This is a genomic window from Kribbella sp. NPDC050281, assembly GCF_040655855.1.
Classification (GTDB): domain Bacteria; phylum Actinomycetota; class Actinomycetes; order Propionibacteriales; family Kribbellaceae; genus Kribbella.
This window is the reverse complement of the sequence record NZ_JBFAKS010000053.1, coordinates 1-57,328: the sequence shown is the minus strand read 5'-3', so window position 1 is coordinate 57,328 and position 57,328 is coordinate 1. Positions and strand designations below refer to the sequence as shown.

The 57,328-nt window shown below is 68.3% G+C and carries 54 protein-coding genes; 30 read left to right on the top strand and 24 right to left on the bottom strand.

Annotation, left to right across the window (positions count from 1 at the left end; genetic code table 11):
• A partial coding sequence (locus AB0I34_RS39150; RefSeq protein WP_360455980.1) for a S8 family serine peptidase occupies positions 1 to 1,382 on the top strand: 1,382 nt, incomplete at its 5' end.
• A gap of 13 nt (positions 1,383 to 1,395) precedes the next feature.
• A complete protein-coding gene (locus tag AB0I34_RS39145) occupies positions 1,396 to 1,617 on the top strand; it encodes a hypothetical protein (RefSeq protein ID WP_360455977.1) in 222 nt (73 codons plus the stop codon).
• Between the two features lie 136 nt (positions 1,618 to 1,753).
• Here AB0I34_RS39145 and AB0I34_RS39140 read toward each other — a convergent pair whose 3' ends face one another.
• Positions 1,754 to 1,981 (bottom strand): hypothetical protein, encoded by a 228-nt coding sequence (locus AB0I34_RS39140; RefSeq protein WP_360455974.1) that lies wholly within the window; start codon positions 1,979 to 1,981, stop codon positions 1,754 to 1,756.
• A gap of 150 nt (positions 1,982 to 2,131) precedes the next feature.
• On the opposite strand from AB0I34_RS39140, the gene AB0I34_RS39135 reads away from it, so the two are divergent.
• From AB0I34_RS39135 to AB0I34_RS39115, 5 genes are read left to right on the top strand one after another with little or no spacing between them, the layout of a single operon-like run.
• Positions 2,132 to 2,668, top strand: a complete 537-nt coding sequence (locus tag AB0I34_RS39135) for a hypothetical protein (protein ID WP_360455971.1) — start codon at positions 2,132 to 2,134, stop codon at positions 2,666 to 2,668.
• A gap of 24 nt (positions 2,669 to 2,692) precedes the next feature.
• Complete coding sequence (locus AB0I34_RS39130; RefSeq protein WP_360455968.1) at positions 2,693 to 3,823, top strand: DUF4331 family protein; 1,131 nt, start codon at positions 2,693 to 2,695, stop codon at positions 3,821 to 3,823.
• A gap of 6 nt (positions 3,824 to 3,829) precedes the next feature.
• The gene (locus AB0I34_RS39125; protein WP_360455965.1) at positions 3,830 to 5,170 is read left to right on the top strand and encodes a Dyp-type peroxidase; all 1,341 of its coding nucleotides are present in this window, start codon (positions 3,830 to 3,832) and stop codon (positions 5,168 to 5,170) included.
• Positions 5,167 to 6,030, top strand: coding sequence for an enoyl-CoA hydratase-related protein (locus AB0I34_RS39120; RefSeq protein WP_360455962.1), 864 nt, complete (start codon positions 5,167 to 5,169; stop codon positions 6,028 to 6,030). Before AB0I34_RS39125 ends, AB0I34_RS39120 begins: the two co-directional genes overlap by 4 nt.
• A gap of 26 nt (positions 6,031 to 6,056) precedes the next feature.
• The gene (locus AB0I34_RS39115) at positions 6,057 to 7,133 is read left to right on the top strand and encodes a sulfite oxidase (RefSeq protein WP_360455959.1); all 1,077 of its coding nucleotides are present in this window, start codon (positions 6,057 to 6,059) and stop codon (positions 7,131 to 7,133) included.
• A 14-nt stretch (positions 7,134 to 7,147) separates the two neighbouring features.
• On the opposite strand, the gene AB0I34_RS39110 is transcribed toward AB0I34_RS39115, so the two are convergent.
• The gene (locus AB0I34_RS39110) at positions 7,148 to 7,711 is read right to left on the bottom strand and encodes an HdeD family acid-resistance protein (protein WP_360455956.1); all 564 of its coding nucleotides are present in this window, start codon (positions 7,709 to 7,711) and stop codon (positions 7,148 to 7,150) included.
• Positions 7,712 to 7,727: 16 nt separating this feature from the next.
• Positions 7,728 to 9,221: a DUF2252 domain-containing protein gene (locus AB0I34_RS39105; RefSeq protein ID WP_360455953.1), complete on the bottom strand. Its 1,494-nt coding sequence runs from the start codon at positions 9,219 to 9,221 to the stop codon at positions 7,728 to 7,730.
• 141 nt (positions 9,222 to 9,362) lie between these two features.
• On the opposite strand from AB0I34_RS39105, the gene AB0I34_RS39100 reads away from it, so the two are divergent.
• Positions 9,363 to 9,902 (top strand): ion channel, encoded by a 540-nt coding sequence (locus tag AB0I34_RS39100; RefSeq protein WP_360455950.1) that lies wholly within the window; start codon positions 9,363 to 9,365, stop codon positions 9,900 to 9,902.
• On the opposite strand, the gene AB0I34_RS39095 is transcribed toward AB0I34_RS39100, so the two are convergent.
• The 5 genes from AB0I34_RS39095 to AB0I34_RS39075 form a co-directional block, all read right to left on the bottom strand.
• Complete coding sequence (locus tag AB0I34_RS39095; RefSeq protein WP_360455947.1) at positions 9,883 to 11,460, bottom strand: MFS transporter; 1,578 nt, start codon at positions 11,458 to 11,460, stop codon at positions 9,883 to 9,885. The genes AB0I34_RS39100 and AB0I34_RS39095 overlap by 20 nt on opposite strands.
• Positions 11,461 to 11,469: 9 nt before the next feature.
• A complete protein-coding gene (locus AB0I34_RS39090) occupies positions 11,470 to 11,766 on the bottom strand; it encodes an SHOCT domain-containing protein (RefSeq protein WP_360455944.1) in 297 nt (98 codons plus the stop codon).
• A 10-nt stretch (positions 11,767 to 11,776) separates the two neighbouring features.
• Positions 11,777 to 12,223 (bottom strand): DUF6325 family protein, encoded by a 447-nt coding sequence (locus AB0I34_RS39085; protein ID WP_360455941.1) that lies wholly within the window; start codon positions 12,221 to 12,223, stop codon positions 11,777 to 11,779.
• An 82-nt stretch (positions 12,224 to 12,305) separates the two neighbouring features.
• Entirely contained in the window at positions 12,306 to 12,545 is a 240-nt protein-coding gene (locus AB0I34_RS39080) for a hypothetical protein (protein WP_360455938.1), read from the bottom strand.
• Positions 12,532 to 12,798, bottom strand: a complete 267-nt coding sequence (locus tag AB0I34_RS39075; protein WP_360455935.1) for a hypothetical protein — start codon at positions 12,796 to 12,798, stop codon at positions 12,532 to 12,534. Before AB0I34_RS39075 ends, AB0I34_RS39080 begins: the two co-directional genes overlap by 14 nt.
• Before the next feature lie 406 nt (positions 12,799 to 13,204).
• Here AB0I34_RS39075 and AB0I34_RS39070 point away from each other — a divergent pair, with 406 nt between their 5' ends.
• Entirely contained in the window at positions 13,205 to 15,670 is a 2,466-nt protein-coding gene (locus AB0I34_RS39070; RefSeq protein WP_360455932.1) for a LuxR C-terminal-related transcriptional regulator, read from the top strand.
• 8 nt (positions 15,671 to 15,678) lie between these two features.
• Here AB0I34_RS39070 and AB0I34_RS39065 read toward each other — a convergent pair whose 3' ends face one another.
• The 6 genes from AB0I34_RS39065 to AB0I34_RS39040 all read right to left on the bottom strand — a co-directional run bounded on the left by AB0I34_RS39065 (position 15,679) and on the right by AB0I34_RS39040 (position 21,302).
• Positions 15,679 to 16,104, bottom strand: a complete 426-nt coding sequence (locus AB0I34_RS39065) for a hypothetical protein (protein ID WP_360455929.1) — start codon at positions 16,102 to 16,104, stop codon at positions 15,679 to 15,681.
• Positions 16,105 to 16,114: 10 nt separating this feature from the next.
• Positions 16,115 to 16,597, bottom strand: a complete 483-nt coding sequence (locus AB0I34_RS39060) for an RDD family protein (RefSeq protein ID WP_360455926.1) — start codon at positions 16,595 to 16,597, stop codon at positions 16,115 to 16,117.
• Complete coding sequence (locus AB0I34_RS39055) at positions 16,594 to 17,160, bottom strand: hypothetical protein (protein ID WP_360455923.1); 567 nt, start codon at positions 17,158 to 17,160, stop codon at positions 16,594 to 16,596. Before AB0I34_RS39055 ends, AB0I34_RS39060 begins: the two co-directional genes overlap by 4 nt.
• An 87-nt stretch (positions 17,161 to 17,247) precedes the next feature.
• A complete protein-coding gene (locus tag AB0I34_RS39050; protein ID WP_360455920.1) occupies positions 17,248 to 18,843 on the bottom strand; it encodes a phospholipase D-like domain-containing protein in 1,596 nt (531 codons plus the stop codon).
• 7 nt (positions 18,844 to 18,850) lie between these two features.
• The gene (locus AB0I34_RS39045) at positions 18,851 to 20,878 is read right to left on the bottom strand and encodes an alkaline phosphatase family protein (RefSeq protein ID WP_360455917.1); all 2,028 of its coding nucleotides are present in this window, start codon (positions 20,876 to 20,878) and stop codon (positions 18,851 to 18,853) included.
• A gap of 13 nt (positions 20,879 to 20,891) precedes the next feature.
• The gene (locus AB0I34_RS39040; protein ID WP_360455915.1) at positions 20,892 to 21,302 is read right to left on the bottom strand and encodes a hypothetical protein; all 411 of its coding nucleotides are present in this window, start codon (positions 21,300 to 21,302) and stop codon (positions 20,892 to 20,894) included.
• A 201-nt stretch (positions 21,303 to 21,503) separates the two neighbouring features.
• On the opposite strand from AB0I34_RS39040, the gene AB0I34_RS39035 reads away from it, so the two are divergent.
• Positions 21,504 to 22,706, top strand: a complete 1,203-nt coding sequence (locus AB0I34_RS39035) for an AI-2E family transporter (RefSeq protein ID WP_360455912.1) — start codon at positions 21,504 to 21,506, stop codon at positions 22,704 to 22,706.
• A gap of 10 nt (positions 22,707 to 22,716) precedes the next feature.
• Positions 22,717 to 23,331 carry a hypothetical protein gene (locus AB0I34_RS39030; RefSeq protein ID WP_360455909.1) on the top strand — a complete coding sequence of 205 codons (615 nt, stop codon included), beginning with the start codon at positions 22,717 to 22,719 and terminating at the stop codon, positions 23,329 to 23,331.
• A gap of 9 nt (positions 23,332 to 23,340) precedes the next feature.
• Here AB0I34_RS39030 and AB0I34_RS39025 read toward each other — a convergent pair whose 3' ends face one another.
• The 4 genes from AB0I34_RS39025 to AB0I34_RS39010 are packed head-to-tail and all read right to left on the bottom strand — an operon-like array spanning position 23,341 to position 25,911.
• Positions 23,341 to 23,799 (bottom strand): DUF6069 family protein, encoded by a 459-nt coding sequence (locus tag AB0I34_RS39025; protein WP_360455906.1) that lies wholly within the window; start codon positions 23,797 to 23,799, stop codon positions 23,341 to 23,343.
• Positions 23,796 to 24,380, bottom strand: coding sequence for a phosphatase PAP2 family protein (locus tag AB0I34_RS39020; protein ID WP_360455902.1), 585 nt, complete (start codon positions 24,378 to 24,380; stop codon positions 23,796 to 23,798). Before AB0I34_RS39020 ends, AB0I34_RS39025 begins: the two co-directional genes overlap by 4 nt.
• 13 nt (positions 24,381 to 24,393) lie before the next feature.
• Positions 24,394 to 24,612 (bottom strand): amphi-Trp domain-containing protein, encoded by a 219-nt coding sequence (locus tag AB0I34_RS39015; RefSeq protein ID WP_360455899.1) that lies wholly within the window; start codon positions 24,610 to 24,612, stop codon positions 24,394 to 24,396.
• A 9-nt stretch (positions 24,613 to 24,621) separates the two neighbouring features.
• Positions 24,622 to 25,911: a diacylglycerol kinase family protein gene (locus AB0I34_RS39010; protein ID WP_360455896.1), complete on the bottom strand. Its 1,290-nt coding sequence runs from the start codon at positions 25,909 to 25,911 to the stop codon at positions 24,622 to 24,624.
• Between the two features lie 278 nt (positions 25,912 to 26,189).
• On the opposite strand from AB0I34_RS39010, the gene AB0I34_RS39005 reads away from it, so the two are divergent.
• From AB0I34_RS39005 to AB0I34_RS38970, 8 genes are all read left to right on the top strand, one after another.
• On the top strand, positions 26,190 to 27,686 hold the full coding sequence (locus AB0I34_RS39005) for a DUF2252 domain-containing protein (protein WP_360455893.1): 1,497 nt from the start codon (positions 26,190 to 26,192) through the stop codon (positions 27,684 to 27,686).
• A gap of 15 nt (positions 27,687 to 27,701) precedes the next feature.
• Positions 27,702 to 29,396 (top strand): SulP family inorganic anion transporter, encoded by a 1,695-nt coding sequence (locus tag AB0I34_RS39000; protein ID WP_360455890.1) that lies wholly within the window; start codon positions 27,702 to 27,704, stop codon positions 29,394 to 29,396.
• Positions 29,397 to 29,480: 84 nt separating this feature from the next.
• On the top strand, positions 29,481 to 29,780 hold the full coding sequence (locus AB0I34_RS38995; protein ID WP_360455887.1) for a hypothetical protein: 300 nt from the start codon (positions 29,481 to 29,483) through the stop codon (positions 29,778 to 29,780).
• A 51-nt stretch (positions 29,781 to 29,831) separates the two neighbouring features.
• On the top strand, positions 29,832 to 32,630 hold the full coding sequence (locus AB0I34_RS38990) for a cation-transporting P-type ATPase (protein WP_360455884.1): 2,799 nt from the start codon (positions 29,832 to 29,834) through the stop codon (positions 32,628 to 32,630).
• Entirely contained in the window at positions 32,627 to 33,556 is a 930-nt protein-coding gene (locus AB0I34_RS38985) for a polyphosphate kinase 2 family protein (protein WP_360455881.1), read from the top strand. Before AB0I34_RS38990 ends, AB0I34_RS38985 begins: the two co-directional genes overlap by 4 nt.
• Before the next feature lie 18 nt (positions 33,557 to 33,574).
• Positions 33,575 to 35,347: a sulfate permease gene (gene sulP, locus AB0I34_RS38980; protein WP_360455878.1), complete on the top strand. Its 1,773-nt coding sequence runs from the start codon at positions 33,575 to 33,577 to the stop codon at positions 35,345 to 35,347.
• A 103-nt stretch (positions 35,348 to 35,450) separates the two neighbouring features.
• On the top strand, positions 35,451 to 37,805 hold the full coding sequence (locus AB0I34_RS38975) for an arylsulfatase (protein WP_360455876.1): 2,355 nt from the start codon (positions 35,451 to 35,453) through the stop codon (positions 37,803 to 37,805).
• Positions 37,806 to 37,817: 12 nt separating this feature from the next.
• On the top strand, positions 37,818 to 38,762 hold the full coding sequence (locus AB0I34_RS38970) for an HAD family hydrolase (protein WP_360455873.1): 945 nt from the start codon (positions 37,818 to 37,820) through the stop codon (positions 38,760 to 38,762).
• Between the two features lie 4 nt (positions 38,763 to 38,766).
• Here the strand turns inward: AB0I34_RS38970 and AB0I34_RS38965 are convergent, their stop codons facing one another.
• Genes AB0I34_RS38965 through AB0I34_RS38950 form a run of 4 tightly spaced genes read right to left on the bottom strand, consistent with a single transcriptional unit; the run spans position 38,767 to position 42,321 of the window.
• A complete protein-coding gene (locus tag AB0I34_RS38965; RefSeq protein ID WP_360455870.1) occupies positions 38,767 to 39,429 on the bottom strand; it encodes a GAP family protein in 663 nt (220 codons plus the stop codon).
• A gap of 22 nt (positions 39,430 to 39,451) precedes the next feature.
• Positions 39,452 to 41,299 (bottom strand): glycoside hydrolase family 15 protein, encoded by a 1,848-nt coding sequence (locus tag AB0I34_RS38960; RefSeq protein WP_360455867.1) that lies wholly within the window; start codon positions 41,297 to 41,299, stop codon positions 39,452 to 39,454.
• 26 nt (positions 41,300 to 41,325) lie between these two features.
• Complete coding sequence (locus AB0I34_RS38955) at positions 41,326 to 41,805, bottom strand: hypothetical protein (protein WP_360455865.1); 480 nt, start codon at positions 41,803 to 41,805, stop codon at positions 41,326 to 41,328.
• Positions 41,806 to 41,820: 15 nt separating this feature from the next.
• Positions 41,821 to 42,321 (bottom strand): DUF1269 domain-containing protein, encoded by a 501-nt coding sequence (locus AB0I34_RS38950; protein ID WP_360455862.1) that lies wholly within the window; start codon positions 42,319 to 42,321, stop codon positions 41,821 to 41,823.
• 245 nt (positions 42,322 to 42,566) lie between these two features.
• Between AB0I34_RS38950 and AB0I34_RS38945 the strand changes: the two genes are divergently transcribed.
• From AB0I34_RS38945 to AB0I34_RS38925, 5 genes are all read left to right on the top strand, one after another.
• Entirely contained in the window at positions 42,567 to 43,865 is a 1,299-nt protein-coding gene (locus tag AB0I34_RS38945; RefSeq protein ID WP_360455859.1) for a hypothetical protein, read from the top strand.
• Positions 43,866 to 43,871: 6 nt separating this feature from the next.
• A complete protein-coding gene (locus AB0I34_RS38940) occupies positions 43,872 to 44,696 on the top strand; it encodes a hypothetical protein (protein WP_360455856.1) in 825 nt (274 codons plus the stop codon).
• The gene (locus AB0I34_RS38935) at positions 44,680 to 45,330 is read left to right on the top strand and encodes a hypothetical protein (RefSeq protein WP_360455853.1); all 651 of its coding nucleotides are present in this window, start codon (positions 44,680 to 44,682) and stop codon (positions 45,328 to 45,330) included. The genes AB0I34_RS38940 and AB0I34_RS38935 overlap by 17 nt, the downstream gene beginning before the upstream one ends.
• Before the next feature lie 119 nt (positions 45,331 to 45,449).
• Positions 45,450 to 45,893 (top strand): hypothetical protein, encoded by a 444-nt coding sequence (locus AB0I34_RS38930; RefSeq protein ID WP_360455851.1) that lies wholly within the window; start codon positions 45,450 to 45,452, stop codon positions 45,891 to 45,893.
• A gap of 22 nt (positions 45,894 to 45,915) precedes the next feature.
• On the top strand, positions 45,916 to 46,398 hold the full coding sequence (locus tag AB0I34_RS38925; protein ID WP_360455848.1) for a hypothetical protein: 483 nt from the start codon (positions 45,916 to 45,918) through the stop codon (positions 46,396 to 46,398).
• A 33-nt stretch (positions 46,399 to 46,431) separates the two neighbouring features.
• Here AB0I34_RS38925 and AB0I34_RS38920 read toward each other — a convergent pair whose 3' ends face one another.
• Positions 46,432 to 47,148: a hypothetical protein gene (locus tag AB0I34_RS38920; protein WP_360455845.1), complete on the bottom strand. Its 717-nt coding sequence runs from the start codon at positions 47,146 to 47,148 to the stop codon at positions 46,432 to 46,434.
• A gap of 455 nt (positions 47,149 to 47,603) precedes the next feature.
• Here AB0I34_RS38920 and AB0I34_RS38915 point away from each other — a divergent pair, with 455 nt between their 5' ends.
• From AB0I34_RS38915 to AB0I34_RS38900, 4 genes are all read left to right on the top strand, one after another.
• Positions 47,604 to 50,087, top strand: coding sequence for a LuxR C-terminal-related transcriptional regulator (locus AB0I34_RS38915; protein ID WP_360455842.1), 2,484 nt, complete (start codon positions 47,604 to 47,606; stop codon positions 50,085 to 50,087).
• 88 nt (positions 50,088 to 50,175) lie between these two features.
• Entirely contained in the window at positions 50,176 to 51,477 is a 1,302-nt protein-coding gene (locus AB0I34_RS38910) for a cation:proton antiporter (RefSeq protein ID WP_360455839.1), read from the top strand.
• Positions 51,478 to 51,598: 121 nt separating this feature from the next.
• Complete coding sequence (locus AB0I34_RS38905) at positions 51,599 to 51,877, top strand: hypothetical protein (protein WP_360455836.1); 279 nt, start codon at positions 51,599 to 51,601, stop codon at positions 51,875 to 51,877.
• Positions 51,878 to 52,004: 127 nt separating this feature from the next.
• A complete protein-coding gene (locus AB0I34_RS38900) occupies positions 52,005 to 53,696 on the top strand; it encodes a SulP family inorganic anion transporter (protein ID WP_360455833.1) in 1,692 nt (563 codons plus the stop codon).
• Here AB0I34_RS38900 and AB0I34_RS38895 read toward each other — a convergent pair.
• Positions 53,690 to 54,274 (bottom strand): hypothetical protein, encoded by a 585-nt coding sequence (locus tag AB0I34_RS38895; protein ID WP_360455830.1) that lies wholly within the window; start codon positions 54,272 to 54,274, stop codon positions 53,690 to 53,692. The genes AB0I34_RS38900 and AB0I34_RS38895 overlap by 7 nt on opposite strands.
• 176 nt (positions 54,275 to 54,450) lie before the next feature.
• Between AB0I34_RS38895 and AB0I34_RS38890 the strand changes: the two genes are divergently transcribed.
• Positions 54,451 to 55,359, top strand: a complete 909-nt coding sequence (locus AB0I34_RS38890) for an NADP-dependent oxidoreductase (RefSeq protein ID WP_360455827.1) — start codon at positions 54,451 to 54,453, stop codon at positions 55,357 to 55,359.
• 39 nt (positions 55,360 to 55,398) lie between these two features.
• Positions 55,399 to 57,328, top strand: a 1,930-nt coding sequence (ligA, locus tag AB0I34_RS38885; protein WP_360455825.1) for an NAD-dependent DNA ligase LigA, incomplete at its 3' end; no start/stop codon positions are given.

The following is a 57,328-nucleotide window of genomic DNA, read 5'->3' as shown; positions in this document are numbered from 1 at the left end:
GGTGGCAGACGATGGCGAAAGTCAAGGTTCTGTTGGAGGTGGCCGGCCAGGACGTCCCGGGAGGCTTCGAGTCCTTCCAGGAATCAGCCGATTCAGCCTTTGCGGTGCATCCGACGATGACGTCGTCGATGGATCGAGTCGCGGGAATGGGCGTGGAGCTCGACGAGCCGTTCCTGTCGATCCCCATGTTCAGCGGCCCGGCACCAGGCTCCGGGCTCGGGCCGACTGCGCTGGACGCCTTCTCCGGGTTCGCCGCATCATCCACGAATCCGGACCTGCCTGCTGCCTCGGTCGTCGTTGCCGCCGAGGTCGACCCGGCCAGGCTGGACGACTTGCGAGCCCGCGAAGGCGTCACCGTCTGGGCGAACTCTGCGCTGACACTCTTCCAGAACGACGAGGTCCTCGACCTTGCCCGGTCCCGTGCCGGCTTGGACTGCCGCCCGTTCCGGCAGGCCGTCAGTCTCGACGTGGTCAGGACGATGCTGGGCGTCAGGCGCGCCTGGGACGACGGGTTCCGCGGCCAGAACATCGCGGTCGCGATCGTCGACGAGGGCGTCAACGGCATCCAGTACCCGGTCGTCGACGGGTTCGCTCGTCCCGGCGCGCAGCAGCCCGGCGCCGCACCGATCACCAGCCACGGATCAATGTGTGCCGCCGACATCCTCATCGCGGCACCTAGTGCCCGCCTCTACGACTACCCGTTCCTGGGCATCGCGAACTCAGGCGGCGCGCTCGCCATGTTCCAGGCGATCCTCGACCACCGCCGCATCGACGGAACACCCCACCTGACGTCCAACAGCTACGGCTTCACCGGCGTGCCACCCATAGCGAGCTTCCCCGAACACGAAGTCCACGACATCAACCACCCGTTCACCCGAAAGGTACGCGAGGTCGTTGCCTCCGGCGCGGTCTGCTTGTTCGCCGCCGGCAACTGCGGCCAGAACTGCCCGAGCGGCAACTGCCAACCATCGGGTATCGGCCCAGGCAGGTCGATCCACGCCGCGAACAGCATCCAGGAAGTCATCACCGTCGCAGCAGTCAACACGCGGCACGAACGCATCGGCTACTCCTCCCAGGGCCCGGGCATGTTCCATCCTGAGAAGCCGGATCTCGCCGCGTACTCGCATTTCTTCGGCAACTTCGGACCGGGCCGCCCGGGTGGCGAGGCGGACAGCCCGTTCGACAACGGCACCTCCGCGGCGACCCCGGTCGCGGCCGGGGTTGCCGCCATGCTTCTGTCGGCGGATCCTTCGATGACCCCGGACCAGCTCCGTGACGCGATGCTCGCGGGACTCCACAACGTCTCAGGGACAGACTGGGATCCGGGATACGGGCGTGGCATTGTGAATGCTGCGGCGTCATACAGTGCGCTGAAGCGCTAGCCCTGGAGACCATGTGCGTTGGCTCATCACCGTCCCGGCCGACTTCGACCTTGACGCCCTCGCCGCGGCGGTCACCGCCGCGGCTGGGTCGTTGGGCGACGAGGAACCCATTCCACTGGGCGACGACGAGCTGGCCGTCTACGCGGAAGGCCCTGCTGACCTGCCGCGAACCCTGCACGAATCGATCAGCGAGGTGCTCAAGGTGAGCCCGAACTCGGAGCCGGAGCCGTACTGAACCCAGTCAGGCTCCCGGGCCGATCGAGGTCGACGAGGCGGTACTGCGACCGTCGTCAGCACCCGACCTGCAACTCACCATCCTGGTCCCCCGCCCAGGCAGCGATCAACGCCTACTCAAGCTGCTCTGACAGCCTTCAGAGCGTGTGCAGCTTGGCGAATGGTGACGTGACGCGCAGCAGTTTGCCGCCGCCCAGGTCGACCACCACCGCGTAGGTCCCTTCGACCGAACTGATCCGGCCCAGGCCTTCCTTGTCGTGGGACACCCGATCACCAACCTCGAAGGTCTTGATCGGTTCGGGCACCTTCGGCTTGAAGGGACTCGTGGACAAGTGACGACGCGTCGTCGCGCGGGAGGGCTCCACAAGCCCAGTATGCGCCCAACGCGGCCCCTTGCGCACACCCAGACCCGTTCTCGCCACGCCACCGGGCCAATCACTCGCCGTGGATGAGGTTTGCGAGCCCGGCTTGGCCAAGACTGAGCCGGCCAGTTCCCGTCAGGAGGGTGATCACCGATGACAGCCGAAGCACCGTCCCGGCCGGGCCTTCGGGTCGGACCCACGAGTGAGTTCAGTCTGTTCTTCCACGTGAAACCCGGACACGGTGAGGCACTGCGCGAGACCTTGCGGGCACTGCAGGAATCCCCCGGCTACCGGCCCGGCGACTACGACCTGCCGATCGCGACCATCCACGAGGCGCGTTTCGTGCCGTTCGACAACGACACCCGGCTGCTGTTCGCCACCAGCTTCGACGGCTCGTGGGACGCCTACATGCTGGACTTCGCGTCCAAACCGCTGAAGCTGTTCGACGCCATCTTCCGGCATGTGGAGGGGTACGACGGTCTGCCCGACCTGGAGGCGGTCAAGGACTTCATCATGTCGGCGCAGCTCACCGCTGGCGCCTACGCACGCAACTACGGCGGAACGGTCAAGGAGATCCGCAAGGCCGAGCGCGTGAACAAGGCGTTCCAGGAGGTCCTGGACGACCCGGAGGCGGCCGAGCTGCTCCAGGCACCGGCCCTGGCCCCGTTGCTCGCCGAGGCGGCGGACTGAGCGTGGACCGTCGAGGAGACTCGCATGTCTGACCACATCTCGGGCCCGCGTGCGCTGGCCGAGCCCATCGCCGATATCACCGACGTCTTCGCGTTCCCCAGCCCGGAGACACCGGGCAACCTGGTCCTGGTTCTCAACACCCTGCCGTTCGCACCGCCCGACGGCCGTTTCTCGGACGGGCTGATCTACCGGCTCCGGCTTCGGCCGCTCACGCCGGCCGGCGGACCGCCCGGATCGGCGCCGTTCGCCGTGGGCACCGAGGAACTGGTCTTCGACTGCGTCTTCTCCGACCAGTCCCCCGAGGCGGGCCCGCAGTCCGGTGTCTGCCGCACACCGGCCGGCGACGAGGTCACCTTCGGAGTCGGCGACCCCGAGGGGGGCAAGGGCGCGGGGGTACGGGCGTTCGCCGGCCCCCGCTGGGATCCGTTCATCCTCGACGCCCCGGCGGCGCTGAAGACGATCGCAACCGGCGAGCTCGCGTTCACCGACCCGTCGGCGATCTTCCTGGACGGCAAGAACGTGCTGAGCATCGTCGTCGAACTCGACTGCGCGCAGCTGCTCGGCCGGACGGACGGCCTGGTCGGTGTAGTCGCGGAGACCCTGACCCGGGGCCGGCTCACCATCCGGATCGAGCGGACCGGCCGGCCCGAGGTCAAGAACCTGCTGCTGGGACCGAAGCAGTTCGACCCGGTCAACCGGGACCTGGAGATCCGCGACCTCTACAACATGGAAGACGGCTTCCACCTGGCCGACGGCTATCTCGGCGCGTACCGGGCGCGGCTGAACGCCAACCTAGCCTTCTGGGACGGTCTGGACGGCACCGTCGACTGGCCGGCCGACGAACAAGGCGACCATCCACTGACCAAGCTGGTGCTGGCCGACCAGCTCGCGATCGACATCGGCAAGCCTTATCAGGAGCACGGGTCGTTCTTGGAGATCGAGCAGGCCGCCCTGGCGGGGCGTGAGCACCGGACCTGCGGCGGGCGAGCGCTCAACGACGACGTGATGGACACCTTCTTCACCCTGCTCGTCAACGCCGGCAACGGGCCTGTGATCCGGGACGGCATCGATCGGTCGTCGCGGCCGGCGTCAAGCCTCTTCCCGTACCTCTCCCCCGCGAATCCCGCGCCCCCGCAGCCACCCGAACACGTGTAGGCGGCCATGACCGACGTACTCGACCTCGACGACATCCAAGCCGGCGCATTGCACGAGCGGCCGTCGCCGTACGTCGGCACGTACGTCCTGCTGCGGGTGAACGACCCGGACGACGGCCGTCACCTGATCCGCCGGCTGATCCCGCTGCTGTCATCGGCCCGGTCCGTCCTGGACCGTACCCCGTCCGCGTGGATGACGGTCGCCTTCACCTACCAGGGGTTGAAGGCACTCGGCGTACCGCAGGAGTCGCTCGACAGCTTCGCCCCCGAGTTCCGGCAGGGTATGGCGGCCCGCGCGGCCGAGCTTGGCGACGTCGGTCAGAGCAGCCCCGACCGCTGGGAAGAACCACTGGGCAGCCCTGACGTGCACATCGCCCTCGCCACTCTCGCCCCGGACCAAGCGAGTCTCGACGAGCTGGTGGAGCGGGCGCGCCGCGCCCAGGACGAGTTCCCCGGGATCGACGTGATCTGGCGACAGGACTGCCACCAGCTCGCCTCCGGCCGTACGTCGTTCGGTTTCCGGGACGGGATCGGCCAGCCGGCCGTGGAGGGCGTCGGAACACCGTCGACGAATCCGGGCGAGCCGCCGATCAAGGCGGGTGAGTTCGTCCTCGGCTACCCGGACGAGACCGGGGCGCTGCCGCCGATGCCGACACCGGACGTGCTCGGCCGCAACGGCACCTACGTGGTGTTCCGCAAGTTGCACACCCGAGTCGCCGCGTACCGCCGCTACTTGCGCGAGCATGCCGCGAACCGGAGGGAAGAGGCGCTGCTCGGGGCGAAGATGGTCGGCCGCTGGCAGTCCGGCGCGCCGCTCGCGCTCTCCCCGGACAATGACGAACCGGAGCTTGGTGCGGACCCGAAGCGCAGGAACGACTTCGCCTATCGCGACGATCCGCGCGGGTTCAAGTGCCCGGCCGGGGCGCACGCCCGGCGTGCCAATCCCCGCGACTCCCTGGAGGACGAACAGACCGTCGACGTACGGCTGCATCGGATGATCCGCCGCGGCACCAGCTACGGTACGGCGCTGCCCGACGGAGTCCTCGACGACGACGGGGCGGACCGGGGCATCATCTTCGTCTTCGCCGGTGCGCACCCGGGGCGGCAGTTCGAGTTCGTCAAGACGCAGTGGCTCAACGACGGCATCTTCATCGGCGCCCCGCAGGAAAGCGACCCTCTCGTGGGTCCCCAGGACGGAAGCGGAACCTTCACCGTTCCGCGGCATCCGATCCGCCGCCGCCTGCAGGAGATTCCGCCGTTCGTGGTCACCCGCGGCGGTGAGTACTGCTTCGCCCCTGGCCTCCGCGGGCTGCGCTGGCTGGCCGACCTGACCGAGGAGAGCCGATGACTCAAGCCACCGGAACCGACCGCTGGAAAGACCTGGACTTCGGTCCACCCGCACCGGATGACGCCGACCCGGCCGAGTCGGTGCTGCTCGACTACACGTCCGCGGGCACCGTCGCGGTCATCACCCTGAACCGGCCACAGGCCGACAACGCGATCACCACGGAGATGGGCGCCCGGCTCACCGAGGTTCTGGAGACCATCGCGGTGGAGCCGGCGATCCGCGTCGCGATCATCACCGGCGCCGGCACCCGCGCCTTCTCGGTCGGCAGCGACCTGCGCCAGCGCAAGAGCATGACCAAGCAGCAGTGGTTGCGCCAGCGGCAGGACTTCGACCGTACGTTGTACACCCTGCGTCAGCTCCGCAAGCCGATCTTCGCCGCGGTCAACGGGATCGCCTACGGCGGCGGTTCCGAGATCGCGCAGAGCACCGACTTCATCCTCGCCTCCGACAGCGCCACCTTCGGTCAGCCCGAGGCGATGATCGGGCTCGCGGCCGGCGGCGGCTCACCGGTCCTGCTGCCCCGGGTCCTGCCGCCCGGCAAGGCCCTGCAGATGCTGATGACCGGTGACCCGATCACCGCCCAGGAGGCGTACCGGCTGGGCATGGTCAACGAGCTCCATCCCACCGACGAGCTGATGCCGGCGGCCCACCGCGTCGCCGCGAAGATCGCGAGCAATTCGCCGACCGCCGTACAAGCGGTCAAGCGGGCGGTCCAGCTGGGCGCCGGCCAGCCCGTCGAGCAGGCGATCTCGATCATGATGGAGGCGCACTGGCGCTCCGCGGTGCACCCGGACCGGATCGAGGGAATCGGCGCCTTCAACGACAACCGGGACCCGCACTTCCAGGACCCCGACTACTGATCCGCCAGCACCGAGGAGCGCTTGCCATGTCCGTCACCATTACCGATGCGATCGCCGCGAACCGGGCCGCCCTGGCCATGATCAAGGAGGAGCCGTTCAACGCCGAGGCGCCGCACGCGGCCCTCCGCGATCACATCACCTCGACCGATGAGCACTATGTCCGCAGCAACTTCGCGCTGCCGGAGCACGACGGAGCCCTGCACGTGGGCGGCGCGGTCGCCGCTCCCCTCTCGCTCACGCTCGACGACTTGCGGGCGTTGCCGGCCGCGGAACACGCCGTCACCCTCGAGTGCGCCGGCAACGGCCGCCTCGACACCAAGCCGTTGCCGACCGGCGAACCGTGGGGCGGCTACGCGGTATCGACGGCCTACTGGAAGGGGGCCAGACTCGCCGACGTGCTGGCACAGGCGCGCCCCGGCGCGGACGGCGTCGAGCTCCGCTGTGAAGGTGCCGACCACGGCAAGTACCACCTCAGCTCGGTCCTCGACGACGTCGACGACCTGGCCTTCGTCCGCTCGCTGCCGCTGGAGTACGCCGCAGGTCCGGCCGCCGAGATCCTCATCGCCTACGAGATGAACGGCGAACCGCTGCGGCCCGACCACGGCGCGCCGTTCCGGCTGGTCGTGCCGCACTGGTACGCGGTCGCGTCGGTGAAGTGGCTGACCCGGCTCGACGTACTCACCGAGCCGTTCGTGGGCGAGTTCCAGACCGGCCACTACATCTACCAGTGGCCGGACCGGCCGTTCGAGCCGGTCACCCACATGCGGGTGCGGGCCCGGATCACGGACCCAGCGCCGAGCTCCACCATCCCCGCCGGCACGTACACGATCCGCGGCAAGGCGTGGTCCGGAGACGGCGCGATCACCGAGGTCGGGCTGAGCTTCACCGGTGAGAGCGAATGGAGCCCCGCGGTGGTCGAGCCGCCGCGGACGCCGTACGAGTGGCAGGACTGGAGCTACTTGTGGGAGGCGACGCGCGGCCGGCACAGCCTGCGGGCGCGCGCCACGGACGCGGCCGGCAACGTCCAGCCCGACGTACCGCCGTGGAACCGGATCGGCTACGGCAACAACGCCATCGAGATCTCGTACGTCGACGTCCGCTGACCAGTGCCGCCGACTCAGGCGGGTGCTGGGTTGGCGGGGGCGGGTGAGGAGTGTTCGCGGCGGAGCATGAAGCCGGCCACGACGAAGACCAGGCCCCAGCACAGCGCGATCAGACCGAGCCAGATCGCGACTCCGACGGCACCACGGCCGGGGTTGGCGACGAAGAACACGCCCAGGAGGATCGACAGCGCGCCACCTACGAGGAGTAACCAGCGGGGTGTGAGCCGGTAACTGCTGAACGCGGTGAAGACCTCGAACAGCCCACGGACGATCAGCCAGATGCCGAAGATCCAGGTCAGTGTCTGCGCCGTCACGCCCGGACTGAAGATCGCGAAGAACGCCACGACCAGCGCGATCACAGCCAGCAGCGCACGCCCCAGCCGACTCCCCTCCGTGCTGGGCCGAAACGCCTGCACCAGCAAGCTGATGCCTTCCAGCAACGCCCAGAATCCGAACAGCACCATCAGCGCGAGACCGGTCTCGATCGGCCAGACGATCACCAGGATCCCGAACACGATCCCGACGACTCCGCGGGCCACCATGATCTTCCAGCTCGACGTGAACAGCTCCCGATCCATCTCCAGACCTCCCGGCCTACAGGCCGCTCTCCGCCTGCAGGCGGCCGCTCTTGATGGCGTCCATGAACACCTGGTAGTCACGCTCGTTCTGGTCGGCGTACGCCTCGGCGTACTCGACCATCGCCTCGGGGAAGGCGTCGTCGCTGTTCAGGTACGTCGCCAGCGCGATCCGGTCACCGGATCGCGCATGGGCCCTGGCCAGCGTCCAGCCGCACAGCTGGCCGTACATCGTCATGCCGCGCGGATCCATCTTCTCCACCACGGCCGAACCCTTCATGTCCCGCAACTGCCGGACGTAGAAGTCGCGGGTCTGTCCGTCGATGCCATCGACCCGCTGCCAGCCGAGGAAGATGTCACTGGCTGCCTGCATGAGCCGTTGCCCCACCACCACGCGCTCGCCCTCGTTGCGGGGCGCGGACCGCTGCCTGAGCACCGTGGGCACCATCGTCTTGAGCACCGAGGGCACGGCCTCCTTGACCTGCAGGAGGAGTGGATCTCCGTCGTCTCTACCGCGCAGCAGCACGATCCAGCACCGTGTGCCGACGCTGCCCACCCCAACCACTTTGCGGGCCATGTCGACGAACTCGAACTGGTCGAACAGGTCCCGCTGCTCCGGCGGCAACGACCGGCGGTAGAGGGTCAGCAGCTCCTTGATCCCGGCCTCGAGCTCTTCCCGGCCGGCGTCGGGCAGGAGATCGGCGATCGGCACGACCAACGGTGGGTCGGCCTTGATCCGGACGCCGTCATCGGTCATCTCGGTGAGCTTGGCGAAGGCCTTGAGGCTCCCGCTGCCGCGTGCCTTCAGCAAGGTCTGGTCGACATTCCTGCGCCGGCTCGCGCTCATCTTGCTGCGCAGGGCCTCCTCGACCTCGTCGATGTCGGCACGGGCGTACCAGACGTCGAGATTTCGCATGGTCGCGAAGTCGGCACTGGCGTCGCGATAGCGCCGGACGGTCTCCAGGACGCACTTGCGGCGCTCCTTCCGCGAGAACCCGTTGCTCCGGCCGGCCACTGACAGGCTCGCGGCGAGACGTTTGACGTCCCACTCCCACGGACCGGCGATGGTCTCGTCGAAGTCGTTGAGGTCGAAGAGCAGGCGCCGTTCGGGAGATCCGTACACCCCGAAGTTCGACAGGTGGGCGTCACCGCACAGCTGTGCGGTGAGGCCGGACACCGGCGCCGCGCCGAGGTCGGCGGCCATCCCGAGGGCGTTGCCCCGGAAGAAGGTGAAGGGCGACACCATCATCCGGCCGTGCCGCACCGGCACGAGTTCGGCGACGCGGGACCGGGCCTGCGCCTCGAGCAGTGCGACCGGATCCGGACGGTTCGAGGGCAGTACGAACTGTGCCTGCTCGCGCGGCGGAAGCGCTGCCCGCGCTGCGAGTCCCAGGCGGGCATGGTCGGACGGAGCGAGACGACGGACGGCGGGTGCCAGTCCACCGTTGGCGCGGGCTGATCTCGCTGTGGGTACGGCTCGCCCTACCCTCACCATCGTGGTCCGTGCACTCATGCTGCTCGTTCCCTCCGGACATGGTCGAGCCAGGGCGTCAGACTCAGATCCGCTAGGGACCCAGCCAACACGGGGATCGCTTGGCCAGCATCACCCGCGCCGGATGAACCGGGCGCCCTTGGATCGGGCTTCACTGAGGCTGTGAGAGGTAACGAGGTCAACTACGCTCAGCTCCCGCCGCGGTCCCGCCGCCGCCTCGCCATCGCGTCTCTGCTGCGTTCCGTGCTGGTTTCCTTGGTCATCGTCGCCGGCTATTTCCTCCTACCCATGCGGCTGGACGGCTCGCTCGCCGTAGTAGGCCTGGTCGGCGGGCTGGCTGTCGTGGCACTCCTGCTCGCATGGCAGGTCCGCGAGATCGCCCGCTCGCCCTACCCGCGCGTCAGAGCGCTCGGCGCGCTGGCGACGTCGGTGCCCTTGTTCCTCGCCGTTTTCGCGACCTCGTACTTCCTGATGGCACGTGCCGAGCCGGCGAACTTCAACGCTCCGTTGAACCGGCTCGGTTCGGCCTACTTCACGGTGACCGTCTTCGCGACCGTCGGCTTCGGCGACATCGTGGCCGTGTCATCGGCGGCCCGCGCGATTGTGACCGTGCAGATGATCGGTGATCTCATCATCGTCGGTCTGGTCGCTCGCACACTCTTCGGTGCCGTCCAGCGGAATCTCAGTCAGCGGGAGGACTGAGCGGATCCTTCAGCCGGATCATCCGGAAGGACACCACCAGGCCGGCAAGGCCGGCGAGAATCGGAATCCCGAGCGCCACCTGAAGGGCGATCGGCCGTGCTTCGGTATTGATGCGGATGATCTCGTCCCGAACGTCCTGCGGTTGCTTGACGAGCAGCTCGTCGAGCGCGGTGTTGCTCATCACCTCGGCATCGGTTTCCAGCGCCTGGGCGACCTGCGCCTTCTCCGCCGGCGGAAGGACGGTGCTCGAGTCCGACAGGGCCGTGAAGGTGAAGGACAGCGTGGCCAGCATGATGGCACCGGCGAAGGCCAGCCCGAAGGAAAGTCCGAACGATCCGGCCGCCGAGTTGACGCCGGCGGCCTCGCTGACCCGTTCCTCAGAGATCGGCCCCAGCGTGTAGTTGTTGAGCTGCGACACCAGCAGACCCAGGCCCACGCCGGCGACGATCAGGGGTCCGATGAGGATCCAGCCGGAGTCGGCCCGGGGAACGATCGGGATCAGCATCAGCAGGCCCGCGGTCAAGCACACGTATCCCCACCTGATGATGCTGGTCGGGCTTCGCCCGGCCGCCTTCTTCTCGGCAAGGATCGCCATCCCGAACATGCTGAGCGACAGCGGCGCGAGGGACAGTCCCGCCTCCATCGCGTTGTACTCGAGGACCATCTGCAGATAGATCGGCAGCACGATCATGGTGCCGCCCAGAGCGATCTGCTGGAGCATCTGCCCGGAGATGCCGAGTCGGTAGACGGCGGAGCTGAACAGGGCCGGGTCCAGGAGTGTCGGCTTGCCCTGTCGCTTGCGTCGCACCAGCCAGTAGATGAACCCCGAGAGAGCGATCGCGCCAATGGCGATGATCAGGCCGACGAACTCCCCGCCCTCCTGCCACACCAGGATGCCCAGCACGATGCCGCCCATGCCCAGCACCGACAGGATGGCACCGACCACGTCCACTCGCCGCGATCCCGTGTACGGCACGTCGTGAACGAGACGTTGGCCTGAGACCACGACTGCGATCACCACGACCTCGAGCAGGAACGCTATCCGCCAGGACAGGTACGTGGTGATGAAGCCTCCGAGCAGCGGTCCGACCGCGGCAGCCAACGCAGCGGCGGCTCCGACCATGGCGTAGGCCTTCACCTGCGCCTTGCCTTCGAAGTTGCCATGGATCAGTGACTGCATGGCGGGCAGCAGGAGCGACGCCCCGAGGCCACCCACCACGGCCCAGAACACGATGATCGCGGTCAGGCTCTGAGCCAAGGTCATCGCCAGGGCGCCGACCGCGTAGCCGAGCAGACCCAGCAGGTAGGCGCGCTTGCGCCCGATCAGGTCGCCGACCTTGCTTCCGATCAGGATGAAGGCCGCGGACACCAGCGCCTCGAGCGCGATCGCGGACTGGACGCCACTCACCGTCGTGTCGAGATCCTTGACCACCGAGGAGATGGAAACGTTCATCAGCGAGGTGTCGACGACGAGCACGAACATCGCCATCGCGAGGAGGACGGCAAGCCTTGGATTGGCCGCCGTCCCCGCCGGAACGCTCCTCGTCTCCTCAGTCATGACAACGGCTCAGCCGGCGAGGATCTTGGCCTTCTGTGCCTCGAACTCCGCCTCGGTGAGAACACCCGACTGCTTCAGCTCGCCCAAGGTCTTGAGCTGGTCCAAGCGGTCGGCCGTGGAATCCGGCGCGGGTGCGGCCGGCGCGGGTGCGGCGGGTGCGGGTTCGGCGTAGGCGGGATCGGCCTGTGCCGCCTCGGCGTCCTGCTGGGCGAACTTCTGGTCTTGGTGGTGCCGGACCCGGCCCGCGACAACCGACGCGGTGCCCGCGACAGCCGCGGTCCTGGCTAATCCTCGCAACAGTGGCATGTCGGGCTCCTCAACTCGTCGGTTCCAGGGCTTCCAGGGCGTCGAGCGCTTCCATCACGTCCTCGGCCGGAATACGCCCGCCGGCGATCAGCTGTCCGCCGGACTCCAGCGTCGCCGCGACGAACGGGATCGCCCAGGTGTTCTCGTAGACGATCAGCGCCGCCAGGGTGCCGGGCTGCATCGCACCGGCCACCTCGAGGAGGTCGTCTTCGGCGAGGATTCCCGACCGGACACCACTGAGGTCGGCGAAGCTGCCGGCCTGACCTGACGACTCGGCCAGATCAACCATGTAGGTGGAGCCGTCGGCGTCCTTGCCGACCAGCATGACGTCGTACACGTGGACGATGCCGCGCTCGACGAGGTTCACCAGTTCCTCGGCCGCTCTACCGGTCAGCCGGTTGCCCGTGAACTCGAGGAGTACGTAATCGATGGGTCCATGAACCTCTGTATCTGGCATGACTCTGCATCCCTCCACACGGATTGTTCGTCGCCACACTGTCGCGCGGCTGTCGGCGGGTCATCACCCGCGCGGGATGAACTCAGGCGGACACGCTCTCAGCGGCCGGCGGGTTGACCTGACGGATACTCAGGATCGTCAGGCCCGCGGTCTCGAGCATCGCGACCAGGTCGGCGATCCCCTGCTCGTCGTGAACCCGCAACCGAAAGACCCCGGAAGTCTGGTGATGAGCCTGCCGGCCCGCGCAGAAGACGAGAACGGCCGGCTTCAGCTCCCCCTGAACGGCGACTTGGTACGACGGGCGGAACTCAGGTGCTGTCATCGTCTCCCCTTCCCGGATCGATCTCGGTCCACTCCGTCGATGCCGACGCCGGGTCCAGGATCCGGCGAACCTCGACCACCTCGATGCCCAGGGCCCGAAGTCTGGCCAGCAGGCCGTAGAGCGCCGACTGGTCGGGGATGCTGTAGACGACGGTGCTGGCCTGGTCGACAGCCAGTGTCTCCGCGCCCATGTCGCGAAGATCCTGTTCGGGTACGGCGCCCGCCACGCGGATCTCGTATGTCGCGTCGACCATCGAACCCACACTCCGTTCCCAACGTGTGCGTTCGACGCTCGCAGGGGTCGGGTACCGCGGCTTCATCCCTGTGGGGTGAACTGGCCTCGTTCAGCCCCGAGCGCCACCTTCCACCGCGTCTCAAGGAGAGACCACTAGGTGTCGAATTGTCCGGCAATCGGACGAGAAACGCTGGTTTTACAGGGCATTCCGTGATTTCGTCGAGGGGTGCGACTCGCAGCGCACCGCCTCCCCAGCGTTGAGTGATGCCGCACGCGCCAGGAGGGGGACCATGCCGAGTGATCAGCACGCAGGGGCGGACAACCGACGCAGCACTTCACCGGATGCGCCATTCGATGGCCGACTGAGACCCAGGACCTCGACGAACCCACCGGGGACAGTGCCGCGGCCGCGCCTTGTCGACCGCGTGAATCTGGGGGTGCAGCTGCCGCTCACGCTGATCAGTGCGCCCGCAGGCTTCGGCAAGACCATCCTGCTGGAGTCGTGGGCAACGCTTTACCAGGGTCCGGCCGTCGTCAAGCGAATCGCCTTGGACGCCGGCAGCGAAGATGCCCCGGCCATGGTGGACTCCGTGCGCGAGGGTCTGCAGGGCCGCGATCACGACGTACTGGTGCTCGTGGTGGACTGCGGCGACCTCATGGTGACGCCCAAGTTCGGACGGAGCGTCCATCGCCTCATCCGCGGCAATGCCGGACGCGTCCGAGTCGTGCTGGTGACTCGGTCCGACCCGCCTCTCCCCCTGCACCTCTACCGGCTGGCGGGCACCATCGCCGAGATCCGGGCCGCCGACCTGGCCTTCACGACGGACGAGACCACAGCGCTGATGCACGCGCACAAGCTCGAACTGACTGCCTCGGAGGTCGCCGAGCTCCAGGCCCGGACCGACGGCTGGCCCGCCGGCCTGATGTTCGCGGCCATGAACCTGGCCGGGAAGGCCGACGCGGAGCGGGTCATCCGGGAGTTCCGCGGCGACTCCGGAAACCTGGCGGCGTACCTGATGACCGAGGTGCTCGACGCTCAGCCTCCGGAGCTGCGAAAGTTCCTGCTCTCCACCAGCATCGTCGACGAGGTCCGGCCGGCGCTGGCCGAGGCGCTGACCGGGCAGGCCTGTGACCTACGGTCGTTGCAGTTCCTCTCCCACGGCAACTCGTTCATCCGGCCTGTTCCGGGGACAGCGGACAGCTACACCTACCAGCCGCTGTTTCGCGAGTTCCTTCGCGCCCAACTGCTGTACGAGCGGCCTACCGCCGTCCCGGCGCTGTACCGCGCTGCGGCTGCCTGGTTCGCCCGGAACCATCAGCCGCTCGAGGCGATCCACCATGCCGTCGCGGCCGGTGAGTGGCAGCGCGCAGCCCGGTACCTGGTGGAGGATCTCGACGTCGCCGGCCTCCTCGTCGGGCGCCGGCGTCGGCAACTGACAACGTTGTTCGCCGGAATTCCCGACGATCTGGACGGTACCGAGGCCGCGATCATCAGGGCCGCCCGCGCGCTGGCCGCGTTCGATGTCGACCGCTGTACGGCGGAACTCGGCAAGGCCACGGTCCGGCTGGACCTGCAACCGTCGGCTCGACGACAGGCTGCCGAGTTGGCCATCACCATGCTGCAAGCGGTCTGTGCGAGCCTCAGCGAGAATCCCGAGGGCGGGCTGGTCGCGGTCCTGACCGCGGAGGCGGAGCTGAGAGCGGCATCGCCGGAGTCAGCCATCGCGCATCCAGAAGCGAGGCTGCTCATCGCCGACTGCAAGGGCCGGGTGCTGCTCCAGCACGGAGACTTCCCGGCTGCCCTCGCGGCCTTCAGCGAAGGCATCGCGCTCGCGGAGGACAGCGGTGCCCACGAGGCCCTCGTCGACTTCCTCGGCATGGCCGCGCTGGTGGAAGCGGCCTGGGGACATCTGCGGCGCGCCGGGGAGGTCGTCGCGCACGCGACCGCGCTGGCGGAGTCGGGGGCGCAACTGTCGCAGTCCGCGATCGTGGCCGGGGCCTGGGTGTACACCGACCGGGGCGATCTGCCCAGCGCCGAAGAAATGGTGCAGCGCGCTGCCGAGGCCGCGCCCACCCACGACGCGCGAGTTCTCGCCGCCGCACTCGCCTTGGTTCGGGCCAGGCTGCTGCGGGCAAGCGGCGACATCGATCTCGCCGCTGCGGAACTCCGAGCGGCGCGCCACAGCTACGGCGTGCAGGGTGGCTGGCTCGGCCAGGCGCTGACCATCGACGAGGCGAAGATGCTCGTGGCACAACACCAGCCACGAGAGGCCGTCACGGCGATCGAGCAGTCCGCGGGTCGCGACCACATCGGATCGCGTCTAGTGCTGCAGCGAGCAGCCACCGAGGCCGGCGAGCGCCCGCCCGCTCAGCCACTCCCGGTCACGGATCGCGTCGTCGCACTCGACATTCAGGTGGACGGCTGGTTGGTCCAGGCTGCGGAGTCGATCAGAACCGGAGACACCGGTCGTAGCGGGATCTGCCTGGAGCGGGCCCTCAGACTGGCCGCACCGGAGCAGCTCCGCCGTCCGTTCGCGGAGGCGCCGCCGGCGGTGCGCAAGCTGCTGCAGCCGTCCGGTGAGCTGATGAGACATCACCCGTGGCTCCGCGCGCCGAGTCTTCGCGGTCGCGACCGCACCGCCGATCGCTGGGCAGTGGCCCGGCCCGAACTGGTGGTCACCGCCGCGTTGACCAGCAAGGAGCACGAGGTGCTCGAGTACCTCGCCGAGTTGCTGACCACCGAAGAGATCGCCAGCACCATGTACGTCTCCGTCAACACGGTGCGCAGCCATGTCCGGAGCATTCTTCGCAAGCTGAGCGCATCGCGCCGCAACGAGGCCGTACGGCGCGCGTGGGAGCTAGGACTGCTGCCCTCACGCCCGGAGGCCTAAGGACTCATTCAGGCGCCATGCCCGGGCCGCACCTCACGACCGTGGAAGGTCAGTGCCCAGATCACCAGGATGTCCACGGCGATCATGATCGTGCTCCAGCCCGGAGCCGCGGCGAGGAACGCCACGTTCACCAGAATGCTCAGGACGGCGAGGATCACGCCGACGACCCTGGCCCACACCTGACCCACGAGGACACAGAATCCGGCCACGAAGACGACGGTGCCGACGATCAGGTGCGTCCAGACCCAGCCGGTGTAGCCCATGTGGATGGCGAGACCGTTCTTCTCGACCACGTAGTACCCCTCGTTGAACAGGGCGACGAACCCCTGGAAGCCGTGCGAGAGGCCGAGAATGATCATCATCACGCCGGCGAACGTGATCGGGCCGACCCAGATCCATCGCGGCTTCGCGGCGCTTCGATCGGTGTCCGGCATGGTCGCCTCCTCAGCGTGGCAATCCGGGTCGCCAGTCGTAGATGACCGACGTGCGCAGCACGAGGTCCTGCACCGAGTGCTGGCGGCCACCGGCGCACAACAGCAGTCCGAGCGGGAACACAGCTGCGAAGACGGCCCGCAGCAGCGCGACGAGCGGCCGCACCCGTCGGCCGCGACGGTTGACCACCCGTAGTGCCATCACGTGGCAGCCGTAGGTCCGTCCGGTGGTCGCCCAGGCGATGGTGAGGTAGACGACGAGAACCAGGAGTGCGGTCGCCACGCTCGGCAGCGGCGATGCCTCACTGAACTGGAAGTCCCGGGGCCTGATCAGGAACCTCAGCCCGTTGACACCCACATATCCGGCCAGCACGGCTACCGCGACGACGACCGCGTCGATGACACTGGCGATCGATCGGGTGACGAGGCCCGCCCTTCGCCCCTGGTACGGCCACGCCTCCCGCGGGACGACCCACACGGGCTCGTCCGTCGTCATGGTTGCGTGGGCGTCATCTCAGATTCTGTCCGGCCACGCCGCAGCCTCAGCCGGGCGACCACCCGGCCCACTGCCTCGTCGCCGGAGATGCCCTGCATCCGTACGCCGCGCACGGCGTCGGAAGCCACAGATCCGGTGGACTGCCGGATCATCTCGGCGAGGTCGACCTCCGCGATGACGCCCTCCGCCATCCCGGCCATGTCGAGTCGCTTCAGCACCTCTGCGGCCACCGCGGGAACCAACCGGTCCAGCATGACCGACAGCTGACGCTCCGCCTCCGCACGTCCTTGGCCACCGCGCTCGGCCAGGGCTGCCAGCCAGGTGGCGGCCTGGTAACGCTCCGCCAGCATCGGCGGCCGCAGGATCACGCCGACGACCGGGTTGAGAACTCCTCCGGCCCTGCGCCGAGCCGGGCTGAGGGCTCCCCCGAGCCGGCGTCCTACCGTCTGCGCGGCGGCCGCCGCCAGCACAGAGGCCCCGACGGCCGCATCGAGCACAAGGATCGCGTCTCGGCTCGCGGGCGGCGCGTCAGGCGGGTTCTCGGACTGCTCTGAAGTACCCACGCGACCATGCTGCGTCCGCCCGCCGGGCCCCGCCTCATCCATGGTGGGGGAGACCACAAGGATGCGTGAGGTACTCGGCACTCAGGGTCAGAACTCGTTGTTGCGGCGCATCTGGCGGGGGCGGCCGTCGGGGTCGTAGATCAGCCGGTACAGCGGTTCGGCCCAGAGCGCCTGGAAACGGGTCACGTGTTGCGTCACGTGCGGACGGATGTGTCCGGGTGGCCGCCGGCCTTTCTTGCCGCCGGCGTACCAGGCCTCCAGGTCCGCGGCGGTTCGCTGCCACCGCTCGAACCCCGTCAACGGGTCGAGCTGCGCCAGGTCGGCGACCGGCCGGCCGAGATGCTCCGACCACACCTCCAGCCGCAGGTCCCGGGCGAGCCGACGGGCGCCCTTGGCAACCAACTCCCGGTCGTCGGGAGTCGGGTCCAGCACCGCACAGGTCAGTTCGCTGTCACAGGTCCAGGAGCGGCGGTTGAAGTTGTCCGAGCCGCAGGTGAACCACACGTCGTCGACGATGCAGATCTTCGCGTGCACGTAGATCGGCGCGCCCTCGGCATTCTCCAGGTTGTAGATCCCGACCCGCTCGGGCGCGGTCCGGCGGAGCATCCGCACAGCGCGCAACTGACCGAAGCGTGCCGGCGGCCCACTCACGGCACCGTCGGCATCCGGGTACCGCGGTACGACGATGATCACGCGCAGGCTGGGCGACCGCTCGAGGGCATCGTGGATCCCCTGCGCGATCAGCTCTGACCACAGGTACTGGTCCTCCAGATAGATCAAGTGCCGGGCATTGCCGAACGCCTTGCCGTACGCCCGGGCGATGCTCCGCTCCCCCTGCGGCGCGAACGGATAGCCGGGTCGTTTGTGGGCATACGTTCGCAGTACCTGGACGGCGTGCGGCCCGGCCGGCGGCGGATCGGGGAACTGCTCCGGCAGCGACTTCGGATGGCGCGGCATCCGGGCGAGCCGTTGCACGATCATCCGGTACGGCGTCCGCCGGTCAAGCGGATGACCGTCGTCCCAGCGCTCGATGAAGGTGCGGAGCAGATCGCCGACGACCGGTCCGCGGATCTCCAGCGCCGCGTCGTGCCACGGCGTACGGTCGCCGTACCTGCGATCCATCGGTGCCTGCTGTGGATCCCCCAGATGCTCGCTGTCGTCACGGCGCTGGTGGGACAGGTCGATGCCGCCGACGAAGGCGACCGCCCGTTCCGGCCGGCCGTGGTGCCGGATCACGAACAGCTTCTGGTGATGCGAGGCCAGGCGCCGGACCCGCTGGTCGAGCAGCACTTCGGCGCCGGCTTTGTTGAGCTTCGTTCCCAGCCGCTGGTTCTCCTGAGCGTTGAACTGCAGGTGATCCGAATGCGATCGCCAGAGCAGCGCTCTGACCTCGACTCCTGATCGGGCCAGATCGGCCAGCACGGTTCCGATCGTCGGACCGTCGGGCAGCAACTTCTCGTCCGCGTCGCCACGCCAGTCGGTGAAGTAGATCCGGTCGCCGGGCCGCAGCGCGCACAGTTCTTCGTACAAGCGACGGAAGTACGTCGCCCCGTGGATCAGCGGCCGCACCAGGTTGCCGTCGACCCAGGACCCGTCGATGTCTCCCACCCGGTCGATGTCCGTGCCGGGATTGCCGCGCTCGTCCGGGGTGAGGAACCATTGCCCGGCAGTGTGGTCGGTCATCTTCGCCTCACACGTCCGCGGTGTCGCGGGAGATCCCGCTGCGCTGTCCGAGCTGTTCGAGGTACGCCACCAGCACGCGATGGAGCGCGTCCGCGCCGCGGATCGGGTGGTCCGGGATCACCAGGTCGGGTGGAGCCAGCAGCATCGCCCGTCCCTGCCAGCCGCCGAGTCCACCGTGACAGCCGACCAGACCTTCGAAAGCGGAGACCTCACCGGTGTCCCGGTCGACGGAACTGTTCACATACAGGTCAGGTGCCTCGGGCATCGATACCGCTCTCAGCAGGTCGGCCGAGGCGTGCGGCCCGAACGGCGCCAACGGGTCGTCGCCCGTCACCTTGGCGTCGGACAGCCGCTGGACACCCGACGGCCCGAGCACCAGCGGCCCATGCTCGGTGCTCATCACCGCGACGAATCCGATCCCGTCGTGGTTCACGAGCCCGGGGATGAGAGCCGGCCATCGATCGGTGATGTCCTCCATCGTCAGCCGGCGCTCCTCAGCGGCGTACACCAGGCCGAGGTTGCCCGACCCGAGGACGACGAGGTCCGAAGCGGTGGTGACCGCCGGTGGAGCGGAGCGGTCCTGCACTCGGAGCGCCGCATCCCGCGCGACCCGTCGAGTTCCGGAGCCGCCGCCGGCCAGATCGGTCAGCAGGCCGTTCAGGCGCCCCCAGCCCTCGACCGACTGCTGGACCGCCTCGACCTGTGCCGCGGTCAGCTGCGAGCAGACCGCAGCCAGGTCGATCCCGTACCGATCGGCGAAGATCGCACCCTGGGACTGCCCGTGGTCGGACAGGATGACCAGCCGGTACGGCCGCGGCGCCTCCGCGGCCACGGCCTCCAGACATGCCAGCACGTGATCGAGCCGATCGAGCGTGCCTAGCGACTCCGGCCGCAAGGAGCCGGCGTGATGGGCCACCTCGTCGTAGTCGACATAGTCGACGTACACGACCCGCGTGCCATGGATCATCTCCTCGGCCACCAGTGCGGTGTTGAGGTCCCGCAGTACGACGTTCGTCACCGCCCGCATGCCGGCGAACAGCCAGCCACGGTGTCCCCTCGGCAGAACATCGCGACGGCGTTGCCGACGTGACTCGAACCTCTCCCGGGCGATCTCGGCGATCGCTCCGGACAGGCTGCCGGCGAAACCGTCCGGCCGGGCCAGATACCAGGCAGCGCGACGACGTGTGTCGGCCGAACCGCGCTTGAGTTCGATCTTGCTCATCGTCAGCACCGACCGCTCGGCGTCGCCGCTGAAGAGGTTGGAGATACTCACGCCGCCATCGGCCAGCAGACCGCGGCCGTCGGTGGCCCGGCGCTCGATCTCGGCCGCGTCAGCGGCCCGGTTGCTCACCAGCACCCGCCCCAGGGCCCGGTCGTACCAACGGAAGGCGGGTACGCCGTCGATGCGGCCGTGCAGGATCCCCAACTGACTGGCGGGCGTGGTGGGCGGGAGCACCGGGTTCCACTCCACCAGCCGATAGCCGTCTTCGCGGATCCAGCGACCCATCGTGGGCAGGGTGGCGGCCATGAGTTGCCAGCGCAGGACCGGGAAAGGCACGCCGTCGAGCTGTACGAAGATGACGCCAGGAGCCTCGGGATCGTCGACTTTCGTCCGCCGCCGCCTGGTCCGGCGGACGAGGGTTGCCGTGAAGGCTTCCGGCGTACCGGAGGAGCAGAGCCACGCCACGATCGTCGCCGCGGCCGCCGCGATCCACGCCGCCGCGAGCACGACCCAGAACGAGTCCGCCTCGACCCCCGGGATCAGGGTGAGCGCCAACGCGAGGATCGCGGCCTGTCCGAGCACCGCCAGGAGGAGTACCGCGAACCATCCGATCGCGGCACTTGCGGCGACGAGCAAAGGACGCACCAACGCACCGACCAGGAGCGTCGCCGCGGCCGCGGCGAGCAGCTGTGGGAACGACGAGATCTTGAGGCCGGGCAGCACGGCGTCCGCGACGGCAAGGGCCAGCACCGAGCTGACATAGGTGGCGACGATCCGGCCGAGATCGCCGGTGCGGACCAGCGGCGTGGACACGATTGTCCGGCCGTCACGTACGGAGCGCGCGCGGACGCGTCAGCGCCCAGATCACCCACACGTCGAGGGCGATCAGCAGCAGCGCCCAGAATGGCTGATAGGGAATGAAGAAGAAGTTGTCGATCGCACTCAGCACCACCAGGAAGAGGGCGACCACACCGGCCCAGCGCGCTCGGGAGAACAGACCGAAGGCGGTCGCGACGAGCGCCAGACCCAGGATCAGGTGGATCCATCCCCAGGCGGTGATGTCCAGATCGAAGGCGTAGCCCCTGACCCGCACGAGGTACTCGTCGTTCAGGATGGCGGCAAAGCCGGCGATCACGTGGAAGGCACCGATCAATAGCAGCATCGCGGCGGCGAAGGCGACTCCGGTCATCGCCCAGCCCGAGTCGGCCTGCGACTCGACAGTGCGGTCGTCGGTCATCTGCGTCCACCCCTCTCTGCTCGGTCCTCGACGGACGTCGAGCGCGCGTCGACAGTAGGACCGGACCGACGGGTGGCGCGTCACCCTTGGCGGACGACGTACCAGGAGTCGGCGAATGATCATCCGGGGTGGGTGATGCTGGCCAGGGCGATCTGAGCGATCTTCGAAGCCCAGGCGGGTCGGGAAAGGGAGGTTGCGACGATGTCCGCAGGCTCGACGGACTCTCCCGACGGCCGGAGGCCGGACGCCGGCTCGACGGACTCTCCCGACAGCCGGAGGCCGGACGCCGGCTCGACGTCTACCCCGATGGCACTGCCGCGCGGAGTCATCGTTCTCCTCGGCACCGGAGCAACGGTCCTGACGGCCGCTGGGATGCGCGGCTTCGCGGGGATCATCGGTCCTGTCTTCCTCGCGCTCGTCCTCACGATCGCGGTGAGTCCACTGCGCCAGTTGCTGGTCAGGAAAGGCGTCAAGGGGTGGCTCGCCGCGCTCATCGCACTCGTGGTCGTGAACGTCTTCTTGCTGGCAGTCGCGGCGGCGCTGGCCCTCTCGGTCGCCAAGCTGGCCAGCCTGCTGCCCACCTATGAGGACAAGTTCACCGCGCTGGTCACGGATGCCCGCGGCTGGCTGGCCGACCATGGCGTGGGCCAGGAGCAACTCGAGGCTGCCCTGAAGAAGCTCGACCTCGGGGCGCTCTTCGACATTCTGCAGGGCTGGCTGAGCGGACTCCTCGGGGTCTTCTCGAGCCTGGCCTTCGTCGTCGCCGTCCTGTTCTTCATGGGCATCGACTCCACCCACTTCCCGGACCGCCTGCGCCAGGCGGCGCGGGTGAGGCCGGAAGTCACCGGCGCCCTGACCGGCTTCGCGCGTGGTACGACGCGCTACCTGATCGTCTCCACCGTCTTCGGGCTGATCGTGGCCATCTTCGACGTCGGGGTCCTCTACCTGCTGGACATCCCGCTGCCCTGGCTGTGGGGGCTGCTCGCCCTCATCACCAACTACATACCGAACGTCGGGTTCTTCATCGGGGTGATCCCGCCCGCGCTACTGGGACTCCTCGACCACGGCTGGGCGACCTTCCTGTGGGTGATCGTGGCGTACAGCGTCATCAACTTCATCATCCAGTCGATCATCCAGCCGAAGGTCGTCGGCGACGCGGTCGGGCTGTCCACGACACTGACCTTCCTCTCCCTGGTCTTCTGGGCGTGGATCCTCGGCCCGCTGGGCGCCGTACTGGCCATTCCACTGTCGCTCCTGGTCAAGGCCCTGCTCCTCGACGCCGACCCCTCCACCCGCTGGCTCGGCGATCTCATCTCCGGCGGCCAGCTCCCGGAGGACACCACTCCGCCGGCGAAACCTGCGGAGCTGCCTCCGGGCGAGGTCGCCGCCGAACCGATCGGATGAGGAGATCGCCATGTGGCGCTCAGTGCTGCTGCACGAATTCCCGGACCACAACATCCGGTCCCTGCAAGGTCTGCCCGGCAGCTTGTCGCCAGGCTCGCTCGTGCTGAGCCCGTCCGAGGGCACTGTGCTGATCGCACCAGGCCGCAGTCTCCACTACGTCCTCGAAACTCCCCTTCTCGAGGTGATCGGGGTCAGCTGCCTGCTGCGGATCAAGCACCCGGGCCGAGCCGTCAACTCGTCGCTGCAGATCCTTCGCCTCGGTGATGAGTTCACCCTGAGCCTCGAACCGTTGACCACGTTCCAGGCCCTGGTCCGGGTCCGGCTCCACCGGGTCTGGCACGACATCGGCCAGCTGCCGAACCCCAGTGCGCACTTCGCGGAGTTGAGGTTCGACTGGCACACCAGCGGCAAGACCTACCTTCGAGTCGACGGGCGCCTCGTCGGCTATCACGATGCGCTGAGTCGAGGTTCCCGGCTCACCATCTCCGACGTCGTCTTCGGCTCGCCCGAGCCGCTCGCCACCTCGTCCGACCCGCACTATCAGCTGGGCGAGTTCCTCGTCCGCGCCCGCACCCGCCGCGCGCGCTGGTCACGGCGGCACGCGACAGCCGTACGCAAACCCTGACGTCAGCAGCTACCGAGCGGTGCGGCGTTCTTGCGTCGCCGCCCGTGCTGATCCGTTGACCAAGGTGACGATGGCGATCCCGACGGCGAGGTTGATCACCGCTGTCGCGACCTTCGACGACGTCGACCCGCTGGTGATGAAGGGCGCGAGCGCCGCCGCGACGGTGGCCAGCATCATGATCCAGGTGAAGAACTGATGGGGCCGGGGCGTCGAGATCAGCAGCAGATGCATCAGACCGGTGGCGATCAGCGCCGCCAGAGCGCAGTACAACGCGTACCTCCCCGTGTCCGCGTCTCCCCAGGTGCCCTCGCCTTCGGGGGCCAGGACGGCTACGTCGAAGACGCCGCGGGCGAGCAGGATGCCGACGATCGCGATCAATGCGGCGACGACGGCCGTGGCCCCGCCTCCGGCCCACAGCCGACCGGCTGCTACCGCGTTCGCACCGCCGTGCGTGGGCTGAACTGTCATGACGGGTGCTCCTTGTCCTTGGGCTGCGGTGGTGGCCAGAGGCGGAGCGCGAGCCGCCCGGCCAACCGTCCGAACAGCGCTCCTATGGTCACCCCGACCAGAACGTCGCTCGGATAGTGCACGCCCGTGTACACGCGGGAGAACGCGATGACCGACGCCATCACCCGCAAGGCCGGCCGGAGTCCGGGCAGAAGGCCTCCGACGGCAACGGCGAAAGCCGCTGCGGACGCGGAGTGTCCGGACGGAAAGGATCCCGAGGAGGGCATCCGTACCCACCGCTGGACGGGTACGCCGAGGCCGTGCCGATCGGGCCGGAGGCGTTCGCCCGTCAGCTTCTTGATCGGCTGGTTCACCACGAGGGACGTTGCCCCGATCGCGGCGAGCCCCGTCACCGCGGCGCGCCGGCCCCGCGGACCGCCGGACAACGCGAGGGCACCGGCCACCAGGAACCACAGCTTGGAGAAGTTGGCGAAATCGGACACCCGCCTGAGTGGCTCATCCAGGACCGGCGTCGACAGCCGCGCCACTGCTTGGTAGGCAGCGCGGTCGTAGCCCGAGAGGCGGTGCAGTGAGTCGCTCACGCAACGGCTTCCGTCACCATGTGAGCTCGACCTCGAGTTCGCTCCCGTCGTCGCCGAGTTCGAACTCGAGCTTGAAGTGCACCTGGTCAGGAACGTGCACCTTGACCCGCAGGCCGCCGCGGTCGAACTCGACGTCGTTCTCCTTGGCGAGGGTGTCGGCAAGAGCGTGCAGGCGAGCCGCGGCGGCTTCTCGGCTCATCGACTCCTTCTCTTTGACCTCGATCAGATCCATTGCGGCCTCCTAGGGGTTGGGACTTGCCGGTTTCCGGTCCCGGCCGAGGGCGATGCGCACCAGCTGGACCAGTCCGTCGCGAAGGCCCTCGGGAGCCAGCGCCGACGGCGAGGATCCGGGGTGTTGGTGCGCGATGCGCACCCGGAGAGCTCCGGGCCGGATGCGGAACCGCAACGGCGCGTCGAAGATGAGCGCCTCCCCGTCGACGCCGGCCGGCAGTGGGCGATCGGCGTCGACCTCGAAGGACGGAGCCGACCACTCGCGCCACGGACGCTGGAGGCGGCGTTGACCGCCGTCGGCTGGTGCCCCCATGACGGTGATGCCGAGCAGGCCGTCGTCGATGTGCGGTCGGGTGCCAGAACCAACGGCACGACCGAGGCGGTAACGGTTGTTGGACACGAGCACGGCCGCACCCCCGCGATGTCCATGGCCGCCGGGGCCGGTCCAGCGCATGTCGAGATCGCTGCCACCGGTACCGAGCGCGTCGGGAACGGTGTCGAGGATGGTCCGGATCTTGGCAGCGCGGTAGCCGGTGCGCTGTACTGCCTCGGCGTACACGCCGAGTGACACGTTGTTGACGAACACCCGGCCGTTGACCTCCGCGAGGTCCACCAGCCGCTCGCCGCCATCGACGAAGGCGTCGAGAGCACCGACCACATCGTCACGGTCGACCCCGAGGTCGAGCGCGAAGTGGTTGCGGGTGCCGGCTGGTATGCAGGCGTAGGGCAACGAGAGTTCGGCGGCGACCGAGGCGACGACCGCCTGCGATCCGTCGCCACCGGCCATCGCGAGTCCGTCAGCACCCCGGGCGACTGCGCCGCGGACAAGGGTTTCGAGGTCGTCCCCGCGCTTCAGCTCGATCGGCTCGATCCCTCGGTCGCGTGCTTCCTTGGCAACCGCGAAGCGTTCCGCCTTTCCCCCACCGGATTTCGGGTTGTAGAACAGCACCGGATGCTGCGGGGCGGGCACCCGCGGCAGATCCGCGTGGGCGGTAAAGCTGGCTCGTGACGCTGCCAGAGTGATCAGGAGCCCCACCACGACGAGCAGATCGACGCCCAAGTTCCCACCGACGGCAACCAAGACCACCGCACCGGCAAGCGCCAGGCCGGCCACGGCCAGCCCTACCACGCGCGCGATCCCTCTCCGCAACACGCCGTACCAGGCCGCGACGGCAGCGATCACCACGCAGCCCAACACGAAGAGCCCTCGTGGAAACTGACTCACCGCGACCACCACGGCAAGTACGACCGTCGCCGCCCCGACCAACAGCGCCACAACCGCGGCAACCCGCCGCCTCACGAATTCCACCCCATCGGCCCGCCCTCAGCATCTCCGCCTCGGCGCCGAGCCCCGACGCCAAGCCCATCCTGTGCGGCCGCCCCCATCGAGGCATCCCACACCCCGGATGATCTGCTCCCGGACCGGCCGTAAGGGTGACGTCGGGGCGTGATCCTCCCTCAGGGGTGATGCGGTGCGCCCGGGTTCTGCCGGATCGTCGGAGGAGTACGCCGATCGCAGGGTGGGGACCCGGCTCGTCCGACGAGCCGCGCCTGCGATGGCGAGAAGGGCGGCCGATCATGGCGACGAAGGTTGAACATCCGACTCTCGACGAGCGCACCGCACGAGGTCTGGAAGCGCGCGCCCGGGTGAATCCGGACAGTCACGCCGGGTGGGTGCCCGCCGCGGACCGGCCGGACGCGGTAGCGATCATCGAGGAGCAGAACCTGCGGCGAGATGCGGACCTGGTCCCGGTGCGGCACGGCCGGATGATGGTCTCGCCGTTCACGTTCTACCGGGGCGCTGCCAAGATCATGGCCACGGACCTTGCCGGCACGCCCACGGCCGGTCTCGAGGTCCAGCTCTGTGGGGATGCCCACCTGTCGAACTTCGGCGTCTTCGCGTCGCCGGAGCGCAACCTGGTGTTCGACATCAACGACTTCGACGAGACCCTCCCGGGCCCGTTCGAGTACGACGTCAAACGGCTGGCCGCGAGTTTCATGGTGGCGGCACAGAACAACGGATACTCGCAGGCGGACGCTCGTGCGATCACGAAGGCCTGTGTCACCTCCTACCGGGAGACGATGGCCGACTTCGCCACCCAGAGAACCCTCGACGTGTGGTATGCCCACATTTCCGAGGACGAGATCAACCAGTCGGTGAATGCCCTCCTGGCCGGAGCCGACAGCAAGGGCAAGGGATCCAAGAAGGGAAAGGGCAAGGACAAGACCGCCGGCGAGGACGGCATGGCCGGGATGACGCCGAAGCAGGTGAAAGAGGCCCACAAGCGCTTTACGAAGAATGCGCTGAAGGCCCACTCCCGCAACAGCAATCAGGCGCTGTCCAAGCTCGGCGAAGAGGTCGACGGCCGCTACCGCATCGCCAGCGTCCCGCCGGTGATCGTCCCCGCGCGCGACCTCCACACGGCGTACGGCGTGGAGCCCGGAGATCTCGAGACGGTCGTCTTCGACCTGTTCCGGGACTACCGCTCCACCCTTCGGCCCGACGTTCGGCAGCTGCTGGAGCGCTTCGAGGTCATCGACTGGGCCCGGAAGGTCGTCGGCGTCGGCAGCGTCGGAACGCGAGCGTTCGTCGTCCTGCTGCAGGGCCGTGACCGCGGCGATCCGCTGTTCCTCCAGGTCAAGGAGGCCACCAGGTCGGTTCTCGAAGGACCGTTGCGCAAGAGCGCGTTCAGGCAGCCGGGCGAGCGGGTGGTCCAGGGCCAGCGCTTGATGCAGGCCAGCAGCGACATCTTCCTCGGCTGGTCCAAAGGGGTTCAGGCCGACCGGTACTTCTACTGGCGCCAACTGCGTGACATGAAGGGCTCAGCGCTCGTCGAGCTGATGTTGCCCGCGGTCATGGCCTACTACGCCCGTACGTGCGGATGGACCCTGGCCCGCGCTCACGCACGATCGGGTGACGCGGTCTCCATCGCCGCCTACCTCGGTGACGACGATGCCTTCGACAAGTCGATCACCGACTTCTCCGAACGCTACGCAGCCCAGAACGACCAGGATTTCGCGGAATTCGCCAAAGCCATCAGCTCGAACCGGATCGACGCCATCCAGCAAGTCTGACCACGACCGGCCGGCATGAACCTGATCCCCGAGCCGCTGCGCGGCTACCGGCGGGCCTGGCTGGCGCGCGACGTCATCGCGGGGCTGACCCTGTCGGCGGTGGCGATCCCGGAGGTGATGGGCTACACGTCGATCGCCGGTACGCCGATCGTGACCGGGCTGTACACCATCATCTTTCCCACTCTGCTCTTCGCGCTCCTGGGCTCGTCGCGGTTGCTTGTCGTGGGTGCGGACTCGGCCACGGCCGCGGTGCTCGCCGCAGGCCTGACAGGTCTGGGCATCGCCGGAGTCACGCCCGGATCGCCCGACTGGCTCGCATTCGCCAGCCTGACAGCGCTGGTCTGCGGTGCCCTGCTGATCTTGGCGCGGCTTCTGCGCCTGGGCTTCATCGGTGACTTCCTGAGCGCGTCGGTACTGATCGGGTTCCTCACCGGCGTCGGCATCCAGGTGCTGTCCGGGCAGATTCCGGACCTGCTCGGCATCCCGAAGGGCAAGGGCGGCTGGTTCGAACAGCAATGGCACTGGATCACTTCGCTGTCCTCGATCGAGCTCGGCACGCTGGCCTTCGGGCTGGCCACGATCGTGGTCATCCAGATCTTCAGGCGTTTCATCCCGGCTGTCCCGGGTGCCGTCGTCGCCGTCGTCCTGCTGACCGCTGTCTCCGCCCTGATCGACGCGCAGGCGCACGGAGTGGCCGTGGTCGGTGCCGTGCAGGGCGGATTCCCGCCGCTCGGCCTGCCGTCGGGCATTTCCTGGTCGGACGTGCCCAAGGTCGTGCCGACCGCCCTGTCCTGCTTCGTCCTCATCATCGCCCAGAGTGCCGCCACCTCCCGCAGTTTCGCGTTCAAGCACGGAGATGCCGTCGACATCAACCGGGACATCGTCGGGCTGAGTGGCGCCAGTCTCGCCGCCGGCCTCACCGGCACCTTCGTGGTCAACGGCAGCCCGACGAAGACGCAGATCCTCGACGAGCAGAAGGGGCGCACCCAACTCGCCAACCTGACGATGGCGGCCGTCGTGCTGGTGTTCACCCTCTTCTTCACCGGCCTGCTGGCGGACATGCCCAAGGCGGTTCTCGCCGGGATCGTCTTCCTCATCGGCGTCAGCCTGATCGACGTGCCCGGCCTGCAGCGGCTGTGGATGCGACGCAAGAACGAGTTCGTAGTGGCCGTGATCACGGCGATCACCGTTTTCGCCGTCGGCGTCGAGCAGGGAATCATCCTCGCCATCGTGCTCTCGCTGCTCGATCTCGTCCGGCGGCAGTACACACCGGGCGACTTCGTCATCGGTCAGAACCAGGCCGGCGAGCCGACCTACCTGCCGGCCAAGCCGGGCGCGCAGAGCCTGCCCGGTCTGGTGGTCTTCCGCTACGACGCGGAACTCTTCTACGCCAACGCCAACCGCTTCGCCGACCACTTCGAGTCGGTCATCTCCGCCGCTCCCGACCCCGTCCGCTGGGTGGCGCTGGACTGCGCCGCGATCGATGACATCGACTACTCGGCCGGCGTGACCCTGGCCAACCTCGTCAACTACAGCAGGGCTCACAACGCCCGCTTCGTGCTCGTCCGGCCGGATACCCAGTTGCTCTCGACGCTGCGGGCGTACGGGACCCTGGACACGATCGGCGAGGACAACATCTTCCCGACCCTGGCGGAGGCGTTCCGCGCCTATCGGGCCGACCCCGACCCGCGTCTGCCTCTCAGCGGATGAGTCGTTGCGAGACATCCTCTGTGGATGAGGCAGGCGCCGCCCGTGCCGAGGCATGGTCGGTGGAAGCCTACGAGAGGAACGACCATGGGGTGCCTGTTCGCGCTGTTCGCCGGAATCTTCCCACGCCTGGCCCTGTTCATCGTCTGGGTGGCGCGGCCCAAGCTGGTGGACGCCGCCTTCGACAGCTGGATCTGGCCGCTCCTCGGACTGATCTTCCTTCCCTTCGCAACACTCATGTACGTGATTCTCTGGCGGACCGGCGGCCTGAGCGGGCTGGACTGGTTCTGGGTGGTCCTGGCCGGCGTTCTCGACATCGCGCACTGGGGCGCGGGGTGGACGCAGCGCAGGCAGGCGCCGGGTTATCCGGCCGCCGCGCAGGGCTGAGGACCACGACCGCACAGTGACGACCGCTGACGCGACATGGAAGAGGCACAGGTGAGCGAGATCGGCACCACAGCGTCTTCGGCGACCGGCGCCGAGCGTCCGCCCTACGCCCTTGCGGCGCATGAGGTCGTCGCCGCGGCCGGCTCCGATGTCGTGACGGGGCTTGCCGGGAGCGAGGCGACGAGCCGGCTCTCGTCGTACGGCGCGAACCAGATCGCTGCCGAGAAGCCGCCCTCGATCTGGGCCATCGCGGGCCAGCAACTGCGCGACCCGATGAACCTCATGCTGATCGCCGTCGTGGTCGTCAGCCTGCTGATCGGGGAGCTCTCGACCGGAGTCATCGTCGCCCTGCTCATCCTGCTGAACGTCGGACTGGGTACCCGCCAGGAGCTGACGGCACGGGCGAGTGTCGATGCCCTCGCCGATCTGCAGGTGCCGCAGGCCCGGGTGATCCGCGACGGCGACGTGACGATGGTCGCGGCCACGCAGGTGGTTCCAGGCGACATCGTCGAGGTCGAGGCCGGCGACATCGTGCCCGCGGACGGCCGGATCGTCCGGTCCGCGACGCTGGAGGCGCAGGAGGCTGCGCTCACCGGAGAGAGTGCGCCGATCGCCAAGGGCACCGCCGTACTGACCGCCCCCGACGTCGGTCTCGGCGACCAGACCAACATGCTGTTCCAGAACACCTCGGTGACGCGGGGCACGGGCACGATCGTGGTCACCGCGACCGGGATGCAGACGCAGATGGGCCGGATCGCGACAATGCTCACCTCGGTGAAGCGCACCCGGTCGCCGCTCCAGCGCGAGCTGGACTCGCTGACGAAGGTTCTGGGGATCATCGCCTGGGGTGCTGTCGCGGTCATCGTGGTGGTCGGCCTGATCCGCGGGACTCCCGGCAAGGACCTGCTGCTGCTCGGCACCGCGATGGCCATCTCGGCGCTCCCGACCGGTATGCCGGCGTTCGTCTCGGGCCTGCTCTCGCTCGGCGCGAAGCAACTGGCCGCGGCCAAGGCCGTGGTGAAGAACCTCACCGATGTCGAGACCCTCGGTGCGACCAGCGTCATCAACACCGACAAGACTGGGACGCTCACGCTGAACCAGATGATGGTCTCGACGTTGTACGCGAGCGGGTTGTGGTTCACCGTCGACGGCGAGGGCTACCGAAAGAGCGGCGCGATCCATTCGGTGGCCGGCGCCCCCGTGCCGGACTTCACCCGCCTCGGTCTCGGGCTCGCCCTCGACAGCGACGCAGTGGTCGGCGACGACGGATCGGTGATCGGCGATCCGACCGAGGCCGCGCTCGTCGTACTGGCCGCGAAACTCGGTGTCGACGCTGAGGAGACGCGGCGTACCTACCCCCGGCTGGCAGAGGTTCCGTTCGATTCCGAGTACAAGTTCATGGCGACGTTCCACCGGGTGAACGTCGACGGCGTCGAGCATCTCATCGAGCTGGTCAAGGGCGCGCCCGACGTCGTCGTGGCGCGCTGCAGCGAGGCGGGCGGACCGCTCAGCGGCTCGCAGGTCCCGATCACGCAGTCGCGGGAGGGCATCGACGAGGCCAACCTGCGGATGGGGCAGAAAGGTCTGCGCGTGCTCGCGTTCGCTGCCCGCCTGGTTGCCGACCACGAGCTGACCGCGATGACCGACGATCCGATGTCCTTGACCAAGGGGCTGTCGTTCGTCGGGATGGCCGGCATCATCGACCCGCTGCGCGCGGAGGCGAAGAGTGCGGTCGGTACGGCGCTCACAGCCGGCATCGACGTCCGCATGATCACCGGTGATCACGCGATCACCGCTCAGGCGATCGGTGAGGAGCTGGGCCTCGGTCCCGGGGCGATCAGCGGCGCGGAACTGCGGGCACTCACCGACGAGCAGCTCAAGCAGCAGTTGCCCGAGTTGCACGTGTTCGGGCGGGTCACTCCCGAGGACAAGCTGCGACTCGCCCGGGCCATGCAGGAGCAGGGCCTGATCGTCGCGATGACGGGCGACGCCGTCAACGATGCCGCCGCCCTCAAACAGGCCGACATCGGGGTGGCGATGGGAAGCGGCAGCGAGGTGACCAAGCAGGCCGCACGAATGGTGCTCACCGACGACAACTTCGGCACCCTCGTGCACGCCGTCGAGATCGGGCGGCGCGTCTACGACAAGGTCGTCTCATACGTGCGGTACCAGATGACGCAGCTGCTGGCGCTGGTCCTCCTCTTCCTCGCCGCCACCGTGTTCGACATCAACGACGGCGTGGCGATGACTCCGTCGATGGTCCTTTTCCTGCTGTTCTTCGCCACGGCGGTGGGTGTGGTGATCATCGCTGTCGACCCCGGTGATCCCGACGTGATGCACCGTCCGCCGCGCGATCCCGCCGTACCGATCACGAACCGGACCGCGGTGATCCGGTGGATCGTCTACGCGGCCGTGCTCTTCCTGGCGGCTTTCGTACCGCTGGTGGCGGGGCCGGACGACCCGAGTACGACGCAGGGCACCGTCTCGCTGACGATGACGTTCGTCGTGATGGGTCTGGGGACCGTGTTCAACGCGATCGTCAACCGGCGCGCGCCGACCAGCGGATTGACACCACCGATCATGAAGGCCCTGGCGATCGGCCTGATCCCTGTCGTTCTGGTGTCCTTGGCGACGCAGCTCCCGACGCTTCAGGAGGGGATGCTCACCGTCCCACTCAGCCCGCGCCAGTGGCTCGTCTGCTTCGGCCTGGCCGCGCTCCTCCCGATCGTCGTCGAGGTGGACAAGATGGTCCGGAGGCGGCGGCTGCGGTCGCGGCCGACACTCAGTCCGGAGCACGCCGTCGCGCCGGCCCGTGCCAGGCGCACCGAAAAGGTAGGGGCCAGCGAATGACATCTCGCGAGCAGCGGATCGCCGACTTCATCGAGCCGTTCCGCGTCGAACCGGGCTCGAACGTCAAGCTGGCCAGGGACTTCGAGCCGGACTTCAGGGGCACGATCCGCTCCAAGAAGCGCGGCCGCAAACTGCTGGCGCAGGGGACCGAACTGTTGTCCGAGTATCAGTCCAGGCTGTACGCACAGCACACCCATGGCGTGCTGGTGGTGCTGCAGGCGCTGGACGCCGGCGGCAAGGACGGCACCATCCGCCATGTCATGACCGGCGTCAATCCCCAGGGTGTGTCGGTGAACAGCTTCAAGGTCCCCTCCAGCGCGGAGCTGGACCACGACTATCTGTGGCGCTACGGGCTGCGCCTACCGGGTCGCGGTGAGATCGGCATCTTCAACCGCTCGCACTACGAGGAGGTGCTCGTCGTCCGTGTGCACCCGGAACTCCTCGACCGCCAGAAGCTTCCGCCGGGCACCCGCCAGGGACTCTGGAAACGGCGCTATCGCGAAATCAACGAGTGGGAGCGAACCCTCAGCGACAACGGCATCAAGATCGTGAAGCTCTTCCTGAACCTCTCCCGGGAGGAGCAGCGGATCCGCTTCCTGCGGCGGATCGACCTGCGCGACCACAACTGGAAGTTCTCCGCGGCCGACATCCGCGAGCGCGAGTACTGGGACGACTACCAGAACGCGTTCTCGCGGATGCTGTCCAAGACCAGCACCGAGTGGGCGCCGTGGTACGTGATTCCCGCCGACCGCAAGTGGTACGCGCGCATCGCCGCCGCCTCGGTGATCGCCAACACGCTGATCGAGATCGATCCCCGGTATCCCGAGGTCGACAAGAAGGCGCGGGAGGCGCTGCAAGAGATCAAGGAGACGCTGGAAGAACAGGCCCCTGAGGGCGCGGCAGCCGATCCGTTCGCGGGAGCATAGGCCGATCGGCTGACCACCATGGCCAGTGTCGAGGAACGCCCCGATGTGAAACCTCCCTGGTGGCAGGAGTACGTGCCCGCGGTCGGAGTGGCCAAGTCGTACGAGCGGGCATGGCTGCCGAAGGACATCGTCGCCGGCCTCGTGCTGTCGGCGCTGCTCGTGCCACAGGGGATGGCGTACGCCGAACTGGCCGGCCTGCCGCCTGTGACCGGGCTGTACACCTCGATTCTCTGCCTGCTCGGCTACGCGATCTTCGGACCGTCCAGGGTGCTGGTGCTCGGTCCTGACTCGTCCCTGGGTCCGATGATCGCGGCAACGATCGCGCCGCTCCTGCTCGCCAACGGTGACCCCGCCCGGGCCGTCGCGCTCGCCTCGATGCTGGCCGTGATGGTCGGTGTGGTGATGGTGGTCGCCGGCGTGGCCCGGTTCGGGTTCGTGGCGGACCTGCTGTCGAAGCCGACCCAGATCGGCTACATGAACGGGCTCGCGCTGACCATCATCGTCGGTCAGTTGGACAAGCTCTTCGGTTTCTCGGTCGAGGCCGACGGGCTGGTGGCCGAGGTGCGCGCCTTCGGGGCGGGGCTCGCGGACGGTGACGCCAACGTGACGGCCGCGATCCTCGGGATAGGTTCGCTGGTCGGCATCCTGTTGCTGAATCGGCTGCTTCCCAAGCTGCCGAGCGTGCTCATCGTCGTGGTGCTGGCCGCCGTACTGGTGAACGCGTTCGACCTGGAGTCGCACGACGTCGACACGGTCGGCGTACTCCCCCAGGGATTCCCGCCCTTCACGGTCCCAGCGGTCAGCTGGGACGATCTGCCGCCGCTGCTCATCGGGGCGTTCGCCATCGCCGTCGTCGCGCTCGCCGACACGATGTCCACGGCATCGGCGTTCGCCGCGCGCAAGGGCGATCGGGTGCGCGGGAACCAGGAGATGGTCGGCATTGGTGCGGCCAACATCGCGGCCGGGTTCTTCCAGGGCTTTCCGGTCAGCACCAGCGGGTCGCGCACCGCCGTCGCCGAGCAGGCCGGATCCCGGTCCCAGGTGACCGGCATCGTCGGCGCCGCGATGATCACCGTGGTCCTGGTCTTCGCCACCTCGCTGATGCAGTACGTGCCTCAGCCGACCTTGGGCGCGATCGTCATCGCCGCCGCGCTGTCGCTGGCCGACATCGCCGGGACCCGCCGGCTGTGGCATCAGCGTCGGACCGAGTTCGGGCTGTCCATCATCGCGCTGCTCGGCGTGGCCTTCCTGGGTGTACTGCCCGGCATTCTCGTCGCCGTCGGCCTGTCCATCCTCAACGTCTTCCGCCGCACCTGGTGGCCGCACCAGGCCGAGCTCGGCCGGGTGGAGGGCATCGCGGGCCTCCACGATACCGAGAGCTACCCCGACGCCGAGCTCCTGCGCGGTCTGGTCGTCTACCGTTTCGACGCTCCCCTGATCTTCGCGAACGCGCGGATGTTCAGTGACAAGGTGCGGGAGATCGCCACGGATGATCCCGACCTCCGTTGGATCATCGTGGCCGCCGAGCCGATCACCGACGTCGACACCACGGCCTCCGACATGCTGCAGGAGTTGGACGCCTGGCTCAACGAACACGGTGTGTCCCTGGTCTTCGCGGAGATGAAGGATCCGGTGCGCGAGAAGATCGAGCGGTACGAACTCACCCGCACGATCGACCCGGCGCACTTCCTCCCGACGCTCGACGAGGCGGTCGCGGAGTACGTACGGCAGACCGGCGCGACTTGGCGCAGTCCGCAGGCGGAGGCTGACGACGGAGGCTCGCGGCGATAGCCCGGTGCTGCGCGACAGTGGCCTCATCCCTCGGGGGTGAAGACCCAGAATCGGGGCTCGGCGAGGCTGGCCTGACTGCTGCCGATCAGCCAGGAGGGGCATCATGCCTGAGCAGTTCCGAGGGACGATCAATGTCGACATCCGCGACTCCGAGCCGGATTGGACGCCGTTCGAACCGCCCAGGGCTCCCGACGGTGCACCGAACGTCGTCTACATCGTGCTCGACGACGTCGGTTTCTCGGCGTTGAGTTGCTACGGCGGCCCGATCGAGACCCCTCACATCGACGCGATCGCCTCGCGCGGGGTGCGCTTCACCCAGTGGCACACCACCGCTCTGTGCTCGCCCACCCGGTCGTGCCTGCTCACCGGCCGCAACCACACCCGCAACAGCATGGCGTGCATCACGGAGGCGGCGATCGGATTCCCGAACGCGAGCGGCACGATCCCACCCGAGAACGGGATGGTGTCGGAGATCCTCGGCGAGCGCGGCTGGAACACCTACATGGTCGGCAAGTGGCACCTGTGCCCCACCGACGAGATGAACCTCGCCTCGACTCGGCGCAACTGGCCGACCGGCAGGGGCTTCGAGCGGTGGTACGGGTTCCTCGGAGCCGAGACGAACCAGTGGTATCCCGACCTCGTCTACGACAACCACCCGGTCGATCAGCCGCGCTCGCCCGAGGAGGGGTACCACCTCACCGATGACATCACCGACAAGGCGGTGGAGTTCATCAAGGACGCCAAGGCGATCGCTCCGGAGAAGCCGTTCTTCCTCTACTACGCACCCGGCGCCTGCCACGCGCCCCACCAGGCGCCGAAGGAATGGATCGAGAAGTTCGCGGGCCGCTTCGACCAGGGCTACGAGGTGATGCGGGAAGAGACGCTGGCGCGGCAGAAGAAGCTCGGGCTGGTGCCGGCCGACACCGAACTGCCGCCGGTGAATCCGATCGGCACCCCAGAGTCGCGCAGCGGCCCGGACCACAAGCCGTTCCCGGCGCTGGACTTCACCCGTCCGTGGGACACGCTCAACGCCGACGAGCGGCGCCTGTTCGCCCGGATGGCGGAGGTGTACGCCGGATTCCTCGCGCACGCCGACCACCACATCGGCCGGTTGCTCGAGTACCTGGAGCAGACCGACCAGCTGGACAACACCCTCGTCGTGGTCGTGTCCGACAACGGTGCGAGCGGCGAAGGTGGCCCGAACGGCTCGGTCAACGAGATGAAGTTCGCCAACGGGATCGACGACGACCTGGCGGAGAACCTCGCCAAGCTCGACGACCTGGGTGGGACGAAGACCTACAACCACTACGCGAACGGCTGGGCGATGGCCTTCAACACGCCGTTCAAGATGTGGAAGCGCTACGAGTTCAGTGGCGGTACCTCGGATCCCTGCATCATCTCCTGGCCGAAGGGCTCGCAGGCGCGCGGCGAACTCCGCCACCAGTACCACCACGCGATCGACATCGTCCCGACGATTCTCGACATCCTCGGCGTCGACGCCCCGGAGACGATCAAGGGACACACCCAGACCAACTTCGACGGGATGAGCATGCGCGCCAGCGTCGACGACGCGTCGGCCGAGTCCGGCCGGCGGACCCAGTTCTACTCGATGCTGGGATCCCGGGCGATCTACCACGAGGGCTGGAAGGCGGTCACCACCCACCCGACCATCGCCGGCTGGGGCAACTTCAACGCCGACGAATGGGAGCTCTACCACGTCGAGGTCGACCGGTCCGAGACCAGGAACCTCGCGGCGGAGCAGCCGGACAAACTGCGCGAGCTCGTCAACATCTGGTTCTCCGAGGCCGGCGCGAACAACGCGTTCCCGCTCGACGACCGCTCCGCGGTCGAGATCCTCACCACCGCCCGGCCCCAGCTGACCGCGGCCAAAGACCGCTACGTGTACTACCCGGACACTGCTCCGGTCTCGGAATGGCAGGCGGTCAACACCCGCAACCGTTCCTTCTCGATCGGCGCGCTGGTCGACATCCCGGCGCCGGGCGCTGAAGGCGTGCTGTTCGCGATGGGCGCGAGATTCGGTGGCCACGCCCTGTACGTCAAGAACAACCGGCTGCATTACGTGAACAGCTTCGTTGGTGCGATCGAGCAGCAGATCGTCGGGACCAAGGACATCCCGACGGGCGAGAACCTGATCCTGTCGGCCTCGTTCGAGAAGCAGGGCATGGATCCCGACGGCGCGACCGGAACACTGTCGCTGTACCACGGCGACGAGAAGGTCGGCGAGGGACAGATCAAGACCCAGCTCGGGGCGTTCGCCATCGCCGGCGCGGGTCTGTACGTCGGCAGGCACGCCGGAGAGCCGATCACCGACGACTACCCGGGCAAGCCACCACACGCCTTCACCGGCGGCACGATCAACCGGGTCGCGGTCGACGTCAGCGGTGATCCGTACCTCGACCTCGAACGCGAGGCCGCCCTGATGCTGATGCGCGAGTAGGCGGCCGGGCTCGTGACCGACCCCGTGGAAATGCTGCCGTCCTGGAGGGACACTCCGGCACGACAGGCGATCGTGGACTACGTCGGCCGGGCCGTGCAGGAGGGTGGGGCGCAGTACGTCCCGCCCTCCGAGCGGATCGCGGTGTTCGACAACGACGGCACGCTGTGGTGCGAGAAGCCGATGCCGGTCGAAGTCGGCTTCGTCCTGCAGCGGCTGGCCGAGATGGCCGAACAGGACCCGAACCTTCGCTCGCGCCAGCCGTGGCAGGCCGCCCGGGACAAGGACTACGCATGGCTCGGTGGCGCGATCACCAAGCACTACCACGGCGACGACAGCGGCGTGAAGGTGCTCCTGGGCGGCATCGTTCAGGCGTTCGCGGGGATGAGTGTCGACAGCTACGCGGAGCTGGCCGGGCGTTTCCTGCAGACGACGCCCCACCCGACGCTCGGCCGGCTGCTTCGGGAATGCACCTACCTCCCGATGGTCGAACTGCTGCGCTACCTGGAGGCCCACGGGTTCACGTCGTTCATCGCGTCCGGAGGCGACCGCGACTTCATGCGACCGGTGACCGAGGAGATCTACGGCATTCCGGCCGAGCGCATCATCGGCAGCTCGACCGGCCTGCGGTACCAGGACGACGACGCCGGCGGATCGGTCGTCTACCAGGCGGAGATGGACGTCTTCGACGACGGTCCCCTGAAGCCGGTACGCATCTGGAGTCGGATCGGCCGGCGGCCCGTCGTTGCCGGCGGCAACTCCAACGGCGACATCCCGATGCTCCGGTACGCCGGGCATCCGACGCGGCCCGGACTACGGCTGCTGGTCCTGCACGACGACGAGGATCGTGAGTTCAGCTACACCGCCGGCGCCGAGACGTCGCTCGAGCAGGCCCGTGCCCAGGACTGGACGGTGGTCAGCATCAAGAACGACTGGGCAACTGTCTTCGCCGAGCCCTGAGCGGCTAGAAACTCCCGATGCCCTTGCCGATCATGACGACGCCGATGACGAGGAGGAGGATCGCCATGACGACGGTGTTCTCCCGGACCAGCCATTCGCGCAGAGCCTCGAGCGGTTCGGCCAACCGGTCGGCGGCCAAGAGGTAGCCGATCACGGGCACCGCGACGGTACTCGCGGCGATCGCGGTATAGACGAGGATGACGACGACGGTGTTACCGGTGCCGAGGTTGCCACCACCGATCGCGACGCCGGCTCCGGCGGCCATGATGAGGTTCTTCGGGTTGAGCGCTGCCAGCAGGAAACCGAGGCCGAGCCCTTTGACCGTGGTGAGGGTGTCGATGGCCGACATCCACTTCGGAAGTTCGGGCTCCTCCTGACCGCGCGGACGGGCCCTCCACTCCTTCGCGGCCAGGAGGATCAGCAGCACGCCGAGGGCCAGTTGGATCGTGCCCTTGACCGGACTCGAGGCGTCAGAGTCGTTCTCGGACAGGAGCGACGAGAGCAGAGTGAAGGCGACGACAGCAACGACGATCCCGGCGATCCAGCCGATGAGGAACCCGATGCTGGTCGTCTTCGCGTTCGGCGACAGCAGCATGAGGATCGCTGCGATGATGGGGACCGGGCTGATCGCGACGCCCAGCGCGAGGGGAAGGAGCTCGCCGATCACGCCACCCACTTCTGCCTCACTCTCAGCGCTCTGATGGCGATGTGCGGTCGAGCTGGGCGTCCAGCGTCATGGCTGCGTCGATCAGGGCGAGGTGAGTGAACGCCTGGGGGAAGTTGCCGATCTGCTCGCCGGTGAGGGCGATCTCCTCGGAGTACAGGCCGAGGTGGTTGGCGTAGGTGAGCATCTTCTCGAAGGTGAGCCGCGCCTCGTCGATCCGGCCGGCCTTGCCGAGCGCGTCGACGTACATGAAAGTGCACAGCGAGAACGTGCCCTCCGAGCCGCGGAGGCCGTCGGGCGACGCCTCGGGGTTGTAACGGTAGACGAGGCTGTCGGTGACCAGTTCGGAATCCATCGCCCGCAACGTCGACAGCCACCGCGGATCCTGTGGCGCGATGAACCCCACCGTGGGCATGCGCAGCAGGGACGAGTCGAGCACCTTGCTGCCGTACTGCTGGACGAAGGCCCGGCGTTCCGGGTCCCAACCGCGTGTCATGACCTGCTCGTAGATGGCGTCCCGGGCCCGGACCCACCGATCCAGCGGGGCCGGCCGCGACCGGCCGGTGGCGAGCCGGATCGCCCGGTCGAGCGCGGTCCAGCTCATGACGCGGCCATAGGTGAAGTCCTTGCGCCCACCCCGGGTCTCCCAGATGCCCTCCTCGGTCTGGTCCCAGTTGTCGGTGAGCCAGTCGATCAGATCCCGGACCGCGAGCCAGCCGTCGTGGCCCATTTCGAGCCCGCGCTGGTCGGCGAAGTAGAGGCTGTCCAGCGCCTCGCCGTAGATGTCCAACTGCAACTGGTCGGCGGCACCGTTGCCGATGCGCACCGGGCGGGAGCCGCGATACCCCTCCCAGTGATCCAGGGTCTCCTCGGTGAGGTCGGAGGAGCCGTCGACGCGGTACATGATGTTCAGCGGCCCGCTGGCCCCTCCTGCCTTCTCCTGCACGCGGTCCCGCATCCAGCCGCTGAAGGCGGTGGCCTCCTCGGTGAACCCCATCCGCAGGAGGGCGTGGATGGAGAAGGACGCGTCGCGGATCCAGGTGTAGCGGTAGTCCCAGTTCCGCTCGCCGCCGATCTGCTCGGGCAGCGCAGCCGTGGGCGCGGCCACCAGGCCCCCGGACGGCGCGTAGGTCATGAGCTTCAGCGTGATCGCCGACCGCTGCAGCATCTCGCGCCAGCGACCCTTGTAGGTGGATTGCGCCAGCCAGGTCCGCCAGAACCGGGCCGTCTCGTCCAACAGCCGCTGTGCCTCGGCGGCCCGGATCTCCCGCGGCGGGCCGTCAGCCGCGGTCTCGAGCATCACGCCGCGGACTTGGCCGGCTTCCAGGGAGACCGAGAACTGTACGTCGCCGGTGTCGCCGATCCGCGGCCGGGCGAGACGCTCGTCGCCGGGCTCCCGCACGATGTGGAAGGTCAACGCCGAGCCATCGCTGGTGCAGACTCCGCCGTGTTCGGTCGCATGCCACTGATGGGACTTGCGTCCGTAGTCGAACCGCGGCGCGATGTCCACGTCGAACGTCATCCGGCCGCGGACGCAGCGGACCAGCCGTACGATCCGGTGGTTCAGGGTCGCCTGCGTACTGCTCGTCACCGGCATGAAGTCGATCACCTCACCGACGCCGGCCTCGGTCAGGAACCTGGTGATGAGGATCGCCGTGTCGGGGAAGTACAGCTGCTTGGTGTCGAAGGTGCCCTGCGCCGGGCGGACCCGGAAGTGGCCGCCGTTCTCGTGGTCCAGCAGCGCCCCGCACACACTCGGCGAGTCGAAGCGGGGTGAGCAGAACCAGTCGATCGAGCCGTCCGTGCTGACGAGGGCTGCGGTCTGCAGGTCCCCGATCAAGCCGTGATCCGCGATCGAAGGGTAGTCCTTCATGGCGGCGCTCCTGAAGATGGCGACGGTCAGCCGGCTGGACAGGTCTGTGTCAACGTCGTGGCCAATGACGAGGCCGCGGTTCCGACTTGTCGGAGTGCCGAGTTGATCGCCGGCGCCTGCTGTCTGAGGGTGTCCGCGCTCAGGCCACTCGCCGCGGTCTCCAACTCCGAGAAGGCCGTCTTGACACCTTCCACGGCCGGCTGCAGAACGGCCGACGCGGAGGCAACCGCAGCGCCCAGGCTCGTCTTGACGTCGGCCATCGCGGTGTTGAGCGCCGTCAGGCCATCCTGCAACGGCTGCACGTTCTTCAGGGTGTCCAGGGAGGACTTCAGGTCCGACACCGCAGCGCAGTCCGCCGTCGGCTCCCCCGTTGCCTGCGGCGCCGCAGTCGGTGACGGGGCGGTCGTGCCCTGTGTCGAGCTGTCACTGCAGGCCGTCGGTACGACGAGCAGGGCGACGGTCACCAACGCGGCGACGACCGATCGACGTACGCCGGTTCGCAGCATGGCTTCTGCTCGCGACTACTCGGCGGCCTTCTTGACCTCATCCGCGCTGTCCGCGTCGACCTCGTGCTTGGTCACCTTGTCCGCATGCGACAGCGCCTTGTCGACATCCGCGACCCACGTCTCTTCGAAGAGTGCCACGATGCCCGAACTGTTGAGCGGCAAGGTGTCTTCGAGGTCGGCCTTGATCGCCTTCTTCTCCCGGTGGGACTTGAGTCCACCGATTCCGAGTCCGGCACCTGCGCCGACCGCCGCACTCGCCAGCAGGCTGGGTGGGAAGATCAGGCCGATGATCGCACCGCCGACCGCGCCCCAGGCAGCACCTTTCCGGGCCGTGTGGAAGTCGTCGTCGACGTTGATCTTGCCGTCGGAGCCGCGGCTGACGAGGATGAGCCCGTCGACCTTGATCACATCGTCCGAAGCAGCTTGCTTGATCGCGTCCCAATCACCTTGTGCCGCCTCCGCGCCCGGATATGCAGCGATGTACAGGTCGACTGGAGCCTTGCTGTCAGATCCCACGGGTCTCTCCTCTGGATCGGGCGACCGCGATCGCGCGGTCCGACGTACCTGTCGTGCACACCTTTCCTCCGGCCCCGGCCGGACGCCTCACCCCCGGCGGACTAGGTGCACCGAGCGGCGACCTGTCCCCAGCTCCGTCGGCTGCGTCCAGGCGTGAGCCCGAGGTTCATCCGCGCGGGGTGAGGTTCCGTTCGCCCGCTGCGGAGACGATCGATACCTTGGCCCGACCGGCGAGGAGGCGCAGCATGTCCGTCCCGGACTCCACGCTGTCCAGTGATCCAGAAGGCAGCACGCCCGAGGCGAAGCGGCCATCCAGGGGACGGTCGGCCGCGGTGATCGTCTGCTTGGTGCTGGCGGCGTTGCTGACAACGCCGGCGGCGATCGCGTACTGGGGACAACGCACGCTGAACGACACCACACGCTACGTGAACACTGTCGGCCCGCTGGTGAACTCGCCAGAGGTACAGAACGCCATCGCCACGAAGGTCACCGACACGATCCAGGACCAGGTGGACATCGAGGCGCTCCTCAACGACGTGTTCGCCGGTGTCATCACCGACCGGCCGCGTTTGCAGCGACTGGTCGGGCCTCTGTCCGGCGCGATCAACAGCCTGATCGACCGCCAGGTCCGGGAATTCATCGCCTCGGACGCGTTCGCCGACCTCTGGACGGCCGCCAACACCAGGGCCCAGCAGACCCTCCAGCGCGTGCTGAAGGGTGATCAGACCGGCGCCGTCTCGCTGCAGGGTGAACAGATCGTCCTTGATGTCTCCCAGGTCATCGACCAGGTCAAGCAACGCCTGATCGATCGGGGCCTCACCATCCTGCAGAACGTGCCCATCCCTGACGTCGACAAGCAGATCGTGCTGGTGGAAGCGCCCCAGGTGAAGCAACTCCGGACGATCTATGCGTTCGCGAACCCGGTGGCCCAGTGGCTGATCGTGGTGGTGGCGCTGCTCTATCTGCTCGCTCTGGTGCTCTCGCGGCGGCGTCCACGGACGACGGTGATCATCGGGGCACTGCTGGCGGGGAACGCACTGCTGATCGCGCTGGCGCTGACCATCGGACGGCAGTTGTTCATCGACGCCTTGTCGGGTACGACGTTCGGTCCGGCGAGCGCGGTCTTCTACGACCAACTGCTGTCCTACCTCGAGCGTGGCCGGCAGGTGTTCTTCCGGCTGGGCTTGGTCATCATCGTCATCGGCTGGTTCGCGGGGCCCAACAAGTCCGGTTCTGCCGTCCGCGCTGCCATCCGTGATGGTCTGGAAGGCGTCGGCGGAGCGCTGGCCGACGGCCCGGTCGGCAGCGCGGGCCGCTGGGTCGCGGCCAACGCCGGATGGTTGCGGGTGGCCATCGGCTTCCTGGGCGCCGTCGTACTGCTCTGGGGCAACAACATCTCGACGTCCCGGCTGTTCTGGTCGCTCGCCCTCGTGGCCCTGTTGCTGATTGTCGTGCAGGTCCTGGTCGGCGCCGGCCGCGCGTCGACCGCCTCCCGTCCCGTCCCACCGGCCGAAGCCGAAGCCGTACCCGGAACCGCGAACTAGCGGCGCATGAACATCGTCTGGGCCCTGGTGGTCACGGTTCTCGTGACCGCGGTCACCGTCACGGCGATGCTCCTCGTGCGCAGGCGGGCGCCGGCGGGCAGCTACTTCCGCGACGGTGACCGCGCCTCGGGCGTCTTCGGTGTACTCGCCACCGGATTCTCGGTGCTTCTCGGCTTCATCATTTTCTTGTCGTTCACCTCGTACGACGATTCGCGCGCCGGCGCCGAGACCGAGGCGACGATCGTGGCGCAGCAGGTTCAGACGGCGCAGTACCTGCCTGACAAGACCGCGGCGGCGCTCACCGGCGAACTGATCTGCTACGCACGGTCCGTCGCCGGAACCGAGTGGGTGGCCATGGACAACGGCACGCTCGGGAACTCCGTCAACCCGTGGGGTGTGCAGATGTTCCTGACGATGTCGGCTGTCGACCCGAGTACGCCGACCGAGCAGTCGGCGTACGACCGGTGGATGGATCAGACCGCCCAACGGGAACAGGCGCGCATCGACAGGGTGCACGGAGCGGAGGGGATCATCCCGACGCCCTTGTGGCTGGTCCTGTCGGTGATCTCGGTGGTGATCTTCGTGTACCTGTTGTTCTTCGCCGACCGGGCCGAAGGCGCGGTGACGCAGGGCGTCCTGATGGGCAGTGTGACGGTGGTCATCACACTGCTGCTGTTCCTGCTCGTCTTCTTCGACCATCCACACGGCGAAGGAGTGGGAAGGTTGGAGCCGATCGCGATGACGCGAACCATCAGCCTGATCGATACGCAACTCAAGATCGTCGGGCTCGAAGTGGCCCCTCCGTGTGACGAGCATGGCAACCGCCGCTGAGGAGGAGCCGGATCGTGGCCGCACCTGGCAGGAGGTGCTGGTCACCGTCCTGCTGGTGGTCGCCGCCGTCGGGACCTCGTGGAGCAGTTACCAGGCCACGCGCTGGAACGGCGAGCAGGCCAAGGCGGCCGGCCGCACGAACGCGATTCGGATCGACGCTGCCCGGGCGCAAGGCCAGGCCCAGGCCCAGACCCAGGTGGACGTCGCCACCTTCATCGCGTGGGTGGACGCGGATCGCCGAGGTGACGCCGCCATCGCCGCCTTCTACGCGGAGCGTTTCCGCCCGGAGTTCCGGCCCGCGTTCAACGCCTGGATGGCGACCCGCCCGGCCACGAACCCGGCTGCGCCGCCGACGCCCTTCGCCATGCCGCAGTACCAGCTCGCGTCGCGGCAGGAGGCCGAACGGCTCGACGCGGCCGCCGCGGCCTCCGCGAACGAGGTGCTCCGCGACATACAGATAGCCAGCAACTATGTACTCACAGTCGTCCTGTACGCCGTGGTCCTGTTCTTCGCCGGGATGAGCACCAAGATCGCTCGTCGCCGCCTGCGCTGGATCCTCCTCGGGGTCGGCTGCCTCATCTTCGTCGCCGCCATCGCCTGGATCGCCACCTTCCCGGTCAGCGTCGAGATCTGAGCGGTCGTCGCTCGTCCCCTGGGGATGATGCCGGGCCAGAGGTGGTAGGTCAGCCTGGTGCCATCCTCCGCTGCGGCGGAGCGGTTCAATCACGACGTGGCACAAGGGAGTGAACGACAGTGGCACAAGGGGCTGCAGCATCGCAGTACGAAGGCGCCGGCGAGGAACACGAGGTCAGCGGCTGGGCGGTCGGCTTCATCCTGTTCGCCGGCGTCATGATGGTCATGGCCGGAGGCTTCCAGGCATTCTCCGGTCTGGTGGCACTCTTCGAGAACGAGTTCTACGTCGCCACCCGTAACTACCTGTTCCAGTTCGACGCGACCGCGTGGGGCTGGATCCACCTGTTGTTCGGCATCGCGGTACTGCTGGCCGGTTTCGCGGTCATGGCGGGCCAGGCCTGGGCGCGGGTGGTGGGCATCATCCTGGCCGTGCTGAGTGCGCTGGCCAACTTCACCTTCATTCCGTACTACCCGTTCTGGGCGCTGACCATCATCGCCATCGACATCTTCGTCATCTGGGCGCTGGCCGTACACGGTCGCGACCTCCACGATGCCAGGGCCTGACGGCCGACGAGAGGAGACCGAGATGGCTGAGAAAAGAGGCGGGGGCGTGCTGGCCGGCATCGTCGTGTTCGCCGGCTCGCTGCTCGTGGTGATCGGAATGGTCAACGTCTTCCAGGGATTCATCGCCCTGTTCAACGACGAGCGTCTGGCGATGACGCGGAACAACCTCATCGTCGTGGACACGACCGGGTACGGATGGGTGCTGCTCATCTCCGGGCTGCTCATGCTGGCCGTGGCCGCCGGCCTGCTCGCGGCACAGACGTGGGCCAGGTTCGCGGCCATCGTGCTCGTGTGCCTGCACGCGGTGACGCAGATCGCCTGGCTCGGGGCCTACCCCGTCTGGTCGCTGCTGATGATCGCGCTGGACACCGTCGTACTGTTCGCGCTCACCGTCCGGTGGTCCGACGTACGCGAGCGGATCGGTGGGCAGGGCGACGTGGACTGGAACGAGCAGGAAGAGATCCAGCTCTCTGCCACCAAGCAGCGCATCCCTCCGATGGCCTGAGTGACGGCGCGGCGCCCCAGGTGGGTCCTTGACTCAGCTGGCTCGGCGCCGCGCATCGTCGACGTACGGAAGCGGGTTGCCGGATGCTCGTGCGCCGGAGGCGAGCCAGGCCGCGAGTCCCTCCGGAGATCGCCGCTGGAGCTCGTCGAGGTACTGCTGACGCTTCTTGACAACGGTCAGGCGCTCCGCGGCCGTCGCGGCAGTCTCCAGCAGGCGGAAGCTCCGGCGCCAGGCCAAGCACAACGCCTCATCGCCGAGGGAACTGAGCTCCGGCGCCGGGGCGGCCGCGGGACCGTCTGCAAGCGACGTCACGGAGTTATAGGGCGTCGTCGGCTCCGGCCGTACGACAGGTCGATCCCCGTTGGCCTTCCGTCGCGCCCGGACCAGCGAGGTGAGGGCCGGCGTGGTCAGCGCCAGGATCACCACGACCAGGACGCCGGCGACCTTGGCGACCGCGATCAGGCCCACGGCCGCGGGCGTCATCAGCCCGGCACCGAGCGTGACCCGAACGACCCTGGCCACCGCGACCCGTCCGTCCCCTCCCCACATGGACGAGGCGACGACGGCCGTCGCCATCGCGACAACGACCACACTGATGACGACCCCGACCAGACCCCACGTGGCGATCGCGCACACGAGGCCGATGGTGGTGGCCAGGTAGACACACCACGACCGGATCGTTCGGCTCGTGCCGCGGGATGTGCCGGGATCGGGTAAATCGGCGCCGGATGACCGCCTCAGCTCGCTCACGTTCTCAGTCCTTTGCCCCGGTTCTCGATCGCGTTCTTCCGCCATCGAGCTCAGCGTCAGGATGCACCGGGCCCACAGGTCCTCGCCTCCTCCTGCCAGGGTGAAACGGGTCAGGGCTCTTGCGGCTGCCGGCGGTCATGCGTCCGGCAGTGGCGAAGGTGGGCCCGCCTCACCCTTGCGGGGTGAGCTACCGCCGCCGGTCCTGGGGCAGCATGGGTAAGGGTCGACGAATATCGGTGTCATCCCGTCTCGAAATCTGCGGTGAAACCACCGCGCACCGTCCCGTCGACCAGTCGTGTGGTCAATCGCCGGGAGGGGAAATGCCGGGCGGTCAGCAGGTAGGGGATGGGCACGCACATCGCTTGATTCCGATGCACAACAGGGAGCAGACGGCCCGGCCGGGTCCGTCGGCGACACCTTGGCGGACGGTGGTTCGGCAGCGTCTTCTGGACCTGGTGAGCCAAGGAGTACAGGGTCCGCTGACGCTTGTCAGTGCGCCCGCGGGCTTCGGGAAGACGATTCTCCTGTTCTCGTGGGAGGCACTCGGCACCTGGGGCGGCCCGGTCCGGCACATCACTGTGGACGCCGCCGGCGAGCACGCCACCGCTTCGCTGCAGTCCGCACTCGACGGCCTCCACCTGAGGGGGGCCGCCCTCGCCGAAGAGCCCGCGCTGGTCCTCGTGATCGACTGCGGCGATCTCACCCTGACACCGGAGCTCTGGGACAGCGTCGATCGCCTCGTCCGGGGCAATGCCAGCGTTCGGATCGTCCTGCTGACCCGCGCGGATCCGCCGCTGCCGCTCCATCGCTACCGGCTGGCAGGCACCGTGACCGAGATTCGCGCCGCCGACCTGGCCTTCACGGTGGAGGAGGCCGCCGGCCTGATGCGGCAGGAGAACCTCGAGCTGACGACGGCCGAGGTGGCAGAACTCTGCGCCAGGACGGACGGCTGGCCGGCGGGCCTGACGTTCGCGGCGATGAATCTGGCCGGGAAGGTCGACACCGCACAGGCCATCCGGGAGTTTCGGGGCGATATGGGGAACGTGGCGGCGTTCCTGATGACCGAGGTGCTGCAGACGCAGCCCTCCGCGCTGCGGGACTTCCTGCTCCGGACCTGCATCGTCGACAATCTCTGGCCCGAACTGGCCGAGGCGCTGACGGGTCGCGTCTGTGACCGTCGGTCGCTGGAGTTCTTGTCCCACGGGAACGCGTTCACCCAGCGGGTTCCCGGCACCGGCGACTGTTACAGCTACCAGTCACTCTTCCGTGAGTTCCTCCGGGCGGAACTGCTGTTCGAACGGCCTGCTCTGGTCCCCGAGCTTCACCGCACCGCCGCCGCCTGGTTCGCGCAGAACGGGCACCGGCTGACCGCGGTCCGCCACGCCGTCACGGCCGGGCAGTGGGGGGATGCGGCACGGTATCTGGTGGAAGACTTCGACTTCGCGCAGCTACTTGCCGGGCGCCGGCGGCAGCTACTGAAAGCTTTGGTCGCTGACCTTCCCGACGACCTGGGGGGAGCGGATGCCGCGGTGGTGCGGTCCGCTCGAGCACTCGCCGAGTTCGATGTCGACCGGTGTACGGCGGAGCTGAGCAAGGCTCGATGCAGCCTGGAGCAGGGGCTCCCACCACGGACACCCGCCCACGAGCTGGCGATCAGCGTGCTGCAAGCGATCTCGGCGAGTCTTCGGGCCGATGTCACCACGGCGTTGGACGCCACGCTCGCCGCCGAAGCGGGCCTCGGCGCGGCATCGGTGGGATCGAGGGCACTGCATCCGGAGCTGACGTACCTCGTTGCCGGATGCAAAGGCCGGGTCCTGCTCCAGCGCGGTGACTTCCCTGGAGCCGCGGAGGCCTTCGCCGAGGCGATCGCGATTGCCGACGAAGCCGGTCTGCACGAGGCATTGGCGGACGCCTTGGGGATGGCCGCGCTGGTGGAGGCGGTGTGGGGACATCTGCGGCGGGCCGGCGAGCTCGCCGCGCAGGCGAGCGCGCCGGCGGAGTCCGGGGCTCGCCTGGATGAGCCCCAGTCGGCGATCGTGGCCCGAGCCTGGGTGAGTGCGGACCAAGGTGAGCTCACGGCGGCCCGGGACCTGGTGCATCGCGCCGGGGACGCCGTACCGACGTTCGATGTCCGCGTTCTCGCAGCCCTCGCGGCTCTGGTCCGGGCAAGAGTGCTCCGGGCCGGAGGAGATGCCGACCTGGCCCGGGCTGAGCTGAGGGCGGCCGGCAACAGCTATCGCGGTGGAACTGACGATTGGCTCGGCCAGTCCCTCCTGGTGGACGAAGCGAAGATTCTCGTGGCTCAGCACCTGCCACATGAGGCCATCGCGGTGATCGAGCACTCCCCTGGCCGCCACCAGGTCGAATCGATCCTGGTGCTGCAACGGGCGGCTACAGAGGTTGGAGTGCGGGGTCCTGCGTTGCCGTCTCCGCTCACGCAGCGGGCCACGTCCCTGGAGACGCAGATCGACAGCTGGCTGCTTCAAGCCGCGGAGTCGATCAGAGCCGGCGAGTCCGGCCGGAGCGACCTCCATGTGGAGCGCGCCTTGCGACTGGCCGCGCCCGAGCACCTCCGCCGGCCGTTCTCGGACGCGCCGCCACCACTGCGAACGTTGCTCCAGCCAACCGGCGAACTGATGCGGCGTCACGCCTGGCTCCGCGCGCCGAGATCCACCCACGACGGCGCCGCGGATCGTTCGAGTCGGAGCCGCTACGAACTCGTCGTCACCGTCGCCTTGAGCAGCAAGGAGCACGAGGTGCTGGAGTATCTCGCCGAGCTCCTGACCACCGAAGAGATCGCCAGCATCATGTACGTCTCGGTCAACACGGTCCGCAGCCACGTGCGGAGCATCCTGCGCAAGCTGAGCGCCTCCCGCCGCAACGAGGCCGTACGGCGAGCGTGGGAGCTGGGTCTGCTCCCCCCACGCCCCGAGACCTGAGGGTGACGATGAGCCACCCGGTGGACGCCCGAGGCCGTGCACTGCTCGCGGCGTACCGGTTCGAACCCGTGACGACGGAGGCCGGGCGGTGACGGAGGGCACGTTCGCGGTCCTCGCGCTTCTGATCCTCGCGTGGGCAGTGATCTCGGGCCTCCTGGCCCGCTGGAACATCACCGGTCCGCTGGTGTTCGCGGTCGCCGGCTATGCACTGGGGAACCCTGACTGGGGCCCGCTCTCGGTGGACGTCGAGGCGCCCTCCGTCCATCTGCTCGCGGAGCTGACGCTGGCACTCCTGTTGTTCTCGGATGCGGCCAGAGTCAACATCTCACGGCTGAAACACGACATTCGCCTGCCCGGGCGCCTGCTGGCACTCGGCCTTCCCCTGTCCGTGATCCTGGGCTCGCTCCTGGCCGCCTGGTTCTTCGACGATTTCACCTGGGCACTCGCCGGCTTCGTCGGCGCCACGCTGGCTCCCACCGACGCTGCTCTCAGCGCCCAGGTGATCAACGATCGCCTCATCCCCGTGCGCCTGCGTCGCGCACTCAACGTGGAAAGTGGACTCAACGACGGCATCGTCACACCGATCGTCACGTTCACGCTGGCTGTCGCCGCCGGTGAACTCGGCATCGAAAGTCACGACGGCGCCGACCACGGCGGCGGCGCGCTGCTCGAACTCGCCCTCGGTGTCGTCGCCGGCCTTGCGATCGGGACAGCGAGCGCCTGGCTGTTGACAGTCGGCTCGCGACGGCACTGGATGATTGCCGACGCACGGCCGATCGGAACGCTTGCTGCCGCACTCGGCAGCTTCGCCCTCGCCGTCGCGTTCGGCGGCAACGGATTCATCGCGGCGTTCGTGGCCGGCATCGCCTTCCGAGCGACGCTCGACGAGCAGACTGTCGACGCGGACACCGCCGTCGAGCTGCCGGAGCTGGTCGGCGAGGTTCTGGCCCTCGCCGTCTGGTTCCTCTTCGGAGCCGCGCTGCTGCCGATCGCCCTTCACAACTTCGGCTTCACGCCCCTCGCGTACGCCGTACTGAGTCTGACCGTGGTCCGCATGGTTCCGGTCGCCCTGTCCCTGCTCGGAGCGGGTCTGGACCGCAAGACCGCTCTGTTCGTGGGATGGTTCGGGCCGCGCGGCCTGGCCTCGGTCGTGTTCGCGCTGCTGGCAGTCGAGGAGCTCGGCGAGATCTCGGTGGTCGAGCGCGTCGTCGCCGTCGTCGCGCTCACGGTGTTCCTGAGCGTGGTACTCCACGGTGTCACGGCCGGTCCGCTCGGACGCCGCTACGTCCACCTCGAGCAGGCCGACGAAGAGCAGGGCGGCGGACCTCGATCACGACGTACGTCCAGAGGTCGTGGCAGCCCCGACGCCCTTCGAAGCGACCAGCCGTGACAGAGCCCTGTCCGGCAGCGCCATCAGACCGGGCCGGTTTCGGGGTCGCCCTTGCGGGGTACAGTCGGGCTGCTGTATTCGGTCATCAGCATGCCGCTTGCGACGCAGAAAGTCTGAAATCATGGGCTTCCAGCCCGGCGACGGAATCGATCGGCCCCGGATCGACGAGCCCGAGACGGCCTCGCTCAGAGAGCAGGCCACCGGTGTACTCGCCGCGTATCACCACATCGAGTCGGCCGAGGCAGGCCTGCTTCTGATCGTGCTGGCCGAGTATCGCGACTGCTCGGTCGATGCACTGGCCGCCGAGGTACTGCGCACTGCAGTCAAGCACCCTGCGGGGATCGACGAAGCACCTCAGTCCCGCGACTTCTCTCCGGAACGAAGCGGCACAGCGGAGTAGCAGTCCGGTCCGCTCGGATCGTCCGGCCGGGATGAGGTTGCGGCAGTCGCCGGTCCCTAGGCTCGACAGCGCCGGGACAGGATGAAGCCCTTTCTGGATGAGGCCCTTCTGAAGGAGGCGACCTGACGTGGGCGCACATCCCGTACGCCGTTGGCTCCGGTCGGAGCGGCCGAACGTGCGCGCCGATGTGGTCGCCGGTCTGCCGGGCGCGATCAGCAGCGTGCCGGACGGGATGGCAACCGCAGTACTCGTCGGTGTGAACCCGATCCACGGCCTGTATGCGTCTTTCGCCGGTCCGATCGCGGGAGGGCTGTCGTCCAGCACCCGGCTCATGGTGATCACCACGACCTCCGCGGCGGCTCTGGCGGCCGGGTCGGCACTGGCGGACGTGGATCCGGCGGACCGGCCGGACGCCGTGATCCTGCTGACGCTCATCGCCGGTGTGGCGATGATCGTGGCGGGGGTCGCAAAGCTCGGGCGTTACACGCGGTTCGTCTCGCACTCGGTCATGATCGGGTTCCTGACCGGGATCTCGGTCAACATCTTCTGCGGCCAGATCCCCGTCCTGACCGGCGCGGAGGCCAGTGGAGGATTCGCACTGGCCAAGGCGGTCGACGTCGTCACCCATCCGTCGCGGATCGATATCCCATCCCTGCTGGCGGGGCTGGCAGCGCTGGGCATCCTTGCCGGTCTGTCCCGGACCCGCCTGGCTCCGGTGGGCGCACTGGTCGCGCTGGTCGTCCCGACCGCGGTGGTGATCATCGCCGGTGCCGATTCGGTGACACGGGTGGAGGACGTCGGGGAGATTCCGCCCGGTATTCCGCTGCCGCACCTGCCGGACCTCAGCCTGCTGTCGTTCTCCCTGGTGACCGGTGCACTGTCCGTCGCCGCCATCGTCCTCGTCCAGGGCAGTGGCGTCGCCGAGGCCGCACCCAACCGCGACGGAACCGTCTCGAACCCCAACCAGGACTTCATCGCCCAGGGCGTGGGCAACCTCGCGGCCGGCTTCTTCCGCGGTCAACCGGTCGGCGGCTCGGTCGGCCAGACCGCTCTGAACCAGGCAGTCGGCGCCCGCACCCGGTGGGCTGCGATCTGTGCGGGTCTGTGGATGCTGGTGATCCTCGCGGCCTTCTCCGGCGTGGTCGGAGTTGTCGCCATGCCGACCCTGGCCGCCGTACTCATCTTCGCGGCCGTCGGCTCGCTCAGGCTGGGCGAGCTGAAGACGATCATGCGCACCGGCCCGACCTCACAGATCGCGATCGTCTCGACGTTCGTCGCGACCTTGTTCCTTCCGATCGCCGCCGCCGTCGGGATCGGCGTGACGCTGTCGCTGCTGCTGCAACTCAACCAGGAGGCGATGGATCTCAAGGTCGTCGAACTGAAGCCCGCCGGCGACGGCCGGTGGATCGAGCACCCGGCTCCCGAACAGCTGTCGAGCCATCAGACGATCGTGCTCGACGTCTACGGCAGCCTGCTCTACGCGGGTTCCCGCACCCTCGGCGCCCGGTTGCCCGACCCGGCCGGCGCCGAAGCACCCGCCGTCGTACTCCGGCTCCGTGGCCGGACCTCCGTCGGCGCGACCTTCGTCAAGGTCCTGGCCGACTACGCCGCCGCCCTGCACGCGGTAGGCGGCCGCCTGTACCTCAGCGGCGTCGACCACGGCCTGGCCGAACTGCTACGCCGTACCGACCGAGTGGACGTCTCCGGTCCGGTCACCGTCTTCGAGGCCAGCGAACTGGTCGGGGAATCAACCGAGAAGGCCTTACACGAAGCAGAAACCTGGGCAGTAGCCCATCGCACCGACACCCCGGATCAGTGAGCGTCGAGGGGGTTCCCGGCGATTCTGCTGGTGAGCCCGGACTGGATTGCGCGGGCGGCAGAACTCGTGGGCTTTCGGTCGGCCTGGGACTGGAAGCAGGTGAGGAACTCGGTGGCGAGGTCGAGGCGGGGGTGTTGCCGGAGTACTTCGGCTCGGAACTCGGGAGTGAAGTCGTCGATGTTCTTTCCGACGATGTCCACTGCTGCGGCGCGCGACAACAGGTGACCTTCGGGGTCGTCGGCCGCGTCGACGTCGGGCCACATGTGCCGGACGATGACTTCACCGAGGCGTTCGCGGCGCTCGCTCGGCCAGCCGGCGCCCGCGGCGAACACCCGGGCGACATGGCCGCTGGCCACCTCGAAGGAGACTGTGTGGCTGTCGAACTCCGCCACCAGGCTGATGTCGTGGAACATCGCAGCCGTGAACAACAACTCGGCGTCGTACTGGATGCCCTGCTGCGTGCCGTACGCGGCCGCCCACACGTAGACGCGATGCGAATGGCTCAGCAGGGCGGGTGACAGATACGCGGAGGCGACCTCCAGAGCCGCTGACGACGCGGCCGTACCAGGAATAATCATGCGTCGACGGTACGGCGCGAAAGGCCCGCAGCACTGGTCCAATCCGCCTGCACGGTGATGGGCCATCCACCGCGGAAGCGGCCCATCACCTACGCCGTCAAATGGCCCACCGATGGCGGGCCGCGAGCGCGTACGGTCGATGTCGAACCATCACAACGACTAGCGCAAGGATCGTCATGCGTGCCATCACAGCCCGGGACCGCGCGGCCGGCGTCGGCGGATTGACCCTGACCGATCTCCCCTATCCGCACGCCTCGGAGAACGACGTCATCGTGCAGGTGCACGCCGCCGGCTTCACCCGGGGCGAGCTGGACTGGCCAGGGACGTGGACCGACCGCGCCGGCCACGAGCGCACGCCAACGGTCCCCGGCCACGAACTGTCGGGTGTCGTCGCCGAGCTCGGCTACGGCACCACCGGGCTGACGGTCGGCCAGCGGGTCTTCGGACTGACCGACTGGAGCCGCAACGGCACCCTCGCGGAGTTCACCGCCGTCGAGGCCCGCAATCTGGCCCCGCTCCCGGCGAACGTCGACCACGTCACCGCAGCCGCTCTGCCGATCTCCGGCCTGACGGCCTGGCAGGCGCTGTTCGACCACGCCCAGCTGAAAGCAGGCCAAGTCGTCCTCATTCACGGAGTCGGTGGCGCCGTCGGCTCCGTCGCCGCACAACTGGCCCGCGATGCGGGAGCCCACGTCATCGGCACCGGCCGAGCCTCCGACCAGGCCATGGCCTCCGATCTGGGCGTCCACGCCTTCCTCGACCTCGAGGGCGAACGTCTCGAGGACGCCGGGGCGGTCGACGTCGTACTGGACGTCATCGGCGGCGACATCCGCGACCGCTCCACCGCGCTGCTGCGGCCCGGCGGCACCCTCGTCACCATCGCCGATCCACCCACCCTCCACCCCCACGACGGCCGGGCCGTCTTCTTCGTGGTCGAGCCCCACCGCGAACAGCTCGCCCAACTGGCGACCCGCCTCCACGAAGGCCGGCTCGTCCCCCTCGTCAGCACCGTCCGTCCGCTGGCCGACGCTCCCGCCGCCTTCACCGAACGCGGCAGAACGATCATCCAGGTGACCACGGACTGATACGACGCTTTGTCGGGACGCGCCGGTAGTGTCCTGCCCGTGGACGTTGGGGAGCGCATTCAGGAACTTGCCGATCAGATCGTCGTACTGCGCGACGCCTACTACCGCGGTTCGCCGTCGGTGGCCGACGCGGAGTACGACGCGATCGAGGACGAGCTGCGGACACTGATCGACGCCAACCCGGAGCTGGCGCCCGACCCCAACCCTTTGGACCAGGTGGGCGCGCCCGCGGTCCTGCACGCGCCGATCCGGCACTCGCGGCCGATGCTGTCCCTGGAGAAGGCGACCCGGCCCGAGCAGGTCGAGGCCTTCTTCAGTCGCTTCCCCGGCCAGTCGGTGGTGGTGATGCCCAAGCTGGACGGCCTGTCACTGGCCCTCGTCTACGAGAACGGGCGCCTGGCCCGAGCGATCACCCGCGGCGACGGGACGACCGGCGACGACGTGACCCCGCTCGTGCGGGCACTCGCGGACGGAGTCCCGGACCGGCTCGACGTACAGGACCGCACCGAGGTCCGCGGTGAGGCGGTCATGTTGCGCTCCACCTTCACCGCCTACAACGCCGCCCACCCCGACAAGCCTCTGATCAACCCACGAGGCGCCGCCGCCGGCACACTCCGCGCCAAGGACCCGGCCACCGTCGCCGAACGGCGGCTGCAGTTCCTGGCCTTCGACCTGCTCAGCGACCGCGACGCCGCCGACGCCGATCTCGAGCGCGCACTGCAGACGATGGGGTTCACCGTCGCAGACATGCGCCACTGCGACGATGCCGCGGCGGCGCAGGCGGTGATTGCCACGATCGAGCAACAACGCAACGAACTGGACTACGACCTGGACGGCGCCGTACTGCGGTTGGCCGATCGGGGCGCCTTCGCCGCGGCCGGCACCCGTTCCAGCTCGCCACGCGGCGCTCTGGCGTACAAGTTCGCCGCCGAGGAGAAGACCACCGTGCTGGCGGACGTGGTCTGGGACGTCGGCAAGACCGGCAAGATCGCGCCGGTCGCCTGGTTGGAGCCCGTCTTCGTCGGCGGTACGACGGTCACCCGCGCGACGCTGGCCAACCAGGAAGTGATCCGTGCCCGCGGCATCAAGATCGGTGACACGGTCCTGGTACGCCGTGCCGGCGACGTGATCCCGTTCGTCGCCGGCGTACTCGACGCGTCCAGGCGCACCGGCGCGGAGCGGGACATCGTGCCGCCGGCCGTGTGCCCGTCGTGCGAGCAGCCCCTGATCGAGCAGGGCAACAGCCGCGAGCTGTTCTGCACGAACGTCTCCTGCCCCGCCCAGACCGTACGGCGGTTGATCCACTGGGCGTCCCGGGCGGCCGCCGACATCGATGCGATCGGCGGGGTCTGGATCGAACGGCTGGCCGAGGCCGGGATCCTCGAACACCCGTCGGACTTCTACCAGCTGACGGCTGAACGGCTGCTGGAGTTCGATCGCATCGGCGACATCTCGGCCGCTCGCATGATCGAGTCGATCGACGCAAGCCGCCAGGTCGGCCTCCGCCGGGCCATGATCGGTCTCGCGATCCCGATGGCCTCCGAAGGCACCGCGGCCAGGCTGTGCCGGGCGGGATTCGCTTCCCTGGAAGAGGTTTCCGACGCGGGCGTCGACGGGCTCGTCGCCGTCGACGACATCGGCCCGAAGGTCGCCGCCTCCCTGATCGAACACCTCACCCGGCTACGGCCTGAGCTCGAACGGCTTCGCGCGGCCGGCGTCTCGCTCGACGTGCGCGAGGAGGACCTCCCACCGGTCGTTGCGGCCGGCGCACCGCTGGCCGGCAAGACCGTGGTCGTCACCGGCTCGATCAGCGACCCGCGCTCCGGCGAGAAGGTCGCACGCCCGGCCTTCCAGCGACTCTGCGAGAAGGCAGGCGCCACCATCGCCTCCTCGGTCTCGGCCAGCACCGACTTCCTCATCACCGGTGCCGACGTCGGCGCCGCCAAACTCACCAAGGCCGAAAAACTCG

Bases quoted from the DNA above. Each gene is read 5' to 3' on its own strand.
- AB0I34_RS39135 (WP_360455971.1), top strand. From the start codon at position 2,132: ATGACAGCCGAAGCACCGTCCCGGCCGGGCCTTCGGGTCGGACCCACG.
- AB0I34_RS39130 (WP_360455968.1), top strand. From the start codon at position 2,693: ATGTCTGACCACATCTCGGGCCCGCGTGCGCTGGCCGAGCCCATCGCC.
- AB0I34_RS39125 (WP_360455965.1), top strand. From the start codon at position 3,830: ATGACCGACGTACTCGACCTCGACGACATCCAAGCCGGCGCATTGCAC.
- AB0I34_RS39120 (WP_360455962.1), top strand. From the start codon at position 5,167: ATGACTCAAGCCACCGGAACCGACCGCTGGAAAGACCTGGACTTCGGT.
- AB0I34_RS39115 (WP_360455959.1), top strand. From the start codon at position 6,057: ATGTCCGTCACCATTACCGATGCGATCGCCGCGAACCGGGCCGCCCTG.
- AB0I34_RS39110 (WP_360455956.1), bottom strand. From the start codon at position 7,711: ATGGATCGGGAGCTGTTCACGTCGAGCTGGAAGATCATGGTGGCCCGC.
- AB0I34_RS39105 (WP_360455953.1), bottom strand. From the start codon at position 9,221: ATGAGTGCACGGACCACGATGGTGAGGGTAGGGCGAGCCGTACCCACA.
- AB0I34_RS39095 (WP_360455947.1), bottom strand. From the start codon at position 11,460: ATGACTGAGGAGACGAGGAGCGTTCCGGCGGGGACGGCGGCCAATCCA.
- AB0I34_RS39090 (WP_360455944.1), bottom strand. From the start codon at position 11,766: ATGCCACTGTTGCGAGGATTAGCCAGGACCGCGGCTGTCGCGGGCACC.
- AB0I34_RS39085 (WP_360455941.1), bottom strand. From the start codon at position 12,223: ATGCCAGATACAGAGGTTCATGGACCCATCGATTACGTACTCCTCGAG.
- AB0I34_RS39080 (WP_360455938.1), bottom strand. From the start codon at position 12,545: ATGACAGCACCTGAGTTCCGCCCGTCGTACCAAGTCGCCGTTCAGGGG.
- AB0I34_RS39075 (WP_360455935.1), bottom strand. From the start codon at position 12,798: ATGGTCGACGCGACATACGAGATCCGCGTGGCGGGCGCCGTACCCGAA.
- AB0I34_RS39065 (WP_360455929.1), bottom strand. From the start codon at position 16,104: ATGCCGGACACCGATCGAAGCGCCGCGAAGCCGCGATGGATCTGGGTC.
- AB0I34_RS39060 (WP_360455926.1), bottom strand. From the start codon at position 16,597: ATGACGACGGACGAGCCCGTGTGGGTCGTCCCGCGGGAGGCGTGGCCG.
- AB0I34_RS39050 (WP_360455920.1), bottom strand. From the start codon at position 18,843: ATGACCGACCACACTGCCGGGCAATGGTTCCTCACCCCGGACGAGCGC.
- AB0I34_RS39040 (WP_360455915.1), bottom strand. From the start codon at position 21,302: ATGACCGACGACCGCACTGTCGAGTCGCAGGCCGACTCGGGCTGGGCG.
- AB0I34_RS39035 (WP_360455912.1), top strand. From the start codon at position 21,504: ATGTCCGCAGGCTCGACGGACTCTCCCGACGGCCGGAGGCCGGACGCC.
- AB0I34_RS39030 (WP_360455909.1), top strand. From the start codon at position 22,717: ATGTGGCGCTCAGTGCTGCTGCACGAATTCCCGGACCACAACATCCGG.
- AB0I34_RS39025 (WP_360455906.1), bottom strand. From the start codon at position 23,799: ATGACAGTTCAGCCCACGCACGGCGGTGCGAACGCGGTAGCAGCCGGT.
- AB0I34_RS39015 (WP_360455899.1), bottom strand. From the start codon at position 24,612: ATGGATCTGATCGAGGTCAAAGAGAAGGAGTCGATGAGCCGAGAAGCC.
- AB0I34_RS39005 (WP_360455893.1), top strand. From the start codon at position 26,190: ATGGCGACGAAGGTTGAACATCCGACTCTCGACGAGCGCACCGCACGA.
- AB0I34_RS39000 (WP_360455890.1), top strand. From the start codon at position 27,702: ATGAACCTGATCCCCGAGCCGCTGCGCGGCTACCGGCGGGCCTGGCTG.
- AB0I34_RS38995 (WP_360455887.1), top strand. From the start codon at position 29,481: ATGGGGTGCCTGTTCGCGCTGTTCGCCGGAATCTTCCCACGCCTGGCC.
- AB0I34_RS38985 (WP_360455881.1), top strand. From the start codon at position 32,627: ATGACATCTCGCGAGCAGCGGATCGCCGACTTCATCGAGCCGTTCCGC.
- sulP (WP_360455878.1), top strand. From the start codon at position 33,575: ATGGCCAGTGTCGAGGAACGCCCCGATGTGAAACCTCCCTGGTGGCAG.
- AB0I34_RS38975 (WP_360455876.1), top strand. From the start codon at position 35,451: ATGCCTGAGCAGTTCCGAGGGACGATCAATGTCGACATCCGCGACTCC.
- AB0I34_RS38960 (WP_360455867.1), bottom strand. From the start codon at position 41,299: ATGAAGGACTACCCTTCGATCGCGGATCACGGCTTGATCGGGGACCTG.
- AB0I34_RS38955 (WP_360455865.1), bottom strand. From the start codon at position 41,805: ATGCTGCGAACCGGCGTACGTCGATCGGTCGTCGCCGCGTTGGTGACC.
- AB0I34_RS38945 (WP_360455859.1), top strand. From the start codon at position 42,567: ATGTCCGTCCCGGACTCCACGCTGTCCAGTGATCCAGAAGGCAGCACG.
- AB0I34_RS38940 (WP_360455856.1), top strand. From the start codon at position 43,872: ATGAACATCGTCTGGGCCCTGGTGGTCACGGTTCTCGTGACCGCGGTC.
- AB0I34_RS38935 (WP_360455853.1), top strand. From the start codon at position 44,680: ATGGCAACCGCCGCTGAGGAGGAGCCGGATCGTGGCCGCACCTGGCAG.
- AB0I34_RS38925 (WP_360455848.1), top strand. From the start codon at position 45,916: ATGGCTGAGAAAAGAGGCGGGGGCGTGCTGGCCGGCATCGTCGTGTTC.
- AB0I34_RS38905 (WP_360455836.1), top strand. From the start codon at position 51,599: ATGGGCTTCCAGCCCGGCGACGGAATCGATCGGCCCCGGATCGACGAG.
- AB0I34_RS38895 (WP_360455830.1), bottom strand. From the start codon at position 54,274: ATGATTATTCCTGGTACGGCCGCGTCGTCAGCGGCTCTGGAGGTCGCC.
- AB0I34_RS38890 (WP_360455827.1), top strand. From the start codon at position 54,451: ATGCGTGCCATCACAGCCCGGGACCGCGCGGCCGGCGTCGGCGGATTG.